This is a genomic window from Micromonospora sp. NPDC050276, assembly GCF_044459545.1.
In the GTDB taxonomy this organism is placed as follows: Bacteria; Actinomycetota; Actinomycetes; order Mycobacteriales; family Micromonosporaceae; genus Micromonospora.
The window spans coordinates 571,158-613,440 of sequence record NZ_JBITJA010000002.1 but is presented as its reverse complement, the minus strand read 5'-3'; the positions used below and the strand labels follow the sequence as shown (position 1 = coordinate 613,440).

Genomic DNA, 42,283 nt, shown 5'->3' with positions numbered 1-42,283 from the left:
GACCAGTCCGGGGTATAAATCATAATTGGCACTGGCTTTACAAGCACCCTGTTGAGTTCTCAAAGAACAACCACACACCGACCAGAAGCCCCACCACAGTGGAACCCCAACCCGGGGCTTTTCGCACCGTGTCCGTAGCGCTTTCCAGCGCCAGGCACTTTTACTACGTTACCCGCTCGTTTCCGCCGTGTCAAACCGATGTTTCGCGGTTCGTCGTGCTTCACCCGATAATGCGGGCACCATGTCTCAACCGGCTTGCGCCGCCATCGTCATGGATTCGGCAGGCCGGCCGTCGCGATTTCTCGCGACCCGCCCGGTGCCCTGCCGGTTCGTAACCATACCCGGTCGGTTTCGCCGCACCAAATCCGCCTCGCGGCGTTTCTGGCGGCACCTCCCGGTTGGGGCTCCGGCCGGCAAACCCGCCCGACCCCCGAGGTCGTTGCCCGGCGCTCCGGCCGTTTCAGGCTTTCGCCTGTTTCGTCCGTTCCGCGCTGACAGAGAGAAAGTTACGCGTCCGGCGGGATGATCGTCAAATCCGCCGGACGCGTCCCCCGTCACATCGTCGACGGACGGCTATTCACCCAGCTCAACGCCTGCGAACGAGCGTTTCCCCCGCCGCAGCACCAGGTATCGCCCGTGCAGCAGATCCGCCGGTGACACCCCGGCGTCCACCTCGGTCACCCGGTTGTTGTTGACGTAGGCGCCGCCCTCGGCGATCACCCGCCGGGCCTCCTTGAGACCACTGACGAGCCCGGAGTCCCGCAGCAGACCCGCCACATCCGGCAATTCGCCGGTGAGGCGTACCAGGCCCGCCTCGGTCAGGGCCGCGCGCAGGGTCTCCGGGGCCAGGTCGTCCAACGATCCGCGGCCGAAGAGGGCCTGGCTGGCGGCGATCGCCTGCCGGGTCTCGTCGGCGCCATGCACCAGGGTGGTCAGCTCCTCGGCGAGCGCCCGCTGCGCCAGGCGGGCCGCCGGCCGCTCGGCGGTCGCCTTCGCCAGCTCTTCCAACTCGTCGCGGGACCGGAAGCTGAAGTACCGCAGGTAGCGGTCGACCTCCTGGTCCTCGACGTTGAGCCAGAACTGGTAGAACGCGTACGGGCTGGTCATCGTGGGGTCGAGCCAGACCGCGCCGCCCTCGCTCTTGCCGAACTTCGTACCGTCGGCCTTGGTGACGAGTGGCGTGGTGAACGCCTGCACCGGCCCCGCACCACGCCGGCGTACGTAGTCGACGCCGGCGGTGATGTTGCCCCACTGGTCGGAACCACCGAACTGGAGCTGGCAGCCGTGCCGGCGATGCAGCTCGAAGAAATCGTTGGCCTGTAGGAGCTGGTAGCTGAACTCGGTGAAGCTGATGCCGGTCTCCAGCCGGGCCCGCACCACCTCCCGCGCGAGCATCTTGTTCACCGGGAAGTGTTTGCCCACGTCGCGGAGGAACTCGACGATCGACATCTCGCCGGTCCAGTCCAGGTTGTTGACCAACTGCGCCGCGTTGTCCCCGGTGTACGACACGAAGGGCGCGAGCTGCTCGCGGATCCGCTCGACCCAGCCGGCGATCACCTCGGTCGGGTTGAGGGCCCGCTCGGCGCTCTCCTTCGGGTCGCCGATCTGCCCGGTGGCCCCGCCGACCAGCAGCAACGGGCGATGGCCGGCGAGTTGCAGCCGGCGGGCCATGAGGACCTGCATGAGGTTGCCGACGTGCAGGCTCGGGGCGGTGGGGTCGAAGCCCACGTAGTAGGTGGCGGCGCTCCCACCGTCGAGCAGCTCGCGCAGCTCGTCGAGGCCGGTCGAGTCCTGGATCAGGCCACGCCAGAGCAGGTCATCGGTCAGGGAGGCCCGCCCGGGCGGCGGGAGGCTGCTGTCGGTCACGGTCACCGATTCTCCCCCATCGCCAGCGCTGACCCGTACCGGGTTTGGCGCAACCCGCCCCGGTTAGGCTTGCGCCCCGTTGATCAAGGAGGGCTTTGCCATGGAGATTCCGGATCTGACGGGCGGTCTCGTCGCCCTGCTCGGCCTCACGTTCGAGGAGGCCAGCGCCGACCGGGTGGTCATCAGCTGGCAGGTCCGTCCGGAGCTGCACCAGCCGTTCGGCATCCAGCACGGCGGGGTGTACTGCTCGGTCGTGGAGACCGCGGCCAGCGTGGGTGGCTCCCTCTGGCTGGCCGACCGGGGCACCGTGGTCGGGGTGTCGAACCAGACCGACTTCCTGCGGGCCGTCCGGGACGGCGAGCTGACCGCGGTGGGCACCCCGGTGCACCGGGGCCGCAGCCAGCAGCTCTGGCAGGTGGAGATCACCGACGCCGACGAGCGACTGGTCGCGCGTGGTCAGGTCCGGCTGCAGAACCTCTCCCGCTCCTGAGCGGCGGCATGCACCGGCCGGGTCACCCGTGGACCTCGTCCAGCACCGGCTCGACGGCCTGGTCGGCGTTGGCGTCGGCTTCGTCGGGTAGGCGGCTGAGTCGTACCTCGGTGATCGCCCGGTGGTCGATGCCGGCCACGACCAGCACCCAGCCGTCCAGCGTGACGTCCTCCCCGGCGACGGTGGGGATGTGTCCGAGCCGGGCCAGCACCAGCCCGGCGACGGTGGTGTAGTCGCCGTCTGGGCGCGATGGCAGCTCGACGCCGATGTCCGGGAGGTCGTGCACCGGGAAGGTGCCGGGCAGCACCATGGCGCCGTCCGGTTCACGGCGCACCGAGTATCCGTCCCGGTCGGTCTCGTCGTAGATCTCGCCGACGATCTCCTCCAGGATGTCCTCCAACGTCACGATGCCGTCGACCGCGCCGCGCTCGTCCACGACGAGCGCGATGTGCTGGCGCTCGGCCTTGAACTGACGCAGCGCGTCCACCACCGGTAGCGACTCGGGCAGCAGCATCGGCGGTCGGGCGATCTCGTCGACCGGCCGGTCGGCGGGCACGCCCACCAGGTCACGCAGGTGGATCATTCCGGCCGTGTCGTCCAGGCCGCCGTGGCGCACGACCGGAGCCCGGGAGTGCCCGGTGGCGGCCAGCACGAGCCGCGCGGCCTCCGCGGTGGTCCCGCTGTCGAGCGTGAAAACCTGCAACCGGGGTACGAGGACAGCTCGCAACCGCCGGTCGGCGATCTCCACGGCGCCCGCGATGATGGTGCGCTGCTCCTTGGTGAAGCCATGGTTGCCGGCGACGATGTCGCGCAGCTCGTCCGGGCCGATCTCCTCCGGCTGGTGCTTGGGGTTGAGCCCGACCAGGCGGACCACCACGTCGCTGGTGGCGCCGAGCGCCCAGACGGCCGGCCGGGTGAGGCTGGCGAGCAGGTCGAGTGGACGGGCCACCAGCAGTGCCCATCGCTCGGCGGACTGCATGGCGATCCGCTTGGGCGCCAACTCGCCGAAGACCAGGGTGACGAAGGTCAGCGCGAGCGTCACCGCCACGATCGCCACCGTCTCGGCGGCGCCGCCGAACACCCCGAGCAGCGGCACGAGGGGTTTGGCCAGGGAGACCGCCGCGGCGGCGGAGGCCAGGAAACCGGCGAGGGTGATGCCGATCTGGATGGTGGCCAGGAAGCGGTTCGGGTCCTTGGCGAGCCGGGCCAGCACCCGCCCGGCCCGGCTGGTGCGCTCCAACCGCTGGATCTGGCTGTCCCGCAGCGACACCAACGCCATCTCGCTGCCCGCGAAGAGCGCGTTGATCACGACCAGGACTCCGACCAGGGCCAGTTGGCTCCCGTAGCTCTGCACGCCCGGTTCGCTCCCTCTGCGGTGGTGGCGCCGGCCGGTACGCGCGGCACCCGCCGGTCGGCGAGCCCGCCCGGCGTAGGCGTTGTCTTTGCCCCGTCCGGCACCGGCCGAATCCTGCCCCGGCGACGCTACGCCGAATCGGTGGCCGGTGACGCCGGTAGGTCGAGGACGTAGGAGTCGCCCTCCGGGCGGAAGCCGAGACGGTGGTAGTAGGGGGCGACCATCCGGGGTGGGCTGACCACCCGGTGGAAGCCTCGTTCGGTGAACAGGTGACTGCGCCGGTAGACGAACTCGCCCGGGGTGAAGTCACGGAACTTCGGCGTCACGTAGTCCAGGTCGATCTGGGCGACGCCGCGCGCCTCGGCGTGCGACAGCACCACCCCGACCACCTCGTCCGCGGTGACCACCAGGAACGCGGAGCGCCCCGACGCGCCCGGATCCCAGTGGAAGTCGGGGTTGAACCGGGCGATGTCGGTGGCGTGCACCCGCATCGTGTGGGCGAGGAACTGGTCGCCGACGCCGACCTCCACGACCTGGTAGGTCTTCTCGTCGTGCCGGGTGGCGAGCATCCCGCGCAGGTACCAGATGTTGATCGCCGCGAGCACGACGTTGAGCCCGACCATGGGCCAGACCTCGATCGCGGCGTTGTAGCCGATCAGCACGACGCTGCCGACGAGGTTGAGCGCCCGCAGTCGCAGGACGCGCGACTGCAGCAGTGACCAGACCAGCACCGCGGAGCCGGCCCAGCCGACGAGATCCAACCAGTTCACCCCGCGAGACTAGTGCCCGCCCAGGTCAGCGGCGTCGGCGGGCAGCTCCAGCAGCCACTCCTCGACCTCTTCGCCGCGGCCGTTGGCGTACCCCGAGTCCTCACCGACCACCACGAAGCCGCACTTGCGGAGCACCGCGAGGGAGGCGGCGTTGTCCTTGGCGGCGCGGGCGTGCACCGGCCGGGGCAGCTCCCGCAGCAGGGCGGCCAGGGCCGCCGTGGCGTGACCCCGGCCCCAGCGCGCCGGGTCGATCCAGTAGCTGACCTCGGTCTGCCCCTCGACCGGAAAGGCGCTCACGTAGCCGACCACCTCGCCGTCGACCTCGACGGTGCGGACCAGGTTCGCCGGGTTGGTGAGCACCCGGACCCAGTGCTGGGCGAACTCACGTCGGTCGGACGGGTCCTTGGGACCGAAGGCGGCCATCCGGTTGGCCTCCGGGTCCTGCTGGTGCAGGAAGAACTCGACGAGGTCGTCCTCCAGCACCGGGCGCAGCCGCAGATCAGAAGTCACCGGACGAGGGTACGCACAGGGGTGTCAGAAAAGGGGACGCGCACTCAGCCGGTAACGCCGGGGCCGGCGCGTCCAGCCCCGGCGGTGCGGTCGAGCGGTCGACAATGAACCCACCGACCCAGGGAGCGCCGATGAACCGACCTGTCGTGGTGGGCGTGGACGGATCACCGTCCAGCCTCGTCGCCGCCGAGCACGCGGCGCGGGCCGCCCTGCTCCGGTCCCGACCGCTGCTGCTGGTGCACGGCTACCTGCACCCGTTCGGCTACGGCGTGCCGCTCAACCCGTACGACGTCGGGATGCCGGGGCCCTCCGAGGAGGCGCAGGAGATGCTGGAGCGCACGGCGGCCGAGCTGGTCGACCGGTGGCCCGGCCTCGCCGTGGAGGTGCGTCAGGTCGCCGGCGGTCCGGGGGCGACCATGGTCGAGGAGTCCCGGCGGGCAGACCTGGTCGTGGTGGGCAGCCGCGGGCTGGGCGGGTTCGCCGGGCTGCTGCTCGGCTCGGTCGGCGCGCAGGTGGCCGCGCACGCGCACTGCCCGGTGCTGGTGGTCCGCCCGGACGAGCAGCCGATCCCGGTGGACGCCCCGGTGGTGGTCGGTGTCGACGGGTCCGAGTCGTCGCAGCTCGCCGTTCGCTTCGGCGCCGACGAGGCGGCGCTGCGGGACGTGCCGCTGGTGCTGGTGCACGTCGGCCCGTCAGGCGAGGGCCGGACGGTGCCGGAGGAGGTCGAGGAGTCGCAGGCCGCGTACCAGGCCGAGGCGGTGCGGCTCCTCGCCGACGCCTCGGCCGCGGTGCGCGGCGAGCACCCGGGCCTGGTGGTGCGGGAGCATCCGGTCCGGGCGGCCGGCGCGGCCCAGGGGCTCATCGAGGCCAGCGGCTCGGCGTCGCTGCTGGTCGTGGGCACCCGGGGCCGGGCCGGGTTCGCCGGTCTGCTGCTCGGGTCGGTCAGTCAGGCGGTGATCCACCACGCGCACTGCCCGGTGCTGGTCGCCCACCCGGTCAGCTGACCGGCGCGTCGCCTCGGCCGAGCATCTCCAGGAAATTGGTGGTGAGGGCGAACGGGTCGGCCGGGCCGGTGGCCGGTGGCCGGTGCTCGATCTGGTCGGCCAACTCCGCGGCGGCGCGCCGGATCCGGCCGCGCAACGCGCCGTCGGCGGTGCCGTCCGCCCAGTCCTCCGGTGCGGCGAAGACCGCGGTCGGGACGACCACCGACCGGAGGTAGGCGAACATCGGGCGGATGGCGTGCTCCAGCGCCAACGAGTGCCGGGCGGTGCCGCCGGTGGCGCCGATCAACACCGGCCGGTCGACCAGCGACCCGGAATCCAACACGTCGAAGAAGGACTTGAACAGCCCGTTGTACGAGGCGCTGAAGATCGGGGTGACGGCGATGATCCCGTCCGCCCCGGTCACCGTGTCGATGACCTCGCGCAGCGCTGCCGGCGCGAACCCGGTGAGCATGTTGTTGACCACGTCGTGGGCGTACTCCCGCAGGTCGACGACGTGCAGCTCCACGTCGGAGCCGCGCCGGACCAACTCGTCGCGGGTGGCCGCGGCGAGCTGGTCGGCGAGCAGCCGGGTCGACGAGGGCTGACTCAGCCCCGCCGAGATCACGGCCAGGGTGCGGCGGGTCATCGGGTCGCCTCCTCCGGCGCCTTGCCGGTCACGTCGTCGACGGCGTGCACGGTGTTGTCCTTGGCGCCGCCCGCCGCGGCGACCAGCGAGGCGTGCGTCGGCGCCTCCGGCACGTGCGCCGGACGCAGCGCGGCGAACTCCTTGCGCAGCACCGGCACGACCTCCTCGCCGAGCAGGTCGAGCTGCTCCAGCACGGTCTTCAGCGGCAGCCCCGCGTGGTCCATCAGGAACAGCTGCCGCTGGTAGTCACCGACGTACTCACGGAAGCCGAGCGTGCGGTCGATGACCTGCTGCGGGCTGCCCACGGTCAGCGGGGTCTCCCGGGTGAACTCCTCCAGCGACGGCCCGTGCCCGTAGACCGGGGCGTTGTCGAAGTAGGGCCGGAACTCCCGGACCGCGTCCTGCGACTTGCGGCGCATGAACACCTGCCCACCGAGGCCGACGATCGCCTGGTCGGCGGAGCCGTGGCCGTAGTGCGCGTACCGCTGGCGGTAGAGCCCGACCATCCGCTGGGTGTGCTCCTTGGGCCAGAAGATGTGGTTGGCGAAGAAGCCGTCGCCGTAGTACGCGGCCTGCTCGGCGATCTCCGGGCTGCGGATCGAACCGTGCCAGACGAACGGCGGGACTCCGTCGAGCGGGCGCGGCGTCGAGGTGAACGACTGCAACGGGGTGCGGTACTTGCCCTTCCAGTCGACCACGTCCTCGCGCCACAGCCGGTGCAGCAGGTCGTAGTTCTCGATCGCGAGCGGGATGCCGGCGCGGATGTCCTTGCCGAACCACGGGTAGACCGGGCCGGTGTTGCCGCGGCCCATCATCAGGTCCACCCGGCCGTCGGCGAGGTGCTGGAGCATCGCGTAGTCCTCGGCGATCTTCACCGGGTCGTTGGTGGTGATCAGCGTGGTGGAGGTGGAGAGCAACAGCCGCTCGGTGCGTGCCGCGATGTGGCCGAGCATGGTGGTCGGCGACGACGGCACGAACGGCGGGTTGTGGTGCTCGCCGGTGGCGAAGACGTCCAGGCCGACCTCTTCGGCCTTCAGCGCGATCGCGACCATCGCCTTGATCCGCTCATGCTCGGTCGGCTCCCGACCGGTGGTCGGATCGACCGTGACGTCACCGACGGTGAAGATTCCGAACTGCATGACCAGCTCCTCGCGTGTCAACCGGGTGCCGCCGTGGTACCCGGACGCAGCTCACAACTTATTTGACGACGCAACTATTCCGTCGGCGGGACGTCTGGCAGTGGCCCCGATCACCTCCACAACCCGACATTCGGGTCGGACACTCCTCGACGTCGCTCGCTCAGCCGCCCGCCACCGAGGGCAGCACCTGCACCTCCGCGCCGTCCTTGACCGGGGTGGCCAGACCGCCGGAGTGCCGGCAGTCTTCCCCATCGACGAAGACGTTGACGTAGCGGCGCAGCTCGCCCCGCTCGTCACGGATGCGCCGCGCCAGCCGGGGATGCGCGACGGCCATCTCGTCGAGGACCGCCCGCAGCGTCCCGGCGGCGGTGACACTCAGCCGACTCGCGCCGCCGGCCTCGCCGCGCAGCGGGCCGGGCAACAGCACGGTGACCACGATCAGACCTCCGCCGTGCGAACGCAGAGCACGTCGGGCAGGTGCGCCGCCACCAACGACCAGGAGTCACCCTCGTCGCGGCTGGCGAAGACCGAGCCGGAGCGGGTGCCGAAGTAGACCCCGCCGGGAGTGGCGTCATCGGCGCACATCGCGTCCCGCAGCACCGCTGGATAGAACGGCCCCTCGGGTAGCCCGACCGACAGCGGCTCCCATTTGCCGCCGGCGTCGGCGGAACGGAACACCCGGCAGCGGTGATCGGTCGGGAATCGCTCGCCGTCGGCCACCAACGGGAAGGTCCACAGCATCCCGCTGCGCCCCGGGTGGGCCACCATCGGGAAGCCGAAGTCGCTGGGCAGCCCGTCGGCGATCGAGGACCAGGTGCGACCGTCGTCGTCGGAGCGGTAGACGCCGTGGTGGTTCTGCGCGTAGAGCCGCTCGGGGTTGCCCGAGTCCCGGGCGACCTTGTGCACGCACTGGCCGAACTCCGGCCACTCGTCGGGCATGAAGTAGGCGCGGATGCCGGTGTTGCCCGGCGCCCAACTCGCCCCGGCGTCCTCCGAGCGGTAGACCCCGCCGGTGGACATGGCGACCAGCAACCGGGCCGGGTCGCGCGGGTGGGGCAGCACGGTGTGCACGGCCTGACCACCGAAGCCGGCCTCCCACTGGGGACGGTGCGGGTGGTCCCAGAGGGAGCGGACCAGCTCGAAGCTGCGACCACCGTCGGTGGACTTGAACAGCGCGGAGGGCTCGGTGCCGGCCCAGACCACGTCCGGCTGGTCGGGGCCGGCCGGCATCAACTGCCAGACCCGCCCGAGGGAGACGCCGGTGTCGGCCGGAAACGCGACCGGCGCCTGGTCGGGCTCGTCCCAGGAAACGCCGAGGTCGTCACTGGTGGCGACGCTCGGCCCGAAGTGTGAGCTGGTCATGCCGGCGAGCAGCCGCGGGGTCGGACGACGGGTGTCGACCGCGACCGCGTAGACACCGGTCATCGGGAAGTGCGGACCGGTGATCTCCCAACTGCGCCGGTCGTCGGCGCTGGTGGCGAGAAACAATCCCTTGGCTGTGCCGATCGCGAGCAGCGTTGCCATGACGACCTCCGAACCGTCGGTGAGCAGGTGCGGTGATTATGGCCACACCCTCCGACATATTCGGCGAGGCACACGCCGCGAGGCGGGTTCAGCGCCGGATGCGGGGCACGTGCCGGCGGTACGCGCTGACCGTGGGATCGCCGTCGAGCCAGAACCGCCAGGGCAGGTCGTGCGCGCCGGTCACGCCGACCCGGGGACCGGCAACCACCGTCTCCCGCGGCACCGGCCGGGCCGGGGGGCGCAGGCGCACCGGGCCGTCGCCGAGCAGGTACGCCCCGTACGCCTCGCGGTCGATGCCGAGCGCGGAGCAGAGCCGGGCGGGCCCCCGGGCGAGGTCCACGTCCCGCCGGATGGCCGGCCGGCGCTCCCGTGCCGTGGCCAGCCCGTCGACCACCTCCCCGGCGCGCAGCAGCACGGCGGCCGCTTCCCCCTCGATCCCGGTGACCACGTTGACGCACCAGTGCATCCCGTAGGTGAAGTAGACGTAGGCGTGCCCGGCGGGGCCGAACATCACAGCGTTACGCGGGGTGGGGCCCCGATGGGCGTGCGAGGCGGGATCGCCGCCACTTCCCGCGTACGCCTCGACCTCGGTGATCCGGACAGTGACTCCCCCGGCATGCAGCCGGCACCCCAGCAGTCCGCGCGCCGCCGGCAGCAGCGGACCGGCGAGCAGGTCCGCCAGCGCCGCCAGGTCGGCGTCGGTGGTGCGGTCAGCGGACGACAGATCCATGACCCGAACGGTACCCAGCCCTCCGCCGGACCATCCCGCCGCTGGATCCGGCCGGGCACCGCAAGCCGTCCGATGTTCACCCGTTCGCCATTCCACGCGTGGTAACCCGCCCGGCGACTGGCGGGTGTAACGAGTGTCGTCGCAGGGCGCGACGGCGCATTCGGAGAGGAACCACCATGACCGTACGCAGAATCCGTCGACCTCTCATCGCCATCGGCCTGACCGCAGCCGGCGCCACGCTTGCCCTCGCCCCGTCGGCCAGTGCCAACGCCCCGCTGCGGGCCGGTGCCGCGGTCGACGGCGCCCCGCTGACCGCGGTCGCCTTCAATGGCAGCGGCAAGATCGACGCCAGCGGGGCGGCGGTCTTCGTCCCGGTCACCCTGACCTGCTCGCAGCGCACCACGGTCGACCTGACCGTGCGGGTCGCCCAGGCAATTGGGGACACGATGCGGACCGGCACGACCACCCGGAAGGTGGTCTGCGACGCGACCACGCAGAAGGTCCGGGTCGCGGTGACCGCGACGGAGCGCCCGTTCGCCCCCGGCGTGGCGTTCGGCGTGGTGACCGGCAACTCCTGCGACGCGGTGTGCAACTTCCTCACCGACGAGCACCGCTTCGAGCTGTCGCTCTGAACCGTGGCGGGGCGGCACGGCAGAACCGTGCCGCCCCGCTTCAACAATCCGTTGACAATGCACCGTTGATGCTGTGTGCTCGAAACATGACCACGGACGACCCGTTCACGGTGCCCCACCCGGCCCATGCCCGCGCCCACCGCACCTACGAGGCGCTGCACCGCATCAGCGAGCGGCACGCCAGCTCCGACGCCCAGCGGGGCCGCTGGGCCCACCCGTACGTGCTGGACCCGTGGGAGGCGGTCGCCCTGGTCACCGCGCTCGCCGCCGGCGGGGCCGAGCGCGAGCCCGCGGAGGAGCCGATCGACGCCGCCGACCTCACCGCCGCGCTGACCCTACTGCCGCACGTTCGCGCCGAGCTGGACGCCCTGGAGGCCGGGCTGTTGACGCTGGCCCGCGACCGAGGGCTGACCTGGCAGGCGATCGCGTTCGGGCTGGGGCTGGGCAGCGCCCAGGCGGCCCGGCAGCGCTACGAACGCGTCGCCGCCCGCTCCTCCGAGCAGACCCCCTGATCCGCCGACGCGAGCCGATGCCCGACCGGCACGGCGCGCGTGCGACGACCGTTGGACGGGCACACTGTGCGCACGACGAGGAGGCACCCATGGAGCGCACGGACATGCTGGCGTACTGCCTGGCCAAGCCGGGAGCATGGCTGGACCGGCCCTGGGAGGGCGACGAGGTGGTGAAGGTCGGCAGCCGGATCTTCGCGTTCCTCGGCCGCGGTGGGGGCAAGCCGACGGTCGGCATCAAGTGCGGGCCGACCCGGGAGGTGGCCGACGAGTGGCTGCACCGGCATCCGGACGACGCCAGCGTGATGGCCTACATCGGCCGCTCCGGGTGGAACACGCTGCGCCTGGACGGCGGGATCGACGACGAGGAACTGACCGAGGCGGTCGACGCGTCGTACGACATGGTGGTGGCCAAGCTCCCGAAGCGGGAGCGCCCAACGGCCTGAACCAGCCGCGGCGCCGGCGGCAGGCGCCGACGCCACGGCCCGGTCAGCGCGGGACGACCCGCTCGGTGGCCCACTCCCGCCAGGTGGCCAGCCGGTCCGCCGCGGCGGCGAGCTGGTCGGCGACCGGGCCGGGGCCGGTGGAACCGGGGGTGGTCCGGGCCGCGAGGGCCGAACGGACCGAGAGCACGTCGCGCACCGACGGGTCGAGGTGTCCGCTGATCGCGGCCAGATCCTCGTCGGAGACGTCGTTCAGTTCGCACTCCCGAGCCGCGCAGAGCGCCACCAGCTGGCCGGTGATCTCGTGCGCGTCCCGGAACGGCACGTTGCGTCGGACCAGCCAGTCGGCGACCTCGGTGGCGAGGGAGAAGCCGACCGGGGCGGCGGCGACGAGACGGTCCACCCGGACCGTCATCGTGGAGATCATTCCCGCCAGTGCCGGGAGCAGCAGCTCCAGGGTGTCGACCGCGTCGAAGGCCGGCTCCTTGTCCTCCTGCATGTCCCGGTCGTAGGTCATCGGCAGACCCTTGAGCATGGTCAACACGGTCATCAGACCGCCGACCAACCGCCCGGACTTGCCCCGGGCCAGCTCGGCGATGTCCGCGTTCTTCTTCTGGGGCATGATCGACGAACCGGTGGCGAACGAGTCGTCCAGCTCCACCCAGCCGAACTCGTGCGAGGTCCAGAGCACCACCTCCTCACCCAGCCGGGACAGGTGCACCCCGATCATGGCGGTGGTGAAGAGGAACTCGGCCACGAAGTCCCGGTCGGCGACGGCGTCCATCGAATTGGCGAACGACGTGCGGAAGCCCAACTCCTTGGCCACGGCCACCGGGTCCAGTGGGAGCCCGGAACCAGCCAGCGCACCCGCGCCGAGCGGGCTGATCGCCGCCCGGTGGTCCCAGTCACGCAGCCGCTCCAGGTCACGCAGCAGCGGCTGCACGTGGGCGAGCAGCCAGTGCCCGAAGGTGACCGGCTGGGCGTGCTGGAGGTGGGTCATGCCCGGCGCGGCGGTGTCGATGTGCCGCTCGGCCTGCTCGACCAGCGCCTCGGCCAACTCGACCAGGCGGCTGGCCACGCCCCGGGCGTGGTCGCGCAGGTAGAGCCGCAGGTCGGTGGCGACCTGGTCGTTGCGGGACCGGCCGGCGCGCAGCTTGCCACCGAGGCTGCCCAGGCGTTCCAGCAGACCGCGCTCCAGCGCGGTGTGCACATCCTCGTCGTCGATGGTGGGACGGAACGCACCGGAGGCGCAGGCGGCCTCCAGGTCGTCCAGCGCGGCCAGCATCCGGCCCAACTCCTCCGGATCGAGCAGGCCGGCGCCGGCGAGGACCCGGGCGTGCGCCCGGGAACCGGCGATGTCGTACGGGGCCAGGCGCCAGTCGAACTGCACGCTCACCGACAGTCGGGCGAGCGCCTCGGCGGGGCCGCCCGCGAACCGGCCGCCCCAGAGGCTCGTCCGGTTGGTGGCGGCGCTGTTCTCGGTCAGGCTCTTGTCGTCCACGCCGCTCATCATTGCTCTGCTTGCCTTTCACTCGCGACTGCGGGGCGCACTCGCTGCGCTCGGTCACTGCTCGCGCTCGTCGGTGTCACTGTCCGCCACCGCCGAACCGGTCGTCGGTCATGGCGTGGTGGTCCCGTCAAGGGTGTCGTCCCGGCGGGCCCAGCCGGCGAGCTTGTCGCCCAGTGCGGCCCCGCCGACGGCCTCGCGGGCCACGACGAGGATGGTGTCGTCACCGGCGATGGTGCCGACGATCTCGGGCAGACCCGCTCGGTCCAACGCGCTGGCCAGGTACTGGGCCGCGCCCGGCGGCGTCCGCAGCACCGCGATGTTGCCGCTGGAGTCGACCCCGTTGAGCAGTTCGCGCAGCAGCCGTACCAGCCGGGCCGGCGCGGCCTCGGCGTCGCGCAACGGCCGCTGGCCGTCCTCGGGGATCAGGTAGACGGCCGGGCCATCGCCACCGCGCACCTTGACCGCGCCCAGCTCCTCCAGGTCCCGCGAAAGGGTGGCCTGGGTGACGCCGACGCCGTCGGCGGCGAGCAGGTCGGCCAGCTCGGTCTGCGACCGGATCGCCCGGTCGCGGATCAGCTCCACGATCCGGGCGTGCCGGGCCGCGCGCGTCAGCGGCGCGGTCATCGCAGCCCCCCGGACTCGGCGTCCAGCAGGAACGTCAGCAGCGCCTTCTGGGCGTGCAGCCGGTTCTCCGCCTGGTCGAAGACCGCGCTCTGCGGGCCGTCCAGCACCTCGTCGGTGATCTCCTCGCCGCGGTGCGCGGGCAGGCAGTGCAGCACGATCGCGTCCGGTGCCGCGTGACCGAGCAACTCCTTGTTGACCTGGTACGGCAGGAACGGGGTGATCCGGTCCAACCCGTCGGCCTCCTGCCCCATCGACGTCCAGGTGTCGGTCGCCAGCACGTCGGCGCCGCGTACCGCCTGGGTCGGGTCGGTCAGCACCCGCACCGACCCGCCGGTGCCCGCGGCGATCTGCGCCGCCCGTTCCACCACGGCCGCGTCGGGGGCGAACCCGGCCGGGCCGGCGATCCGGACGTGCATCCCGGCCGTCGCCCCGGCCAGCAGGTACGACTGCGCCATGTTGTTCGCACCGTCCCCGACGTACGCCAGGGTGCGACCAGCCGTGCCGCCACACCGCTCCCGGACGGTGAGCAGGTCGGCCAGCAACTGGCACGGGTGGAAACCATCGGTGAGCGCGTTGACCACCGGCACACTGGCGCCGGCCGCCACCTCGGCGATCCGTTCGTCGCCGTGGGTCCGCAGCACGATGGCCGCGACGTAGCGGGACAGCACGCGCCCGGCGTCGGCCAGGGCCTCGCCCCGGCCGAAGTGGGTGACCTGCGTGTCCACGACGAGAGGATGCCCGCCCAACTCGGCGATCCCCGCGTCGAACGAGATCCGGGTGCGCAGGCTCTGCTTGTCGAAGAGCACCGCCACCGAGCGGGGGCCGGTCAGTGGCCGATAGGCGAACCGGTCCGCCTTCATCCGGGCCGCCAGGTCGAGGACCACGGACTGCTCGGCGGGCGAGAGGTCGTCGTCGCGCAGGAAGTGCCGGGTCATCGAGTCGTCCCCGTCGTAGTGGTCAGGGTGGATGGTGCACCGTGCGCGCCGGCGGCAACCGGGGCGGTCGCGTCCAGTGCGGCGGGCAACGCCGCGAGGAAGGTGTCCGCCTGGGCGGCGGTGAGGATCAGCGGCGGAGCCAACCGGACCGCACCCGGCTGCACCGGGTTGACCAGGAAACCAGCCTCCCGCAGGGCCTCGGCCAGCACCGACGCCACCGGCGCGGTGAGGGCCACGCCGAGCAGCAGCCCGGCACCGCGTACCTCGGCGATCAGCGGGTGGCCCAGCGCCTCGATGCCGCGACGCAGCCGCTCACCGACCCGCTTGACATTGTCGAGCAGCCCTTCGTTGGCGATGGTCGCCACCACGGCGAGCGCCGCCGCGCAGCTGACCGGGTTGCCGCCGAAGGTTGTGCCGTGCGAGCCGGGGGTGAGCAGGTCCGCGGCGCGGCCGAAGGCCACCGTGGCACCGATGGGCAGCCCGCCCCCGAGCCCCTTGGCCAGGGTGATCACGTCCGGCTCCACGCCCTCGGCCTGGTGCGCGAACCAGTGCCCGGTGCGCCCGATACCGGTCTGCACCTCGTCGAGGACCAGCAGCGCCCCGTGCCGGGCGGTGATCCGCCGGGCCGCGGCGAGATAGCCGGCCGGTGGGACGAGCACACCGTTCTCGCCCTGGATGGGCTCCAGGATCACCATGGCGGTGGCGTCGGAGACCGCCGCGTCGAGGGCGGCGACATCGCCGTAGTCGACGTGGGTCACCTCGCCGGGCAGCGGCCGGAACGGGTCGGCCTTGGCCGGTTGGCCGGTCAGCGCGAGGGCACCCATGGTGCGACCGTGAAAACCGCCCCGGGTGGCCACCACGTGGGTGCGGCCGGTACGCCGGGAGAGCTTGAACGCCGCCTCGTTCGCCTCCGCGCCCGAGTTGGCGAAGAAGACCCGGCCGGGTCGACCGGCCAGCGCCAACAACAACTCGGCCAGGGCGACCGGCGGCTCCGCCACGTAGAGGTTGGAGACGTGCCCGAGGGTCGCGACCTGCTTCGACACCGCCGCCACCACGGCCGGGTGGGCGTGACCAAGAGCGTTGACCGCGATGCCACCCACCAGGTCCAGGTATTCCCGACCGGCGTCGTCCACCACGACGGCACCGGCGCCGGAGACCAACGCCATCGGCGGCGTGCCGTAGTTGTCCATCATGGACTGCTTCCACCGCTGCGCCAACGTGCTCATGACACGACCGTCCCGTCTCCCGGCACCACCATCGTTCCGAACCCTTCCGAGGTGAACACCTCAAGCAACGTCGAGTGCGCCACCCGACCGTCGACGACGTGCGCTGCGGGCACTCCCCCACGCACCGCCCGCAGGCAGGCCTCCATCTTCGGCACCATCCCCGATTCGAGGCCCGGCAGCAGCTTGGCCAGGTCGTCCGCGGCGATCTCGGAGACCAGGCTGCTGGTGTCCGGCCAGTCGGCGTACAGACCAGCCACGTCGGTGAGCACGACCAGCTTTCGGGCCCGCAACGCGATGGCCAGCGCCGCGGCGGCGGTGTCCGCGTTGAGGTTGTGCAACACCCCCTCCACGTCCGGCGCCACCGTGGAGATCACCGGAATCCGACCGGCCTCGATCAGATCGGTCACCGCGGACACGTCGACCGACTCGACATCCCCGACCTGACCGACGTCGACCGGCTGCCCGTCCACGTACGCCGGGCGGCGCACCGCGGTGAACAGCCGGGCGTCCTCGCCGGACAGGCCGACGGCGTACGGACCGTGCGAGTTGATCAGACCGACCAGCTCGCGGCCCACCTGCCCGACCAGCACCATCCGGACCACGTCCATCGCCTCGGCGGTGGTCACCCGCAGGCCACCCCGGAACTCGCTGGCGATGCCGAGGCGGCCCAGCATGGCGGAGATCTGCGGACCACCGCCATGCACCACCACGGGCTTCAGACCGGCGTACCGCAGGAAGACCATGTCGGCGGCGAACGCCCGCTGCAACTCCGGATCCGTCATGGCGTTGCCGCCGTACTTGACCACGACCGTCGAGCCGGAGAAACGTGCCAGCCAGGGCAGCGCCTCGATCAGCGTCTCCGCCTTGGCCTGGGCGCGAGCCAAGTCGCTACTGAGACTCACCGAGCTGGCCTTTCGTTCGCGACTGCGGGACTCCGCTGCGCTGCGTTCCTCGCGCTCACCGTGCCGACCCTTCGTTCGCGACTGCGGGACTCCGCTGCGCTGCGTTCCTCGCGCTCACGTCGAGTACGCCGAGTTCTCGTGCACGTACGCGTGCGACAGGTCGTTGGTCCAGATCGTGGCGGCCGACGGGCCCGCGTGCAGGTCGATTCGGATCGTCACGTCCCGCCCGGTCAGGTCGACCTTCGAGCGGCCCTCGGCAGCGGCGCCGCCCCGGCACACCCACACCCCGTTGACCGCCACGTCCACCTCGTCCGGCTCGAACGCGGCGGAGGTCGTGCCGACGGCGGCGAGGATCCGACCCCAGTTCGGGTCGTTGCCGAACAGCGCGGTCTTGACCAGGTTGTTGCGGGCCACCGTACGGCCCACCTCGACCGCGTCGTCCTCGGTCGCGGCGCCGACCACGTCGATGGTGACCTGCTTGGTCGCGCCCTCGGCGTCGGCCACCAACTGCTGGGCCAGGTCGTGACAGGCCGCGGTGACCGCGGCGGTCAGCTCGGCCACCGTCGGCTCGATCCCGCTCGCTCCGCTGGCCAGCAACAACACCGTGTCGTTCGTGGACATGCAGCCGTCGGAGTCGACCCGGTCGAAGGTGACCCGGGTCGCCGCCCGCAACGCCTCGTCCAGGGTCGCCGGCCCGGCCACCGCGTCCGTGGTCAGCACACAGAGCATGGTGGCCATCCCCGGAGCGAGCATCCCGGAGCCCTTGGCCATGCCGCCGACCGTCCAGCCGCTGCCCCGGGCCACCGTGGTCTTCGGCCGGGTGTCCGTGGTCATGATCGCCTCGGCGGCGGCCAGGCCACCGTCCCGGGACAAGCTCTTGATCGCCGACCGGACGCCGGGCAGCAGCTTCGGCATCGGCAGCCGCTCACCGATCAAACCCGTCGAGCAGACCGCGACCTCACCGGCACCGAGGATCAACCGTGGGCTGACCGAGGTCAACGTGGCGGCGGTGTGCTCGGCGGTGGCGTGGGTGTCCTGGAAACCGGCCGGGCCGGTGCAGGCGTTGGCGCCGCCGGAGTTGAGCACCACGGCGCGGACCACACCGCCCTGCACGACCTGCTGGGTCCAGAGCACCGGCGCGGCCTTGACCCGGTTCGTGGTGAAGACACCGGCGACACCGGCGTCCGGGCCGTCATTGACCACCAGGGCGACATCCGCGCCGCCGCTGGCCTTGAGGCCGGCGGCCACACCGGCCGCCCGGAACCCCCGAGGGGTGGTGACACTCACGGCGCTCGCCTTTCGTTCGCGACTGCGGGGCTCCGCTGCGCTGCACTCCTCGCGCTCACGGCGCTTGCCTTTCGTTCGCGACTGCGGGGCTCCGCTGCGCTGCACTCCTCGCGCTCACGGGGTGACCCCCCACGTCGACAGGCCCATCGTCTCCGGCAGGCCCAGCATCAGGTTGGCGTTCTGAACGGCCTGACCGGCGGCGCCCTTGCCCAGGTTGTCCAACGCGCTGAGCACGATCAGACGACCCGAGTCGACGTCGACGGTGGCCTGCAGGTGACACGAGTTGGAGCCCAACGTGGCGGCGGTGTGCGGCCAGCGACCCTCCGGCAGCACGTGCACGAACGGCGCGTCCGCGTACGCCCGCGCCAGCACCTCCTGCGGGTCGACGCCGCGCGCCGGCACCGCGGTGACCGTGGCCAGGATGCCGCGCGGCATCGGCGCCAGGACCGGGGTGAACGACAGGCCGGTCGCCCCGGTGGCCTGCTTGATCTCCGGGACGTGCTGGTGGGTCCCCACCCGGTACGGCGACAGGTCGCCCATCACCTCGCTGGCCAGCAGGTGCGGCTTGGCCGCCCGGCCGGCCCCGGAGGTGCCGGAGGCGGCGACCACCACCACGTCGGCGGGGCTGGCCGCGCCGTCGGCGATCAGCGGCGCGAGCGCCAGGGTGATCGCGGCGGCGTAGCAGCCGGTGTTCGCCACCCGGGTGGAGGCGGCGATCAGCTCCCGCTGGCCGGGCAGCTCGGGCAGGCCGTAGGTCCACTGCCCGGCGTGCGTGCCACCGTAGTACTGCGCCCAGGCGTACGGGTCGGCCAGCCGGTGGTCGGCGCCCAGGTCGACGATCCGTACCTCGGCCGGGAGCTGGGCTGCGAGGGCCGCCGACTCGCCGTGCGGCAGCGCGAGGAAGACCAGGTCCGCGTCGGCCAGGGCCGTCGAATCGGTCTCGCCGAGCACCAGGTCGAGCCCGGTGAGCTGCGGGTGCACCACGTCGACACGGTGCCCGGCCTGGCTGTGCGCGGTGGCGGCGACCAGGTCGAACTCCGGGTGCCCGGCGATCAGGCGCAGCAGCTCACCTCCGGCGTACCCGCTCGCTCCGGCGACTGCGACTCGGATCCCCATACCCACCTCCGCATGACTATGCAGCGAAGGCTAGCAGTAGGAGCTACCGACTGCAATTTTATGTGAAGGACTGCATGAACGTGCGCCCAGCACCGGGTAGTGCTCGAAGAAGTACGGCAGCCATCGCCGACAGAACGCGCCGAACGGCCCGACGGCCGGGCAGATCCGCCTGCTCAGACCGGACAGGGCCACCATGTCCCGCAGGCCGCTGCGATGGAACAGGCCGATCGTGACGCCGAAGACGCCGCGCCGCACCGCGGCCTGGACACCGGCGCCCACGATCTCCGCATCCAGTTCATCGACGTCGGCGTCCCGCCTGAGCAACTCGCCGGCCACCGCCGGCAACAGGTTGTTGCAGATCACCGTGATCAACTTTGGGTTCGGCGCGAGGTCGACGACAGACGACGAGTAGCCCGATCGATTGACGAAGGCCTCGGTGAAGGGCAGGGCGATCCTCGTCGTGCCCCAGCCGTCGACCAGTTCCGAGGCCGACGGCGACACCTGGGAGACCAGGTACAGATGGGTGGCGAGGATGGCGTACCGGATACGCGGGCTGCTGGCCAGCAGCTGCGCGATCCGGACCTCCTCGGAGCTGAAGCAGAGGCGAGCGAGCATGTACACCTGGGCCAACTCGCGCGCCTCGGCGGTCGTCAACGACACCCCGAGGGACCCCTCGCGCGGCGCGGCGGTGCCCGGCGACGACCCGTGCGAGCGCCATCCCTCCTCGCCCGCGAGGATCGAGTCGTGGAACGCGGAGAGGACGCGCTCCGCTGTCAACGGCGTTCCGTCCGGAGTCGGGCACCTCCGAAGGAGGTCCGGCCAGTGCGTCGACAACCGGCTCATCACCTCCCGGCACGCGTCGGCGTGGGACTGGCCCCGCAGAAGCGCGAGCCGCTCGATGCTGCGGAGCAACAGATCGGCCGGTGAGCGCGGGGTCGTCTCGGCGCGCAGGCGGGCAACCGCGGCCGGCAGGCTCCGGCCCGCCGTCAGGGAGAAGTAGCCGTCGAGGGTGTCGAGGTCCGCCGCGCCGAAGTGCACCGCCACCGGCTTCGCGATGCCGACCCGCTGCCAGTAGTACGCGTTGAGCGCGCCGGGATCCGCCAGGAGCGGTCCGAGGTCGCCAGACTCCGGCGCGGGTTCCCCCGACGGCAGGACATGGCGCACCAGCGCTCGGACGAAGTCGTCGTTTCGCCCGGTCACCGCGGCGGAAGCCGCCTGAAACCAGACCTCGGACGCCAGCTTGGCGGTCTGCCGCTCTTCGTTCACGGTCTCGAGATAGGTGTCGAGCTTCTCCCTGTCCGAGTGCGCCGGACACCGTTCGCCAAGGGAAGGCGCCGCGAGCCGGGCATACACCCCGAACAGTCGGGCCGTGACCTCGCGGCCGGGATCACCCAGGTCGAAGAGGTCCTCGGCCAACGCCGAGCCGAGGGCACCGAAGACAAAGCCGGTGGCCAGGGAAGCGCTGTCCGCTATGTCAGTGGCCACCCAGCAGAGATCGACGATGAAGCGCCGCAAGGACGACGCCGCGACGCTCCCATCGGTCGCCCCCCAGATCGGGCCGGCGGGCCGGGCCGCCACTGCGGTCGACAGGAGGCGTTCCAGAGCGACAAGCGCGCAGTGGAGCTCTGCGGCGAGCTCGCTGACCGGCCGATGCGGTGCTTCCGCCGCGCGGAGGATCTGGTCCAGGTTCTGCTTCGTGACGACGTCTCGGATGCGCTCGGGCGTCATCTCCCGGATCACGATCCGCGCCCGCTTGCGCACCTCCTCCCGCAAGTCGGCGTAGAGCGGCATGTTGAGGGCGCCCTGCAGGTCGTACTGCATCCGCAGCACGAGCCGCTGCACGAGGGGCGTGTCGTCACCGACGGCCGTGGCCAGCGTGGCGCGGCGAAGTCGGTCGAGTGAGACGCCCGCGCTCTGCCGCTCGTACCAGGCGCGAAGCCTGTCGTCGCGGAGGAGATGGCGATCCGGGTCGACCACGAAGTCGGGCCGGGACGCGGCCGCCTTGAGCGCCGCGATGATCCGGGGCGTTTCGTCGGCGAGAAGCTCCAGGAAGGGGCGCCCATCCCCGCTCGCCAGGAGGAACCGGTCGAGAGCGGGCCCCGGGACGTGGCCGGCACCGAGAAAACCGGTGCCCTCGTCGGTGCGGTGGAACGACGCCATGATCGCGCTCCGTGGCCCGCCGGCGGAGGTTCGGTACCGGTGATGGATCAGCCGGCTCGCGGCGAAGATCGTGTGGCACGGCGCTGCGATGTCCTGGAGATGGACGACGCGCGGGAGACCGTCATCGAAGAAGCGGGCCTGGGCGGCGAGCGCCTCGTCCACCCGGGCTTGCGAGGGAAAGATGCAGCTGTCCTCGTCGCTCCACACGGCGCCCTCGTCGTTCACGAAGCACTGCCTGAGGAGCCGATTCGTGCGAGGGAGGTAGGTGAGCCCCTGCCCCGAGGGCCCCTGACCGGTGCCCATCGTCCAGGTCACGATCACCTTGAACTCGTCCATGAAGGGGCTGTTGTCGAGGTGCAGGGTGTTGTCTCGCGCCACGACGTCGACTGGCTGCGTGTCCTTCGCCCGCAAGTCAATGATCTTCACCGGCCCGCCGAGGGCGTGCGCGACGAGCGCGACCAGGAGCGGATGGGCGAAGGACTCCCGGAACTCGGGGTTGTCGATCAGCGATCCGGCGTCCACGACGTTCAGGTAGCTGTGCAGCGACCCACGGCTGCCCCTGGTGTCGATCGCCGAGTCGTACGCCCGGCGCGCGGGATCGAAACGCTCGGGCGGAACGAGCCCCGCGAAGCTGAGCGCACCCTCGGCGGCGAGATTCCGGCTCAGGGACGCGAAGGTGTTCCGGAGCAGCTCGCCACCCTCCAGCCCCTGGCACGCGCGGTCGACCATCGCTTCGACCTCGCGCCGGAACCTCACGCCTTCCAGTTCGCGCCGGAGTTGCCGATACGAGACAGGGCTGGCCAATTCGTCAGCCGGGACGAGCGGAGCGTACCGAGGACTCATGTCGTCGCGGTCCCGACCACCAGCGCCGACCGGGTGAGATCCGGGTAGTGCTCGAGGCGGACCAGAGCCCGTCGGACCTCCTCCACGGCGCTCGCGTTGCCGCCCTGGGCGTACGCCTCCTCGAGCTGACCCAGGATCGTCCGGACAGACCGGAAGTTTCCCAGGGATTCCTCGACCCTCCACGCACGTTCCAACCAGGTGCAGCCCTCGTCGAGATCGCCCGACCGCAGGCCAGTGGCACCGAGAAGGCGCAGGGCCAACGCCCGGCCGTAGTCGTTGCCGCGCTCCTCGCACATGGCAAGGCTCCGCAGGCCGAGCCCTCTGGCCCACGTGTGGTGGCCCGCTTCGTTCAGGGCGCGGGCCGCGTCGTACAACCCTCGGGCCTCGCGGACCACATTGTTGCTGCCCCGGGACTCCCTGGCCGCCCGGAGCCCCCAGCGCAGCGCGTCCAGGTGGTGACCCGACCGCAGGGAGAGCTCCGCCATGGCATGTTGCGACGACGCCCGGCCGGTGTCGTCGCCCGCCGCCTCGTCCAGCGCCATGGAGGCACGAAGCTCCTCCTTCGCCGGCTCAAGCTGCCCGACGTCGGCGAGGGCTCGCCCCAGGCCGCGTCGGCACAGAGCCTCCATCTCTGGGTCACCGGCGACCGCTGCGGCAACTGCCTCCCGCTGGATCGACAGCGTTCTCGCGACGTCCTGCCGCCAGTAGAGGAACGTGTTGACCGCCCACGCGAATCGCGTGATGAAAGCGAAGTCTCCGCCGGCCCGGGCGCCGTCGATGAGGTAGGTCATCGATGGTGTGATCGACTCGAACCAGGAGAGCGCCTGCGCCACGGTGAAGCTGGCGGACCCGCTGATCGCCAACAACTCCTGGCCGGACGGCAACGGGCTTCGGTTGGGGTCGATGGCGCGATCGGCGGCGTAGCTCAACGCCAGGTAGACCGTCCGGATGCGGCGCGCCGTCAGCTCCTGCTCCGAGTCGGTCAGCACCTGGGCCAGCGTCTCCGCGAGATAGGCCTTCATGATGTCGTGGAAACGGTAACGACCGGGGCCGATCTCATCGATCAGAGACGCCAGGCACAGAGCCTGAAGACGACGGTCGCAATCCCGCTTGGGCTGTTCGAGGATGAGGCACAGGACCGCGACGGAGCATTCGTTGCTGGGCAGCATGGACGCGACGTAGAGGACCTTCGTCGTCGCCGTGTCGAGGTCGTCGAGTGACCAGGAGATGACGCGCCCCACCTCGATGCCCAGGCCGGCGTCGTCGAGGAAGCGAAGCGGGCTCTGTTCCTCCTCGATTCCCCGAGCGGCGTCGCTGATCGTCCAACTGGTCTGGATGGCGAGCTTCGCCGAGACGATCGCCAACGCCAGCGGGTGCCCCTCCAGAAGCTGCACGATGCGCTTGGCGGCGGCCTCCTCCCGTTCGACGCGGACGAACCCGACACGTTCGGCGATGAGCTCCACCCCCTCGTCGAGGGTCAGCAGCGGAAGCTTGAGGACCCGGGCATCGTGCCGAACACTCATCTCGGGGATCGCCCGGCGGCTGGTGACCACCAGCACCGACCCGAGGCCCGGCACCAACTCTCGGATCTGCTCGTAGGAGCCCACGTTGTCCACGATGACCAGGCAGCGTTTACCGGCGGTGACGGCCCGGAAGATGCTGCCCCACTCCGCCTCGTTGTCCGGAAGGTCGGACCGGTTGATCCCCAGCGTGGCCAGGAAACTGCGCAGGGCGTCCCGCGCTTCGATCCGCGGCGTGCTGGAGTACGCGCACATGTCGACGAAGAACTGCCCGTCGGGGTATTCGGCGATCCGCGAACTGGCCCAGGCGAGGGCGAGGGTGGTCTTGCCCGACCCGGCCAGGCCCCACAACATGCAGCAGCGCGAGCCTGGCGTCTTCATCGCCTCGTCCATCTCGTGCAGCAGATGGTGTCGGCCCACGATCCTCCCGATTCCACCCGGGAGCATGTGTGGTGGTTCGGGCACGCGCGTCGCCGCTCGCGGCTGTTCGACGTAGATCGCCCCGGACGAACCGACCTGGAGGACCTGGTTCGCCAAGAGGCCCTCGGCGCTGTTGTGCGACGAGCTTCCGGCGGTGGGCCCCATGTCGGTCACCTTTCGGCTACATCGTGATGTCGCCGACGCGCTGGGCCTGCACCAGCTTGCCCACGTTGCTCGAAGCCACCACGTTCGTGGTGCCGATGGACGTCGACCCCTGCCGGAGCTCCTGGAGGAACTCCGGGTCCTCGGCCGCATAACTGAGCAGAAGCTCGCGGAGTTTCGTGGTGTCGTCCGCCGAGGCGTTGCCTTGCGCGAACCGGTCCAGGGAATCCAGCAGGTCCCGTGGCTCGTCGCTGCGGACGAAGCGCCGCCGGATCATGTCGATGAGAGCCGCCCCGGACCCTTCGGCGATCTTGACGAGCACCCCGGAGACGATTGCCTCGATCATGCGCTGCTCCTTGACGTCAAGGGCGTGTGGACGGTGTCGGCCGGTCTCCGCGAGGCAAGGCTACCGATTCGTGTCGACCTCGGAAAGCCTCCGACACCTCGCCCGAAGGCCATCGCGCATCGACGAACGACCATGCCATGGACGGTGGATGCCTGGTGCCCGGCCACCGCCGCCCACGCAGGGTGGCAAACCCTGGCGGGCAGGCCGGTAGCGCTTGTCGGATGCCCGACACGCAGGGCGCACCGCCGCGAAACGACGACGGCCCCCGTACCCGGAGCGGGTACGGAGGCCGACGTACGGACTCAGGCGCCGCGCAGGGTGGCGCCGAGGCGTTCCGCCGCGACCGCGACCGCCGCGTCCCGCGCCGCGACCGCCTCCTCGACGGTGAGCGTCCGGTCCGGTGCCCGGAAGGTGAGCTTGTACGCCAGCGACCGGCGACCGGCGCCCAGCTGCGCACCGGAGTACACGTCGAACAGCCGCACGTCCTCCAGCAGCTCACCGGCGCCCGCCTCCAACGCCCGGCGCACCTGCTCCGCCGGCACCGAGTCGTCCACCACCAGGGCCACGTCGATCAGCGCCGGCGGGAAACCGGAGACCGTCGGCGCGGGCGTCACCGGGGTGGACGGCAGCGCGTCGAGGTTCAGCTCCATCGCGCTGGTGCGGCGGGGCAGCTCCAGTGCCGCGACCGCCACCGGGTGCAGCTCACCGGCGTGCCCGACGACCGTGTCGTCGACCCGCAGCTCGGCGCAGCGCCCCGGGTGCCACGGCGCGTACTCGGCGGCGCGCACCTCGACCCGCTCGTCGGGGATCCCGGCGGCGGCCAACACGTCCCGGGCCGCCTCGATCGCGTCCGCCCAGCCGGCCGGCCGACCCGCACCCCACCAGCCGGCCGGGTCGATGTCGCCGGAGAGCACCACCGCGACGTGCACCGGCTGCGCCGGCACTACCGCGTCGGCCGCCGCGAACTCGGCGTCGGTGGGGCGCCGGTCCACGCCCATCGCCGGCGGGCTGCCGGCACCGATGCGCGGGTGGAAGACCGCACCGATCTCGTAGAGGGCGAGGTCGCGCTGGCCCCGACCGAGGTTGCGCTTGAGGATGCCGAGCAGCGGACCGAGCAGCGTGGTGCGCAGCAGCGGCTCCTCCTCGGACAGCGGGTTGGCCAGCCGCACCGCGGGCCGGCGCGGGTCGTCGGCCGGCAGGCCGAGCTGGTCGGCCAGCTCCGGCGACACGAACGGGTGCGCGAGCACCGCCACGTACCCCCGCTCGGCCAGCGACCCGGCGACCGCCCGGCGCCGACGCTGCCGCGCCGTCAGGCCACGGCCCGGCGGCGCGGTCGGCAGCACCGACGGCACCCGGTCGTACCCGTCGAGGCGGACCACCTCCTCGACCAGGTCGGCCGGGTCGGTCAGGTCGGGCCGCCAGGTCGGCGGGGTGACGCTGAGCGCCGTCCCGGCGCCGCTGGCCACGCCGACCGTGCCCGGGTCCTCGGACAGCCGGTCCGCGCCCTGCGCGACGGTGCAGCCGACCCGCTCCAGCAGGGCGACCACCCGCGCCGGCGGGTATTCGACGCCGACCCGCCGGGTCGGCAGGTCCGCCGGCAGGGTGATCGGGGTATGCGGCCGGACGTGGTCGATGTCCAGGATCTCGGCGCTCGGGGTGCCGCCGCCGTGCTCGGTGAGCAGCCGCACGGCCCGCTCCAGCGCGACCAGCGCCACCGCCGGGTCGACGCCCCGTTCCCAGCGCTTCGCGGCCTCGCTGAACAGCTTGTGCCGGCGCGCGGTGCGCCCGACCATGGCCGGGTCCCAGTGCGCCGCCTCGAACAGCACGTTCGTGGTGCCGGCGACGACCTCGCTGGTCTCGCCGCCCATCACCGCCGCGAGCGAGATCGGCCCAGTGTCATCGCAGATCACCATGTCGTCGGCGGTGAGCACCCGGTTGACCCCGTCGAGGGTGGTCAGCGTCTCCCCCGCGTCGGCGCGACGGACCACCAGCGGCCCGGCGATCCGGTCGGCGTCGAAGGCGTGCATCGGCTGGCCCAGCTCCAGCATCACGTAGTTGGTGATGTCGACCGGCAGCGAGATGCTGCGGATGCCGGCGGTGACGAGCCGCTGGGACATCCAGGACGGGGTGGGCGCGGTCGGGTCGACCCCGCGCACCAGGCGGGCGGTGAACCGGTCGCAGCCGACCGGGTCGCGGACCTCCACCGGGTACGCCGGCGTCTCGGTGCCGCCCGGCGCCGGCGCCAGGGCCGGGTCGCGCAGCGGCACGTCGAACGCGTGCGACAGCTCGCGGGCCAGGCCGCGCAGGCTCAACGCGTACCCCCGGTCCGGGGTGATCTCCAGATCGAGTACGACGTCGTCGAGGCCGACCACCGGGCGGGCGTCGTCGCCGGGCTTGGCCGTCACGTCCGGCCCCAGCACGATGATGCCGGAGTGGTCGTCGCCCAGGCCCAGCTCCTTGGCCGAGCAGATCATGCCCGCCGAGTTGTGCCCGTACGTCTTGCGGGCGCCGATGGCGAAGCCGCCGGGCAGCACACCACCGGGCAGGATCACCACCACCCGGTCGCCCGGGGCGAAGTTACGCGCCCCGCAGACGATCTCCTGCGGCTCCCCGGTGCCGTTGGCGGCACCCACGTCGACCCGGCAGAACCGGATCGGCTTCTTGAAGCCGGTGAGCTCCTCGATCTCGCGGACCTCACCGACGACCAGCTGGCCGGTGACGGTCTCGGCCAGGTCCACCACGGACTCGACCTCGATGCCGAGGTCGACCAGGGCCTGCTCCAGGTCACCGGTGGGCAGGTCGGCGGGGAGGTCGACGTACTCCCGCAGCCAACTGACAGAAACTCGCATGACTTCAGACCACCGTTCCCGTGTCTCGTACCCGCATCGCCTACGCCCCGGTCCCGAGCGCGCGGCTGAACCGCACGTCGCCCTCGAAGAGATGGCGGATGTCGCTGACCCCGTGCCGGACCATCAGGGTCCGGTCGATGCCCATGCCGAAGGCGAATCCGGAGTAGACCTCCGGGTCGACGCCGCAGGCGCGCAGCACCCGCGGGTTGACCATGCCGCAGCCACCCCACTCGACCCACTGCGGGCCGTCCCGGTGCTCCGGGAACCACACGTCGAACTCCGCCGACGGCTCGGTGAACGGGAAGTAGTGCGGCCGCCACCGGGTCTTCGCCTCCGGCCCGAACATGGCCCGGGCGAAGTGGTCCAGCGTGCCGCGCAGGTGCGCCATCGTGATGCCCTTGTCGACCACCAGACCCTCGGCCTGGTGGAACACCGGGCTGTGCGTGGCGTCGATCTCGTCGGTGCGGTAGACGCGGCCCGGCACGATCACGTAGATCGGCGGCTTGCGGCTGAGCATCGTGCGGGTCTGCACCGTCGACGTGTGCGTACGCAGCACCAGGCCGGAGCCCTCCGGTGCGATGTGGAAGGTGTCCATCAACCCGCGCGCCGGGTGGTCGGCGGGGATGTTCAACGCGTCGAAGTTGACCCACTCCAGGTCGACCTCGGGCCCCTCGGCCACCTCGTAGCCCATCCCGACGAAGAGGTCGCTGATCGACTCCATCAGAGTGCTCAACGGGTGCCGGGCACCCCGCGGACGCCGGTCGTAGGGCAGGGTGACGTCCACCCGCTCCTCGACCAGCACCCGTTCGGCCTGCTCACGCTCCACCACCTCGGCGCGCTCGGCGTACGCGGTCTCGATGGCCCGGCGGGCCTCGTTGACCCGCTTACCGGCGTCGGACTTGGCGGCCGGCGGCAACGCGCCGATCTCCCGGCGGGCGAGCGAGACCGGTGACCGGTCACCCAGGTGCACCGAGCGCAGCGCGGTCAGCGCGTCCGGGTCGGCGGCGGCCTCGAACGCCTTCGTGGCGTCCGCGACGGCCTCGGCCAGGGCTGCGGGGTCGAGCAGGGCGACCTGCTTCGGGTCGTACGGATCGTTGCGGTAGCTCATGGCGTACGGGCACTCCCTCACGGCGGCGCCAGCCCTCACCGGGGCGGCTAAGCGAGTCTACGGACGCGCGGCTGTGCCGCAGCCCGCCGGTAGGAGTTGCGCAGGGAGCAGGTCAGGCCCGCCGCCCGCCGACACCGGCGGGCTGGCTAAACGAACGCCGTGTCGCGTTCATGGGCGGACGCTCTCCCCTGCTGTCGGTAGCGCCGGAGGTGGTCACCCTCAGCGCTGTGCTCTCGCTGAAGCGTACAGGCAGACCGCGGCGGCGGCGGCCAGGTTAAGGCTCTCCGCGCGCCCGTACAGCGGCACCCGCACCCGGGCGTCGGCGGCGGCGGTCAACTCCTCGGGCAGGCCGTGCGCCTCGGAGCCGAACAGCCAGGCGGTGGGCCCGACGAGCCGCCCGTAGTCGGTCAGATCGTCCAGGTCGCTGTCGCCGTACCCGGTGGTGGCGAAGATCGACAGCCCGGCGCCGCGCAGCGCCTCGACCACCGCGACCGGGTCCGGCGCGCGGACCACGTCGACGTGGAAGAGGCTGCCGGCCGAGGCCCGCACACACTTACCGTTGTACGGGTCGACGGCGTCGCCGGCGAAGACCACCGCACCCGCACCGGCCGCGTCGGCGGTGCGTAGCACCGTGCCGGCGTTGCCCGGGTCACGGATCTCGGCGAGCACCGCCACCAGCCGGGGCGCACCCGCGAGGGCCTGCTCCAACGAGACGTCCAGGTGCCGGCAGACGGCCACCAGCCCCTGCGGGGCGACGGTCTCGGCCAGCGTCGCCAGGGCGTCGTCGGTCACCTCGGAGACCGGCACGTCGGCGTGGGCCGCCGCGGCGGCCAACTCCGGATACCGGTCGAGCGCGGTGGTCGTACCGAACAGCTCGGTGACCACCCCCGGCCGCGCGAGGGCCTCGCGGACCGCCTGCGGGCCCTCGGCCAGGAAACGGCCGGTGGCGTCGCGGTCCCGGCGGCGTTGCAGACGGCGGGCGGCGACGACCCTGGGGGTACGCGGGGTGAAGGCCATGGTGTGCGTTCCTCCGGCACGATTGAGGCGCCCCCCGGACGGCGGTGCCGACACGGGAGACGCCTCGCTCTGGTGCGTGGGGATCAGGCGGCCTGAGCCGCCGCGCCGCCGGTGCCCTCGGCCGCGACCGCGGCCCGGGCCAGCTCGACGATCGCCGCGAACGCGGCGGCGTCGTTGACAGCCAGGTCGGCCAGGATCTTGCGGTCGACCTCGATGCCGGCCAGACGCAGGCCCTGGATCAGACGGTTGTAGGTCATCCCGTTGGCCCGGGCGCCCGCGTTGATCCGCTGAATCCACAGCTGCCGGAAGTCGCCCTTGCGGTCGCGACGGTCCCGGTAGGCGTACTGCATCGAGTGCAGCACCTGCTCCTTGGCCTTGCGGTACAGGCGGGAGCGCTGACCGCGGTAACCGCTCGCGGTCTCCAGCAGGGTACGACGCTTCTTCTGGGCGTTTACAGCCCGCTTGACGCGTGCCATCTCAACTCCTTCTTACGTAAAGGTGGCGCGCGTCAGCGGCCGAGCAGCTTCTTGATGCGCTTGACGTCGGCCTTGGCCAGCACGACCGTGCCGGTCAGCCGGCGGGTCTGGGTGGAGGGCTTCTTCTCCAGGTTGTGGCGGAGGCCGGCCTGCTGGGCAACGATCTTGCCCTTGCCGGTCACCTTGACCCGCTTACCCATACCCGTGTGGCTCTTCATCTTCGGCATGTGGAACGTCTTCTCCCCTGTTACTCGCCGCTGGTGTCGGCGGCGAGGCCGGTGTCACCGGCTGCTGCGGTCTCGCCGACCGCCGCGGTCTCATCGGCTGCCGGAGCGGCGGACTCGTCCGCTGCCCGGTCCCGAGGTCCACCGCGCGACGCCGTAGCGGCGACCGCGGAGGCCTTGACGGCCCGGTGCGGAGCGAGAACCATAATCATGTTTCGGCCGTCCTGCTTCGGAGCGGCCTCGACGTATCCCAGGTCCGTGATCTCGGACTCGAGCCGGCGCAGGAGCCGGTAACCCAGCTCCGGGCGGCTCTGCTCGCGACCGCGGAACATGATCGTCACCTTGACCTTGTCGCCCGCCTTGAGGAACCGCACCACGTGACCCTTCTTGGTCTCGTAGTCGTGCGGGTCGATCTTCGGCCGAAGCTTCATTTCCTTGATGACGGTCTGCTGCTGATTACGCCGCGCTTCGCGCGCCTTCAGTGCGCTCTCGTACTTGAACTTGCCGAAGTCCATGAGCTTGCACACCGGCGGGCGCGCCATCGGCGCAACCTCGACCAGGTCCAGATCGACGTCCGCGGCCAGCTGAAGAGCGCGCTCCAGCGGGACGATGCCCACCTGCTCACCCTCTGGGCCGACCAGTCGGACCTCACGTGCCCGGATCTGCTCGTTCACGCGTGGTTCGACGCTGATGGGGCCTCCTCGAGTCGTTTCTGCTCTGTCGCCGACCCCTGCGGCTCCCGGGCGGGAACCGACCCGAAAAGCAGAAGGCCCCGGCGCATGCCAGGGCCTGCTCGACCGGTCAGCACGATCACCAGGATCGCGCATCCAGCGCCGGGACGTGCCCGGAACCGGTGACCGGACCCGGACACCGTAGCGGTGACTCGGGTGGGAGCAGGCGCTCCGCTTTCAAGGCTGTCTGCTCGCACGCGGAGACAGCCTGGTCGACTCGATAACACTACACCGGCGCCCCGGCCACCCCCAAACCGGGTAAGACCCGGGCAGGAGCCGCCATGCACCCGACCGGGTCGGCGCCCGGTCGCGGGGGCCCGGTCGCGGGGGCCCGGTCGCGGGGGCCCGGTCGCGGGGGCCCGGTCGCGGGGGCCCGGTCGCGGGGGCACCCGGGTCGCGTCAGACCCGCAACGCTGGGGTCAGCGGCCGACGGCGCGTTCGGCGAGGCGGGCCTGGTGGGCGTCGTGCAGTCGGCGCAGCGCGCGGACCCCGTCCACGGCCAGTTCCTTGTCGGCTGCCTGCAATGCGACCATCGGCAGCAGATCGTCGTCGTGCAGCTCCAGGCTGGCCCACGGCGCGCCCCGGTCGAAGCGGACGCCCCGGACAACCTCCCAGGGCAGGTCGTAGGAGCTGATGACGTTGCGCACCCGGATGCCCCGTGCGTCCGCCTCCACCCGCGGACGGGTGAACAGCAGGAAGCCCAGCGCCCCGAAGATGCCCAGGCCGATCATGGCGATCTGGTCGCCGCGCTGGAAGCTGCCGTAACCATCGCCGGTCGGCCCGCTCAACGACGTGGCGACCAGACCGAACACCACCACCAGGGCGGCCGCCGCCGACCAGCAGACCACCCGGATGCGGCGGGGCTTCAGGCGGATCAGCTCGCTTTCACTCACCCCACCAGTCTGCCACCCGCACTTGCCCAACAAACGCACCACCCGCCGAGCACACCAACGCACTCCGGCAGATCCACTCGACATCAGCTAGATCCACTCGACATCACGCGAAACGGGGGTGTCCCTGACGGGCGGACACCCCCGTTTCAGCGAACCCGAGTCGATCAAGCGGCAAGGGCCGAGGGCAAGCGCCAAGGGCCGAGGGCAAGCGGCAAGGGCAAGCGCCAAGGGCAGGCGGCAAGGGCAAGCGCCGAGGACCGCCGGACGGGGCCCGGCAGGGCCGCGACGGAACCGGTCAGAGGCGGCAGGCGTGGATGTTGGTGACGAGGATGGCGCGAGCGCCCAACTCGTACAGCTCGTCCATGATGCGGTGCACGTCGTCGCGGAGCACCATCGCCTGCACCGCCACCCAGCCCTCGCGGTGCAGCGGCGACACGGTGGGCGACTCGATGCCCGGGGTGAGCCCGCTGGCCCGGTCCAGCAGGCCGGCCGGCACGTCGTAGGCGAGCATCACGTAGCGGCGGGCCACCAGCACCCCGTGCAGGCGGCGCAGCAGCTGCTCGGCCTGCGGGTGGGCGGGCGCGCCGGCACGGCGCACCAGCACCGCCGACGAGCGCAGCAGCGGCTCGCCGAAGACCACCAGGCCCGCCTGGCGCAGGGTCGCGCCGGTCTCCACCACGTCCGCGATCACGTCGGCGACGCCGAGGCGTACGGCGTTCTCGACCGCGCCGTCGAGGCGGATCACGTCGGCCTTGACCCCCACCTCGCCGAGGTGCCGCTCGACCAGCCCCGGGTACGCGGTGGCGATCCGGTGGCCGCCCAGCTCCTGCACGGAGGCGATGTCGTCGGGGCGGGCGGCGAAGCGGAAGGTGGCCCGGCCGAAGGCGAGGTCGACGACCTCCTCGGCCGGCGCGGCCGAGTCGATCAGCAGGTCCCGGCCGGTGATCCCGAGGTCGAGGTCACCGGAGCCGACGTAGGTGGCGATGTCCTTCGGACGCAGGTAGAAGAATTCGACGTCGTTGGGCTCGTCCCGGCAGACGAGGTCCTTGGGGTCGGTGCGCTGGCGGTAGCCCGCCTCGCGCAGCATCTGGGCGGCCGGTTCGGCCAGGGTGCCCTTGTTGGGAATGGCGACACGCAGCATGACGGAGTGCTCCTTCGATCCGGATGGCGATCAACGGGGTGGGGGGGCACTCACAGATGTCGGTAGACGTCCTTGAGGTCGAGACCACTGGCGAGCATCAGCACCTGGACCTGGTAGAGCAGCTGGGAGATCTCCTCGGCGGTGCGCTCCGGCCCCTCGTGCTCGGCGGCCATCCACGACTCGGCCGCCTCCTCGACGACCTTCTTGCCGATGAAGTGCACGCCCTTGTCCAGCGCGGCGACGGTGCCCGAGCCCGGGGTGCCGGCAGCGGCCTTGGCCTGCAGCTCGGCGAACAACTCCTCGAACGTCTTCACGAGGAACGATTCTTCCAGCCACCCGAGCGACGCCCCGCGTCCGGGTCCGCCGGAATCCAGCAAGCGGACAATTCCCTATCAACATGGTGGGACAATTGTCGATCGATACCGATGGAGCTCTACGCTGTCCGCCATGGCCAGCAGCTCACGTCTCCTCGCGCTCACCCTCGCCGGCGCCGTCGTCGTAGCCACCGCCGGATGCGCACCGCAGGACGAGGAACCGACCCCCACTGTCACCGCAGCACCATCCTGCGCGAAGGACAGCCTGCCCACCCGTACGCCGGGCACGTTGACCATCGCCACCGACCAGCCCGCGTACGAGCCGTGGTTCTCCGACGACAAGCCGGAGAACGGCGAGGGCTTCGAATCCGCCGTCGCGTACGCGGTGGCCGAGAAGCTCGGCTACGCCCGGACCGACGTCACGTGGACCCGGGTCAAGTTCGACACCGCGATCGCACCCGGACCGAAGGACTTCGACTTCGACATCAACCAGTTCTCCATTACCGAGGAGCGCAAGCAGGCGGTCGACTTCTCCGCGCCGTACTACCTGGTGCGGCAGACCGTCATCGCGCTCAAGTCCTCGAAGATCGCCGGTAGGACGTCGCTGGCCGACCTTCGCGACGCCCGGCTCGGCGCCCAGGTCGGCACCACCAGCTACCAGGCGATCACCGACGTGATCAAGCCGACCGCCAAGCCGCAGGTCTACAACAGCAACGACGACGCCAAGAAGGCTCTGCAGAACGGGCAACTGGACGGTCTCGTGGTGGATCTTCCGACCGCCTTCTACATCACCGGCGCGGAGATCACCGACGCGACGATCGTCGGGCAGGTGCCGCAGGTCGGTACGCCCGAGGCGTTCGGCTTGCTGCTGGACAAGAACTCCCCACTGACCTCCTGCGTGACCGCCGCGGTCGGTCAGCTCAGCACGGCGGGCACGCTGAGGCAACTGGAGCAGAAGTGGCTCGCGCAGGTGGCGGGGGCGGCCGAGCTGCGGTGACGCTCCTGGATCACGTCCCCTCCGAGGCGCAGCGGCGGCGGTCGGCGTACCGGCGTCGGCAGACCGTCTACAGCGTGTTCGTCGCGGCGGCCTCCACCGCGGGGCTGGGCACGTTGCTGGTGATCGCGGTGACCGGTGCGCCGGGCTGGGACCGGGTCCGGCAGTCGTTCCTGGATCCGAAGATCGCCCGCGACGCGTTGCCGGCGGTGCTGAGCGGGCTCTGGCTCAACGTCCGGCTGCTGGTCTGCTGTGCGGCCGGCGCGCTGGTGCTCGGGTTGGTGATCGCCGTGCTGCGGACGCTGCGCGGCCCGGTCTTCTTCCCGGTCCGCGCGCTGGCCACCGGCTACACCTACACCTTTCGCGGCCTGCCGCTGATCATCGTGCTCTACCTGCTCACGCTCGGCGTGCCCGGGCTGCGGTTGCAGGGCATGCCGCCGGTGCTGGTGCTCGGTGGGATCGCGTTGGTCCTCACCTACGGCGGCTATCTCGCCGAGGTGTTCCGGGCCGGCATCGAGTCGGTGCATCCCAGTCAGCTCGCGGCGGCCCGCTCGTTGGGCCTGACCTACCGGCAGACGATGCGGCACGTGGTCCTGCCGCAGGCGGTCCGCCGGGTGGCGCCGCCCCTGCTCAACGACGTGGTGGCGTTGCAGAAGGACGTCGGGCTGGTCTCGCTCGCCGGACCGATCGACGCGGTCCGCGCCGCCCAGATCGCCACCGCCCAGACGTTCAACTACACGCCGTACATCGTGGCGGGGGTGCTCTTCGTGCTGCTCGCGATCCCGCTGATCGCGGTCACCGACTGGGTGACGCTGCGCGCGGCCCGCCGACAGTCGGGAGGCTGATCATGGATTTGTTGCGCTGTCGGGGCCTGCGCAAGGAGTTCGCCGGTCACGCCGTGCTCGACCAACTCGATCTGACCGTCGCCGAACACCGGGTGGTGGCCCTGATCGGCGCGTCCGGGTCCGGCAAGTCGACCCTGCTGCGGTGCGTGAACCTGCTGGAGGACCTCGACGACGGCACCATCGAGTTGGACGGGGAGGACATCTCCGATCCCCGGGTGGACCCGGATCAGGTCCGGCGCCGGATCGGCATGGTGTTCCAGGCGTACAACCTCTTTCCGCACCTGAGCGTGTTGGACAACATCACCCTCGCGCCGCGGCGCGTACACCGGCGGGGCCGGGCGGAGGCCGAGGCGCAGGCCCGGGAGCTGCTCGACCGGGTGGGACTCGGCGCCAAGGCGGACGCCTACCCGGACCGGCTCTCCGGCGGACAGCAGCAGCGCGTGGCCATCGTCCGGGCGCTGGCCAACTCACCGCGCCTGATGTTGCTCGACGAGGTCACCTCCGCGCTGGATCCCGAACTCGTCGGCGAGGTGCTGGCGATGATCCGGGACCTGAAGGCCGACGGCATGACCATGGTGCTGGCCACCCACGAGATGGGCTTCGCCCGAGAGGTCGCCGACGAGGTGTGCTTCCTCGACGCCGGGCGGGTCGTCGAGAGCGGCCCGCCCGAGCAGGTGCTCGGCGAGCCGACGCAGCCCCGGACCCGGCAGTTCCTGCGCCGGATCATCGAGGCCGGCCGGCTCTGAGCGAGGTCGGCGGAGGCGTCAGCCGCCGAAGCCGACCCGCTGGGCGTTGCCCGCCGCCACGGTCCGCACGGCCAACGCCGCGTCGAGCGCCGCGACGGTGGCGGCCCAGCCCTTGTCCTCCGCCGAGCCGGGCAGGCCGGCCCGATCCCGGGCCTGCTCGATGGTCTCCACGGTCAACACCCCGTGCGCCACCGGCTTGCCCTCGTCCAGCGCCACCCGGGTCAGCCCATCGGTGACCGAGCGGCAGACGTAGTCGAAGTGGGCGGTCGCACCGCGGACCACCACGCCGAGCGCGACCACCACGTCGCAGCGGCGGGCCAGGGCCTGCGCGACCACCGGCAGCTCCACCGAACCGGCGACCCGGGCGACCACCGAACGAGCCCCGCACGCCTCGGCGGCGGCCACCGCGCGCTCCAGCATGTGGTCGGTCAGCTCGCCGTGCCAGCGGGCGGCAACGACCCCGACGGTCAGCCCTGCGGCGTCGACCGCCTCGACTCCCGGCTCACCGAAACCCGCCATCGTCATGCTCCGATCTCGTCGTTGGCGACCGGACGCCCCAGCGGCGCCTCGGACACCTCGTCCAACTCGTCCAGCAGGTGACCCATCCGGTCCCGCTTGGTGCGCAGGTAGCGCAGGTTCTCCGGGTGCGCGCCGGCCGGCAGCCCCTCGCGGCCGGTGATGGTCAACCCGTACCCCTCCAGCCCGGCCCGTTTGGCCGGGTTGTTGGTCAGCAGCCGCATCGAGCGCACGCCCAGGTCGTAGAGGATCTGCGCGCCGGTGCCGTAGTCGCGGGCGTCGGCCGGCAGGCCCAGGTCGAGGTTGGCGTCGACGGTGTCACGGCCCCGGTCCTGCAACTGGTACGCCTGCAGCTTGTGCAGCAGCCCGATGCCACGCCCCTCGTGCCCACGGACGTAGAGCACCACGCCCCGGCCCTCGCGCGCGACCCGGGCCAGCGAGGCGTCCAGCTGCGGCCCGCAGTCGCAGCGCAGCGAGCCGAACACGTCCCCGGTCAGGCACTCCGAGTGCACCCGGACCAGCACGTCCTGGCCGTCGCCGAGGTCACCCATCACCATCGCGACGTGTTCGGCCGGGTCGTGCTCGGCGCGGTAGCCCAGCGCCCGGAACACCCCGTGCCGCGTCGGCATCCGGGCGTCGGCAACCAGCTCGACCTGCTTCTCGGTACGCCGCCGGTAGGCGACCAGGTCGGCGATGGTGATCAGGGTGAGGCCGTGCTCGGCGGAGAACTTCTCCAGGTCCGGCAGGCGCATCATGGTGCCGTCGTCGTTGACCAGCTCGCAGAGCACACCGGCCGGCCGCAGCCCGGCCAGCCGGGTCAGGTCGATCCCCGCCTCGGTGTGCCCCGGCCGGCGCAGCACGCCGCCCTCCCGGGCTCGCAGCGGCACCACGTGCCCGGGCCGGGCCAGGTCGGTCGGGTCGGTCGCCGCGTTGGCGAGCAGCCGGCTGGTGTGCGCGCGGTCGGCCGCCGAGATGCCGGTGCTGACCCCTTCGCGGGCGTCCACGGTCACCGTGTACGCGGTGCCGCGCCGGTCCTGGTTGGTGTGGTGCATCGGCGGCAGGTCGAGCCGGTCGGCTTCGCTCTCGGTCAGCGCCACGCAGACGTACCCGGAGGTGTAGCGCACCATGAACGCCATCAGCTCCGGCGTGGCCAACTCGGCCGCGAAGATCAGGTCGCCCTCGTTCTCCCGGTCCGCGTCGTCGACCACGACGACCGGCCGGCCGGCGGCGATCTCCGCGATCGCCTGCTCGATATCCCCGAAGCTGGTCACGCTACGGCCTCCGTGTAGATGGGCGTGCGGACGGGCGTCGACCGGGTGGCGCGCGAGGTGCGCCACCAGGCGGCGAAGCCCCAGGCGCAGAGGGCGCCGTAGATCAGGTACATCCCCGCCGACGGGTAGAACCCGCCGCGCAGCAGCAGCGGCACGCCGACCGCGTCCACCGCGATCCAGAGCAGCCAGAAATCCACCCAGCCGCGGGCCATGCCGTACGTGGCCAGCAGGCTGCCGGTGAGGATCCAGGCGTCGGGCAGTGGGCCCCACGATCCCAGCGCCTTGAGCACCGGGTACGCCGCGGCGGTGCCGACCACGGCGGCCAGCAGCAGCATCAGCCGCTCCCGTCCGGTGGCCCAGCGCGGGACGACCGCGGCCTGCCCGGCGCCGGCGCGACGGTTGCGCTGCCAACGCCACCAGCCGTAGACGCTGACCGCGAAGAAGAAGACCTGCCGGCCGGCCTGCCCGTACAGGTCGTGCTCCTGCGGGGTGGCGAACACCCCGCCGAGGAAGACGGTGAGCAGGAGCGCGTTGCCGATCATGCCGACCGGCCACGCCCAGACCAGCCGACGCAGCCCGAGCAGCGCCGAGACCAGCCCGAACACGTTGCCGACGATCTCCCGGGCCAGCACCGGCGAGCCGGCCACCTGCACCTGGGCGTCGAGCAGCCAGCTGAGCGGGCCCATCAGGCCACCCCGCCCGTGCTCGAGGCCACCCCGGAACCGTCGGCGAGCCGGTCGCCGAGCAGCCGCTCGACGTACTTCGCCAGCACGTCGACCTCCAGGTTGACCGGGTCACCGACACCCTTCGCGCCGAGCGTGGTCAGCTTGAGCGTGGTCGGGATCAGCCCGACGGCGAACTCGTCCGCGCCGACGGCGGCCACGGTCAACGAGACGCCGTCGATGGTGATGGAGCCCTTCTCCACCACGTACCGGGACAGGGCGGCGGGCAGCCGGAACCGGACGGTCTCCCACTGCTCGGCCGGCTCCCGGGAGATCAGTTCACCGACACCGTCGACGTGGCCCTGCACCAGGTGTCCACCGAGCCGACTACCGAGCGCGGCGGCCCGCTCCAGGTTGACCGGGTCGCCGGGGCGCAGCGCGCCCAGCGCGGAGCGGCGCAGGGTCTCGCCCATCACGTCGGCGGTGAAGACCCCGTCGGCCACCTCCACGACGGTCAGGCAGACGCCATTGACCGCGATGGAGTCACCGTGCCGGGCGTCGGACGTGACCAGCGGGCCACGTACGCCGAGCAGCGCCGAGTCGCCCGCCGTCGGCGTAATCCAGACGATTTCGCCCAATTCCTCGATAATGCCGGTGAACATGTCAGCCCTCCCTTTTGCGGGGCAAAGCGGTGATCCGGAGATCCGGACCGATCTGCGTAACGTCGACGAGCTCCAGATCGATGGCCTCGGCGATGGTGGTCACTCCCGCGTCGACCAGAGCGGTCGGACCGGCGCCGAGCAACCGCGGCGCGACGTACCCGACGACCTTGTCGACCAGGCCGGCCTTCAGGAACGCGCCGGCCAGTCGGGGGCCGCCCTCCAGCAGCACGGCGCGGATGCCGCGCTGGTGCAGCGCCGCGAGCAGAGCCGGCAGGTCGACCCGGCCGTCCGGGTCGGCGCCGACCTCGTCGGCGGTCGCGATCCACGTCCGCGCGGCGCCGTCGCGGACGCGGGCGTCGACCGGGGTACGCCCCGAGCTGTCCACCACCACCCGCAGCGGCTGCCGGATGGCCAGGCTGCCGTCGCGCAGGTTGCGGGCGGTCAACCGGGGGTCGTCGGCGAGCACGGTGCCCACCCCGGCGATGACCGCGTCGACCGTGCCGCGCAGCGCGTGCACGTCCATCCGGGCCGCCTCGGAGGTGATCCACATGCTGGTGCCGTCCACCGCGGCGGAGCGCCCGTCGAGCGTGGCGGCGTACTTCCAGATCACGTACGGCCAGCCCCGGCGCATCGAGGTCAGCCACGCGACGTTGCCGGCCTCGGCCTCCTCACCGCGTACCCCCAGATCGACCCGGACCCCGGCGGAGCGCAACGTGGCGGCGCCGCCGGACGCGACCGGGTTGGGATCGGGTACCGCGATGACCACCCGGGCCACCCCGGCCTGGACGAGCGCGGAACTACAGGGGCCCGTGCGGCCGGTGTGATCGCACGGTTCCAGCGTGACCACCGCGGTGCCGCCCTTGGCCCGCCGCCCGGCCTGCGCCAGCGCGACGATCTCGGCGTGCGGGCCGCCGGCGTACGCGTGGAAGCCCTCGCCCACGACCTGGCCGTCCTCGTCGAGCAGCACGCACCCGACCACCGGATTGGGGCTGGTGGTGCCGAGCCCGCGCGCTGCCAACTCGATCGCACGCCGCATCGCCTCATCGACGGAGACGCTGGCCATCGCCCTGCCCCTGCCCTCTCACTCGCCGGTCCGCGCGCTGGCGGTCAGGGAGTCGGTGGCCATGGGGCCACGGGCAGGCGGTGGCGGATTCCGGGAACGGCACAGCCGCCCCGGGGGGTCGGCACGGCACGCTGAAGCCAGCGGCCGGCTCGGACCCGTCCGTCCCGCGCGCTGTCTCCCATCCGGACTGTCTGGGCGCGGACGAACCGCCCCCAACCGTCGGCCCCGGATTTTCACCAGGTCCACCGGGCGGCAGAGCCGTCCGGGTCGCGGGCTGACCACGGTTGGACCGTGGATCACCGCCGGTTCGGAATTTCACCGAGTCCCGCCAGCGCGTGGTGGGTACACCGGAAGTCTTACACGCCGATCTGGCTTCGCCGCCACCTAGGCGAGCTACTTCACAGCGGTATCACGCTCAGGTGACGCCGCGCCGCCGGTCCACCGCCACGTACGAGCCCGGTTGGCTCTTGGCGACCGTCTTCATCTCCGAGGCCACCGCGATCGCCTCAAGGGGGTCGGTGAACCGCTTGCCGGCGTCGGAGAGGGACACCCCGATGGAGAGCGTGACCAGGGCCGCGCGGCGGATGTTGCCGCGCCGGTCCTTGAGCTCGACGAAGCCGCGCTCCCGGTCGGTGGCGTCGTAGAGCGTGTCGGCGGACTTCTCGAAGTCGACGACCGCCCGGGACGTGAGGGGGCGGACCTGGTCCGGGGCGCAGACGATGACGAAGTCGTCGCCGCCGACATGGCCGAGGAACGCCGGTGGCAGGCCCACCGCCACCACCGCCCGGTGCAGGCTGCGGGCCAGCGCGGAGATGAAGTCGTCGCCGCGCACGAAGCCGTACCGGTCGTTGACGCTCTTGAACCGGTCGATGTCGATGTAGCCGACCGCGTAGTCCACGCCCTGTCGGACCCGGTCGCTGATCTCCCGCCGGATCCGGCTGTTGCCGGGCAGACCGGTCAGCGGGGAGACCTCCCGGAACTCCTTGTTGCGGCGCAGCGTGGACGAGACCCGGGCCACCAGCTCGGCGGTGTCGAACGGCTTGACCAGGTAGTCGTCCGCACCGGCGCTGAGCCCGTGCACCTTGTCGACGGTCATCCCCTTGGCGGTCAGCATGATCACCGGAAGGGCGGAGGTCATCGGGTCGGCGCGTAGCCGCCGGGTCAGCTCCAGCCCGTCGATGCGGGGCATCATGAGGTCGACCACCGCCAGGTCCGGCCGTTGGCGCTCGATGACCTCCAGGGCCTCCTGGCCGTCGCTGGCGTGGATCACCTCGAAGCCGTGCAGCCGCAGGTTGAACTCGACGAAACGAGCGATGTCCTCGTCGTCGTCGACGACCAGGATGACGTCCTTGCGGTCGGCCTCGGGCTCCACCTCAGGCCCCGGGAGCCGCGCGTTCCGCCAGGGTCCGCAGGTGCCGCACCGCCTCCGCCGGGTCGGCGGCGCCGTACACGGCGGTGCCGGCCACGAACGCGTCGGCACCCGCGGCGGCGGCCTGTTCGATGGTGTCGGCGGCGATCCCGCCGTCCACCTCGATGCGCAGCTCCAGGTGCCCGGCCGACACGTGCCGGCGGGCGGTACGCACCTTGTCCAGCAGTTGCGGAATGAACCGCTGCCCGCCGAAGCCCGCCTTGATCGTCATGATCAGCAGGGTGTCGAAGCTCGGCAGCAGGTCCAGGTACGGCTCGATCGGGGTGTCCCGGTCGATGGCCAGGCCCGCCTTCGCGCCGGCCGAGCGCAGGTCCTTGGCCAGGGCCACCGGGTCGTCGGACGCCTCGGCGTGGAAGGTGACGTTGTACGCCCCGGCGTCGGCGTACCCGGGGGCCCACCGGCGCGGGTCCTCGATCATCAGGTGCACGTCGAACGGCATCGCCGTGACAGCCCGCAGGCTCTGCACCACGGGCAGCCCGATGGTCAGGTTCGGCACGAAGTGGTTGTCCATCACGTCGACGTGCAACCAGTCCGCGGCGTCCTCGACGGCACGGACCTCTTCGGCGAGGCGGGCGAAATCGGCGGCCAGGATGCTCGGCGCGACGATCGGCGGCGGTACGGTCACCGGGCCAGTGTACGAACGTGGCCACCCGCCATCCGCATCGCGGCATCAACTCCGACGCGCTGTGACCCAG

General features: G+C 71.7%; 43 protein-coding genes and 1 riboswitch. Of the genes, 8 read left to right on the top strand and 35 right to left on the bottom strand.

Annotation, left to right across the window (positions count from 1 at the left end):
• Nucleotides 1–573: 573 nt before the first annotated feature.
• Nucleotides 574–1,866: a tyrosine--tRNA ligase gene (tyrS, locus tag ACIBF8_RS06045; RefSeq protein WP_396781261.1), complete on the bottom strand. Its 1,293-nt coding sequence runs from the start codon at nucleotides 1,864–1,866 to the stop codon at nucleotides 574–576.
• A 100-nt stretch (nucleotides 1,867–1,966) separates the two neighbouring features.
• Between tyrS and ACIBF8_RS06040 the strand changes: the two genes are divergently transcribed.
• Nucleotides 1,967–2,356 carry a PaaI family thioesterase gene (locus tag ACIBF8_RS06040; RefSeq protein WP_396781238.1) on the top strand — a complete coding sequence of 130 codons (390 nt, stop codon included), beginning with the start codon at nucleotides 1,967–1,969 and terminating at the stop codon, nucleotides 2,354–2,356.
• A 22-nt stretch (nucleotides 2,357–2,378) separates the two neighbouring features.
• Here the strand turns inward: ACIBF8_RS06040 and ACIBF8_RS06035 are convergent, their stop codons facing one another.
• The 3 genes from ACIBF8_RS06035 to ACIBF8_RS06025 all read right to left on the bottom strand — a co-directional run bounded on the left by ACIBF8_RS06035 (nucleotide 2,379) and on the right by ACIBF8_RS06025 (nucleotide 4,990).
• Entirely contained in the window at nucleotides 2,379–3,710 is a 1,332-nt protein-coding gene (locus ACIBF8_RS06035) for a hemolysin family protein (protein ID WP_396781237.1), read from the bottom strand.
• A 128-nt stretch (nucleotides 3,711–3,838) separates the two neighbouring features.
• Nucleotides 3,839–4,480 carry a hypothetical protein gene (locus tag ACIBF8_RS06030; RefSeq protein WP_396781236.1) on the bottom strand — a complete coding sequence of 214 codons (642 nt, stop codon included), beginning with the start codon at nucleotides 4,478–4,480 and terminating at the stop codon, nucleotides 3,839–3,841.
• Between the two features lie 9 nt (nucleotides 4,481–4,489).
• Entirely contained in the window at nucleotides 4,490–4,990 is a 501-nt protein-coding gene (locus ACIBF8_RS06025) for a GNAT family N-acetyltransferase (RefSeq protein WP_396781235.1), read from the bottom strand.
• A gap of 131 nt (nucleotides 4,991–5,121) precedes the next feature.
• On the opposite strand from ACIBF8_RS06025, the gene ACIBF8_RS06020 reads away from it, so the two are divergent.
• Nucleotides 5,122–5,994, top strand: a complete 873-nt coding sequence (locus ACIBF8_RS06020) for a universal stress protein (protein WP_396781234.1) — start codon at nucleotides 5,122–5,124, stop codon at nucleotides 5,992–5,994.
• Here the strand turns inward: ACIBF8_RS06020 and ACIBF8_RS06015 are convergent.
• The 5 genes from ACIBF8_RS06015 to ACIBF8_RS05995 all read right to left on the bottom strand — a co-directional run bounded on the left by ACIBF8_RS06015 (nucleotide 5,987) and on the right by ACIBF8_RS05995 (nucleotide 10,012).
• Nucleotides 5,987–6,619 (bottom strand): FMN reductase, encoded by a 633-nt coding sequence (locus ACIBF8_RS06015; protein ID WP_396781233.1) that lies wholly within the window; start codon nucleotides 6,617–6,619, stop codon nucleotides 5,987–5,989. The genes ACIBF8_RS06020 and ACIBF8_RS06015 overlap by 8 nt on opposite strands.
• On the bottom strand, nucleotides 6,616–7,758 hold the full coding sequence (locus tag ACIBF8_RS06010) for an LLM class flavin-dependent oxidoreductase (protein ID WP_396781232.1): 1,143 nt from the start codon (nucleotides 7,756–7,758) through the stop codon (nucleotides 6,616–6,618). The genes ACIBF8_RS06015 and ACIBF8_RS06010 overlap by 4 nt, the downstream gene beginning before the upstream one ends.
• A gap of 160 nt (nucleotides 7,759–7,918) precedes the next feature.
• Complete coding sequence (locus ACIBF8_RS06005; protein ID WP_396781231.1) at nucleotides 7,919–8,194, bottom strand: ubiquitin-like small modifier protein 1; 276 nt, start codon at nucleotides 8,192–8,194, stop codon at nucleotides 7,919–7,921.
• Between the two features lie 2 nt (nucleotides 8,195–8,196).
• Nucleotides 8,197–9,282, bottom strand: a complete 1,086-nt coding sequence (locus ACIBF8_RS06000; protein WP_396781230.1) for a WD40/YVTN/BNR-like repeat-containing protein — start codon at nucleotides 9,280–9,282, stop codon at nucleotides 8,197–8,199.
• Between the two features lie 88 nt (nucleotides 9,283–9,370).
• Complete coding sequence (locus tag ACIBF8_RS05995; RefSeq protein WP_396781229.1) at nucleotides 9,371–10,012, bottom strand: DNA-3-methyladenine glycosylase; 642 nt, start codon at nucleotides 10,010–10,012, stop codon at nucleotides 9,371–9,373.
• Nucleotides 10,013–10,188: 176 nt separating this feature from the next.
• Between ACIBF8_RS05995 and ACIBF8_RS05990 the strand changes: the two genes are divergently transcribed.
• The 3 genes from ACIBF8_RS05990 to ACIBF8_RS05980 all read left to right on the top strand — a co-directional run bounded on the left by ACIBF8_RS05990 (nucleotide 10,189) and on the right by ACIBF8_RS05980 (nucleotide 11,599).
• Entirely contained in the window at nucleotides 10,189–10,644 is a 456-nt protein-coding gene (locus ACIBF8_RS05990; RefSeq protein WP_396781228.1) for a hypothetical protein, read from the top strand.
• Nucleotides 10,645–10,730: 86 nt separating this feature from the next.
• A complete protein-coding gene (locus tag ACIBF8_RS05985; RefSeq protein WP_396781227.1) occupies nucleotides 10,731–11,156 on the top strand; it encodes a DNA-binding protein in 426 nt (141 codons plus the stop codon).
• 89 nt (nucleotides 11,157–11,245) lie between these two features.
• Complete coding sequence (locus ACIBF8_RS05980; protein WP_396781226.1) at nucleotides 11,246–11,599, top strand: MmcQ/YjbR family DNA-binding protein; 354 nt, start codon at nucleotides 11,246–11,248, stop codon at nucleotides 11,597–11,599.
• Between the two features lie 43 nt (nucleotides 11,600–11,642).
• Here the strand turns inward: ACIBF8_RS05980 and argH are convergent, their stop codons facing one another.
• The 19 genes from argH to ACIBF8_RS05885 form a co-directional block, all read right to left on the bottom strand.
• Entirely contained in the window at nucleotides 11,643–13,106 is a 1,464-nt protein-coding gene (argH, locus tag ACIBF8_RS05975) for an argininosuccinate lyase (protein WP_396781225.1), read from the bottom strand.
• A 108-nt stretch (nucleotides 13,107–13,214) separates the two neighbouring features.
• Nucleotides 13,215–13,730 carry an arginine repressor gene (locus ACIBF8_RS05970; protein WP_396781224.1) on the bottom strand — a complete coding sequence of 172 codons (516 nt, stop codon included), beginning with the start codon at nucleotides 13,728–13,730 and terminating at the stop codon, nucleotides 13,215–13,217.
• On the bottom strand, nucleotides 13,727–14,665 hold the full coding sequence (argF, locus tag ACIBF8_RS05965) for an ornithine carbamoyltransferase (protein WP_396781223.1): 939 nt from the start codon (nucleotides 14,663–14,665) through the stop codon (nucleotides 13,727–13,729). Before argF ends, ACIBF8_RS05970 begins: the two co-directional genes overlap by 4 nt.
• Nucleotides 14,662–15,891 (bottom strand): acetylornithine transaminase, encoded by a 1,230-nt coding sequence (locus tag ACIBF8_RS05960; protein WP_396781222.1) that lies wholly within the window; start codon nucleotides 15,889–15,891, stop codon nucleotides 14,662–14,664. Before ACIBF8_RS05960 ends, argF begins: the two co-directional genes overlap by 4 nt.
• Nucleotides 15,888–16,793: an acetylglutamate kinase gene (argB, locus tag ACIBF8_RS05955; RefSeq protein ID WP_396781220.1), complete on the bottom strand. Its 906-nt coding sequence runs from the start codon at nucleotides 16,791–16,793 to the stop codon at nucleotides 15,888–15,890. Before argB ends, ACIBF8_RS05960 begins: the two co-directional genes overlap by 4 nt.
• Before the next feature lie 114 nt (nucleotides 16,794–16,907).
• On the bottom strand, nucleotides 16,908–18,080 hold the full coding sequence (gene argJ / locus ACIBF8_RS05950; RefSeq protein WP_396781218.1) for a bifunctional glutamate N-acetyltransferase/amino-acid acetyltransferase ArgJ: 1,173 nt from the start codon (nucleotides 18,078–18,080) through the stop codon (nucleotides 16,908–16,910).
• Between the two features lie 114 nt (nucleotides 18,081–18,194).
• Complete coding sequence (argC, locus tag ACIBF8_RS05945; protein WP_396781217.1) at nucleotides 18,195–19,196, bottom strand: N-acetyl-gamma-glutamyl-phosphate reductase; 1,002 nt, start codon at nucleotides 19,194–19,196, stop codon at nucleotides 18,195–18,197.
• A gap of 30 nt (nucleotides 19,197–19,226) precedes the next feature.
• Nucleotides 19,227–22,160 carry a hypothetical protein gene (locus ACIBF8_RS05940; RefSeq protein ID WP_396781216.1) on the bottom strand — a complete coding sequence of 978 codons (2,934 nt, stop codon included), beginning with the start codon at nucleotides 22,158–22,160 and terminating at the stop codon, nucleotides 19,227–19,229.
• A gap of 35 nt (nucleotides 22,161–22,195) precedes the next feature.
• Nucleotides 22,196–24,304: an NB-ARC domain-containing protein gene (locus ACIBF8_RS05935; RefSeq protein WP_396781215.1), complete on the bottom strand. Its 2,109-nt coding sequence runs from the start codon at nucleotides 24,302–24,304 to the stop codon at nucleotides 22,196–22,198.
• A gap of 16 nt (nucleotides 24,305–24,320) precedes the next feature.
• Nucleotides 24,321–24,647, bottom strand: a complete 327-nt coding sequence (locus ACIBF8_RS05930) for a hypothetical protein (RefSeq protein ID WP_396781214.1) — start codon at nucleotides 24,645–24,647, stop codon at nucleotides 24,321–24,323.
• A gap of 302 nt (nucleotides 24,648–24,949) precedes the next feature.
• On the bottom strand, nucleotides 24,950–27,496 hold the full coding sequence (gene pheT, locus ACIBF8_RS05925; RefSeq protein ID WP_396781213.1) for a phenylalanine--tRNA ligase subunit beta: 2,547 nt from the start codon (nucleotides 27,494–27,496) through the stop codon (nucleotides 24,950–24,952).
• A gap of 40 nt (nucleotides 27,497–27,536) precedes the next feature.
• The gene (gene pheS, locus ACIBF8_RS05920) at nucleotides 27,537–28,604 is read right to left on the bottom strand and encodes a phenylalanine--tRNA ligase subunit alpha (protein ID WP_396781211.1); all 1,068 of its coding nucleotides are present in this window, start codon (nucleotides 28,602–28,604) and stop codon (nucleotides 27,537–27,539) included.
• A gap of 219 nt (nucleotides 28,605–28,823) precedes the next feature.
• Nucleotides 28,824–29,621: a TrmH family RNA methyltransferase gene (locus ACIBF8_RS05915; RefSeq protein WP_396781210.1), complete on the bottom strand. Its 798-nt coding sequence runs from the start codon at nucleotides 29,619–29,621 to the stop codon at nucleotides 28,824–28,826.
• Between the two features lie 83 nt (nucleotides 29,622–29,704).
• The gene (gene rplT / locus ACIBF8_RS05910; protein WP_030335718.1) at nucleotides 29,705–30,097 is read right to left on the bottom strand and encodes a 50S ribosomal protein L20; all 393 of its coding nucleotides are present in this window, start codon (nucleotides 30,095–30,097) and stop codon (nucleotides 29,705–29,707) included.
• Nucleotides 30,098–30,129: 32 nt separating this feature from the next.
• Nucleotides 30,130–30,324, bottom strand: coding sequence for a 50S ribosomal protein L35 (gene rpmI / locus ACIBF8_RS05905; RefSeq protein ID WP_007458415.1), 195 nt, complete (start codon nucleotides 30,322–30,324; stop codon nucleotides 30,130–30,132).
• Nucleotides 30,325–30,344: 20 nt separating this feature from the next.
• The gene (gene infC / locus ACIBF8_RS05900) at nucleotides 30,345–30,995 is read right to left on the bottom strand and encodes a translation initiation factor IF-3 (RefSeq protein WP_363615808.1); all 651 of its coding nucleotides are present in this window, start codon (nucleotides 30,993–30,995) and stop codon (nucleotides 30,345–30,347) included.
• Nucleotides 30,996–31,471: 476 nt separating this feature from the next.
• Nucleotides 31,472–31,945 carry a PH domain-containing protein gene (locus ACIBF8_RS05895; protein ID WP_396781209.1) on the bottom strand — a complete coding sequence of 158 codons (474 nt, stop codon included), beginning with the start codon at nucleotides 31,943–31,945 and terminating at the stop codon, nucleotides 31,472–31,474.
• A gap of 295 nt (nucleotides 31,946–32,240) precedes the next feature.
• Nucleotides 32,241–33,086: an ATP phosphoribosyltransferase gene (gene hisG / locus ACIBF8_RS05890; protein ID WP_396781208.1), complete on the bottom strand. Its 846-nt coding sequence runs from the start codon at nucleotides 33,084–33,086 to the stop codon at nucleotides 32,241–32,243.
• Nucleotides 33,087–33,136: 50 nt separating this feature from the next.
• Entirely contained in the window at nucleotides 33,137–33,400 is a 264-nt protein-coding gene (locus ACIBF8_RS05885) for a phosphoribosyl-ATP diphosphatase (RefSeq protein ID WP_110566078.1), read from the bottom strand.
• A 133-nt stretch (nucleotides 33,401–33,533) separates the two neighbouring features.
• Here ACIBF8_RS05885 and ACIBF8_RS05880 point away from each other — a divergent pair, with 133 nt between their 5' ends.
• The 3 genes from ACIBF8_RS05880 to ACIBF8_RS05870 are packed head-to-tail and all read left to right on the top strand — an operon-like array spanning nucleotide 33,534 to nucleotide 35,985.
• The gene (locus tag ACIBF8_RS05880; RefSeq protein WP_396781207.1) at nucleotides 33,534–34,397 is read left to right on the top strand and encodes an ABC transporter substrate-binding protein; all 864 of its coding nucleotides are present in this window, start codon (nucleotides 33,534–33,536) and stop codon (nucleotides 34,395–34,397) included.
• The gene (locus ACIBF8_RS05875; protein ID WP_396781206.1) at nucleotides 34,394–35,239 is read left to right on the top strand and encodes an amino acid ABC transporter permease; all 846 of its coding nucleotides are present in this window, start codon (nucleotides 34,394–34,396) and stop codon (nucleotides 35,237–35,239) included. Before ACIBF8_RS05880 ends, ACIBF8_RS05875 begins: the two co-directional genes overlap by 4 nt.
• A gap of 2 nt (nucleotides 35,240–35,241) precedes the next feature.
• A complete protein-coding gene (locus ACIBF8_RS05870; protein ID WP_396781205.1) occupies nucleotides 35,242–35,985 on the top strand; it encodes an amino acid ABC transporter ATP-binding protein in 744 nt (247 codons plus the stop codon).
• Between the two features lie 18 nt (nucleotides 35,986–36,003).
• Here ACIBF8_RS05870 and ribH read toward each other — a convergent pair whose 3' ends face one another.
• The 7 genes from ribH to rpe form a co-directional block, all read right to left on the bottom strand.
• Nucleotides 36,004–36,504: a 6,7-dimethyl-8-ribityllumazine synthase gene (gene ribH, locus ACIBF8_RS05865; RefSeq protein WP_030335701.1), complete on the bottom strand. Its 501-nt coding sequence runs from the start codon at nucleotides 36,502–36,504 to the stop codon at nucleotides 36,004–36,006.
• Between the two features lie 2 nt (nucleotides 36,505–36,506).
• The gene (locus tag ACIBF8_RS05860) at nucleotides 36,507–37,772 is read right to left on the bottom strand and encodes a bifunctional 3,4-dihydroxy-2-butanone-4-phosphate synthase/GTP cyclohydrolase II (RefSeq protein WP_396781204.1); all 1,266 of its coding nucleotides are present in this window, start codon (nucleotides 37,770–37,772) and stop codon (nucleotides 36,507–36,509) included.
• Entirely contained in the window at nucleotides 37,769–38,458 is a 690-nt protein-coding gene (gene pnuC, locus ACIBF8_RS05855) for a nicotinamide riboside transporter PnuC (protein WP_396781203.1), read from the bottom strand. The genes ACIBF8_RS05860 and pnuC overlap by 4 nt, the downstream gene beginning before the upstream one ends.
• Nucleotides 38,458–39,096 (bottom strand): riboflavin synthase, encoded by a 639-nt coding sequence (locus ACIBF8_RS05850; protein ID WP_396781202.1) that lies wholly within the window; start codon nucleotides 39,094–39,096, stop codon nucleotides 38,458–38,460. Before ACIBF8_RS05850 ends, pnuC begins: the two co-directional genes overlap by 1 nt.
• A gap of 1 nt (nucleotide 39,097) precedes the next feature.
• Entirely contained in the window at nucleotides 39,098–40,159 is a 1,062-nt protein-coding gene (gene ribD, locus ACIBF8_RS05845) for a bifunctional diaminohydroxyphosphoribosylaminopyrimidine deaminase/5-amino-6-(5-phosphoribosylamino)uracil reductase RibD (RefSeq protein ID WP_396781201.1), read from the bottom strand.
• A gap of 166 nt (nucleotides 40,160–40,325) precedes the next feature.
• Nucleotides 40,326–40,496: riboswitch (FMN riboswitch) on the bottom strand.
• A gap of 78 nt (nucleotides 40,497–40,574) precedes the next feature.
• A complete protein-coding gene (locus tag ACIBF8_RS05840; protein ID WP_396781200.1) occupies nucleotides 40,575–41,531 on the bottom strand; it encodes a response regulator in 957 nt (318 codons plus the stop codon).
• Between the two features lies 1 nt (nucleotide 41,532).
• Entirely contained in the window at nucleotides 41,533–42,213 is a 681-nt protein-coding gene (rpe, locus tag ACIBF8_RS05835; RefSeq protein ID WP_396781199.1) for a ribulose-phosphate 3-epimerase, read from the bottom strand.
• Nucleotides 42,214–42,283 lie beyond the last annotated feature (70 nt).

What these genes read in the sequence shown, in the direction of transcription:
- argF (WP_396781223.1), bottom strand. Translation starts at nt 14,665, where the DNA reads ATGACCCGGCACTTCCTGCGCGACGACGACCTCTCGCCCGCCGAGCAG.
- ACIBF8_RS05915 (WP_396781210.1), bottom strand. Translation starts at nt 29,621, where the DNA reads ATGGCCTTCACCCCGCGTACCCCCAGGGTCGTCGCCGCCCGCCGTCTG.
- pheS (WP_396781211.1), bottom strand. Translation starts at nt 28,604, where the DNA reads ATGAGCTACCGCAACGATCCGTACGACCCGAAGCAGGTCGCCCTGCTC.
- pnuC (WP_396781203.1), bottom strand. Translation starts at nt 38,458, where the DNA reads ATGGGCCCGCTCAGCTGGCTGCTCGACGCCCAGGTGCAGGTGGCCGGC.
- ACIBF8_RS05930 (WP_396781214.1), bottom strand. Translation starts at nt 24,647, where the DNA reads ATGATCGAGGCAATCGTCTCCGGGGTGCTCGTCAAGATCGCCGAAGGG.
- ACIBF8_RS05870 (WP_396781205.1), top strand. Translation starts at nt 35,242, where the DNA reads ATGGATTTGTTGCGCTGTCGGGGCCTGCGCAAGGAGTTCGCCGGTCAC.
- ACIBF8_RS06015 (WP_396781233.1), bottom strand. Translation starts at nt 6,619, where the DNA reads ATGACCCGCCGCACCCTGGCCGTGATCTCGGCGGGGCTGAGTCAGCCC.
- rplT (WP_030335718.1), bottom strand. Translation starts at nt 30,097, where the DNA reads ATGGCACGCGTCAAGCGGGCTGTAAACGCCCAGAAGAAGCGTCGTACC.
- ACIBF8_RS05850 (WP_396781202.1), bottom strand. Translation starts at nt 39,096, where the DNA reads ATGTTCACCGGCATTATCGAGGAATTGGGCGAAATCGTCTGGATTACG.
- rpmI (WP_007458415.1), bottom strand. Translation starts at nt 30,324, where the DNA reads ATGCCGAAGATGAAGAGCCACACGGGTATGGGTAAGCGGGTCAAGGTG.
- argH (WP_396781225.1), bottom strand. Translation starts at nt 13,106, where the DNA reads ATGAGCGGCGTGGACGACAAGAGCCTGACCGAGAACAGCGCCGCCACC.
- ACIBF8_RS05985 (WP_396781227.1), top strand. Translation starts at nt 10,731, where the DNA reads ATGACCACGGACGACCCGTTCACGGTGCCCCACCCGGCCCATGCCCGC.
- ACIBF8_RS06000 (WP_396781230.1), bottom strand. Translation starts at nt 9,282, where the DNA reads ATGGCAACGCTGCTCGCGATCGGCACAGCCAAGGGATTGTTTCTCGCC.
- ACIBF8_RS06020 (WP_396781234.1), top strand. Translation starts at nt 5,122, where the DNA reads ATGAACCGACCTGTCGTGGTGGGCGTGGACGGATCACCGTCCAGCCTC.
- ACIBF8_RS05970 (WP_396781224.1), bottom strand. Translation starts at nt 13,730, where the DNA reads ATGACCGCGCCGCTGACGCGCGCGGCCCGGCACGCCCGGATCGTGGAG.
- ACIBF8_RS05990 (WP_396781228.1), top strand. Translation starts at nt 10,189, where the DNA reads ATGACCGTACGCAGAATCCGTCGACCTCTCATCGCCATCGGCCTGACC.
- ACIBF8_RS06040 (WP_396781238.1), top strand. Translation starts at nt 1,967, where the DNA reads ATGGAGATTCCGGATCTGACGGGCGGTCTCGTCGCCCTGCTCGGCCTC.
- ACIBF8_RS05980 (WP_396781226.1), top strand. Translation starts at nt 11,246, where the DNA reads ATGGAGCGCACGGACATGCTGGCGTACTGCCTGGCCAAGCCGGGAGCA.
- ACIBF8_RS05880 (WP_396781207.1), top strand. Translation starts at nt 33,534, where the DNA reads ATGGCCAGCAGCTCACGTCTCCTCGCGCTCACCCTCGCCGGCGCCGTC.
- ribD (WP_396781201.1), bottom strand. Translation starts at nt 40,159, where the DNA reads ATGGCCAGCGTCTCCGTCGATGAGGCGATGCGGCGTGCGATCGAGTTG.
- argC (WP_396781217.1), bottom strand. Translation starts at nt 19,196, where the DNA reads ATGGGGATCCGAGTCGCAGTCGCCGGAGCGAGCGGGTACGCCGGAGGT.
- ACIBF8_RS05960 (WP_396781222.1), bottom strand. Translation starts at nt 15,891, where the DNA reads ATGAGCACGTTGGCGCAGCGGTGGAAGCAGTCCATGATGGACAACTAC.
- ACIBF8_RS05935 (WP_396781215.1), bottom strand. Translation starts at nt 24,304, where the DNA reads ATGGGGCCCACCGCCGGAAGCTCGTCGCACAACAGCGCCGAGGGCCTC.
- ACIBF8_RS06010 (WP_396781232.1), bottom strand. Translation starts at nt 7,758, where the DNA reads ATGCAGTTCGGAATCTTCACCGTCGGTGACGTCACGGTCGATCCGACC.
- ribH (WP_030335701.1), bottom strand. Translation starts at nt 36,504, where the DNA reads ATGGCGGGTTTCGGTGAGCCGGGAGTCGAGGCGGTCGACGCCGCAGGG.
- ACIBF8_RS05995 (WP_396781229.1), bottom strand. Translation starts at nt 10,012, where the DNA reads ATGGATCTGTCGTCCGCTGACCGCACCACCGACGCCGACCTGGCGGCG.
- hisG (WP_396781208.1), bottom strand. Translation starts at nt 33,086, where the DNA reads ATGCTGCGTGTCGCCATTCCCAACAAGGGCACCCTGGCCGAACCGGCC.
- pheT (WP_396781213.1), bottom strand. Translation starts at nt 27,496, where the DNA reads ATGCGAGTTTCTGTCAGTTGGCTGCGGGAGTACGTCGACCTCCCCGCC.